This window comes from Streptomyces sp. McG3 (assembly GCF_018619185.1).
Lineage (GTDB): Bacteria > Actinomycetota > Actinomycetes > Streptomycetales > Streptomycetaceae > Streptomyces.
On sequence record NZ_JAAXYC010000026.1, the window covers coordinates 1 to 45,818 of the forward strand.

At 66.2% G+C, this 45,818-nt stretch carries 35 protein-coding genes and 3 pseudogenes; 18 read left to right on the forward strand and 20 right to left on the reverse strand.

The features are described 5' to 3' along the window. Positions 1-2: 2 nt before the first annotated feature. The 6 genes from HET64_RS06855 (at position 3) to HET64_RS40015 (ending at position 6,576) form a co-directional block, all read left to right on the forward strand. Entirely contained in the window at positions 3-986 is a 984-nt protein-coding gene (locus HET64_RS06855) for a carbohydrate ABC transporter permease (protein WP_251144904.1), read from the forward strand. 14 nt (positions 987-1,000) lie between these two features. Continuing rightward, a complete protein-coding gene (locus tag HET64_RS06860) occupies positions 1,001-1,921 on the forward strand; it encodes a carbohydrate ABC transporter permease (protein ID WP_215103149.1) in 921 nt (306 codons plus the stop codon). 83 nt (positions 1,922-2,004) lie between these two features. Beyond that, positions 2,005-3,474, forward strand: coding sequence for a GH1 family beta-glucosidase (locus HET64_RS06865; protein WP_215103150.1), 1,470 nt, complete (start codon positions 2,005-2,007; stop codon positions 3,472-3,474). 168 nt (positions 3,475-3,642) lie between these two features. Continuing rightward, positions 3,643-4,680, forward strand: coding sequence for a LacI family DNA-binding transcriptional regulator (locus HET64_RS06870; protein WP_215103151.1), 1,038 nt, complete (start codon positions 3,643-3,645; stop codon positions 4,678-4,680). Positions 4,681-4,839: 159 nt separating this feature from the next. Further along, complete coding sequence (locus HET64_RS06875) at positions 4,840-5,430, forward strand: lytic polysaccharide monooxygenase (RefSeq protein ID WP_215103152.1); 591 nt, start codon at positions 4,840-4,842, stop codon at positions 5,428-5,430. Between the two features lie 852 nt (positions 5,431-6,282). After that, positions 6,283-6,576 (forward strand): transposase, encoded by a 294-nt coding sequence (locus HET64_RS40015; protein WP_356733717.1) that lies wholly within the window; start codon positions 6,283-6,285, stop codon positions 6,574-6,576. Between the two features lie 471 nt (positions 6,577-7,047). On the opposite strand, the gene HET64_RS06885 is transcribed toward HET64_RS40015, so the two are convergent. From HET64_RS06885 to HET64_RS39615, 18 genes and pseudogenes are all read right to left on the reverse strand, one after another. After that, the gene (locus tag HET64_RS06885) at positions 7,048-7,392 is read right to left on the reverse strand and encodes a GIY-YIG nuclease family protein (RefSeq protein WP_215103154.1); all 345 of its coding nucleotides are present in this window, start codon (positions 7,390-7,392) and stop codon (positions 7,048-7,050) included. Positions 7,393-7,625: 233 nt separating this feature from the next. After that, positions 7,626-7,744, reverse strand: a pseudogene (locus HET64_RS40020) (transposase); the annotation flags it as partial. 82 nt (positions 7,745-7,826) lie between these two features. After that, the gene (locus HET64_RS06890) at positions 7,827-8,321 is read right to left on the reverse strand and encodes an ISAs1 family transposase (RefSeq protein ID WP_308369874.1); all 495 of its coding nucleotides are present in this window, start codon (positions 8,319-8,321) and stop codon (positions 7,827-7,829) included. Positions 8,322-8,411: 90 nt separating this feature from the next. Next, complete coding sequence (locus HET64_RS38810; protein WP_251144905.1) at positions 8,412-8,582, reverse strand: transposase family protein; 171 nt, start codon at positions 8,580-8,582, stop codon at positions 8,412-8,414. A gap of 701 nt (positions 8,583-9,283) precedes the next feature. Next, on the reverse strand, positions 9,284-9,790 hold the full coding sequence (locus HET64_RS06895; protein ID WP_215103155.1) for an NUDIX hydrolase: 507 nt from the start codon (positions 9,788-9,790) through the stop codon (positions 9,284-9,286). Between the two features lie 134 nt (positions 9,791-9,924). Continuing rightward, positions 9,925-11,523, reverse strand: a pseudogene (locus HET64_RS06900) (ISAzo13 family transposase). A 227-nt stretch (positions 11,524-11,750) separates the two neighbouring features. After that, positions 11,751-12,545 (reverse strand): AAA family ATPase, encoded by a 795-nt coding sequence (locus HET64_RS06905; protein ID WP_215103156.1) that lies wholly within the window; start codon positions 12,543-12,545, stop codon positions 11,751-11,753. After that, positions 12,532-13,587 (reverse strand): pyruvate kinase, encoded by a 1,056-nt coding sequence (locus HET64_RS06910; RefSeq protein ID WP_215103157.1) that lies wholly within the window; start codon positions 13,585-13,587, stop codon positions 12,532-12,534. The genes HET64_RS06905 and HET64_RS06910 overlap by 14 nt, the downstream gene beginning before the upstream one ends. A 108-nt stretch (positions 13,588-13,695) precedes the next feature. Further along, positions 13,696-15,348: a carbamoyltransferase N-terminal domain-containing protein gene (locus HET64_RS06915; RefSeq protein ID WP_215103158.1), complete on the reverse strand. Its 1,653-nt coding sequence runs from the start codon at positions 15,346-15,348 to the stop codon at positions 13,696-13,698. Positions 15,349-15,380: 32 nt separating this feature from the next. Continuing rightward, positions 15,381-15,656, reverse strand: a complete 276-nt coding sequence (locus tag HET64_RS06920; protein ID WP_215103159.1) for a hypothetical protein — start codon at positions 15,654-15,656, stop codon at positions 15,381-15,383. Positions 15,657-15,669: 13 nt separating this feature from the next. Beyond that, a complete protein-coding gene (locus HET64_RS06925; protein ID WP_215103160.1) occupies positions 15,670-16,617 on the reverse strand; it encodes a phosphotransferase in 948 nt (315 codons plus the stop codon). 63 nt (positions 16,618-16,680) lie between these two features. After that, complete coding sequence (locus HET64_RS06930) at positions 16,681-17,868, reverse strand: acyl-CoA dehydrogenase family protein (protein WP_251144906.1); 1,188 nt, start codon at positions 17,866-17,868, stop codon at positions 16,681-16,683. A gap of 71 nt (positions 17,869-17,939) precedes the next feature. Beyond that, complete coding sequence (locus HET64_RS06935; RefSeq protein WP_215103161.1) at positions 17,940-18,947, reverse strand: aspartate carbamoyltransferase; 1,008 nt, start codon at positions 18,945-18,947, stop codon at positions 17,940-17,942. Next, positions 18,937-20,442, reverse strand: a complete 1,506-nt coding sequence (locus HET64_RS06940; RefSeq protein WP_215103162.1) for an FAD-binding oxidoreductase — start codon at positions 20,440-20,442, stop codon at positions 18,937-18,939. The genes HET64_RS06935 and HET64_RS06940 overlap by 11 nt, the downstream gene beginning before the upstream one ends. 534 nt (positions 20,443-20,976) lie before the next feature. After that, positions 20,977-21,846 (reverse strand): hypothetical protein, encoded by an 870-nt coding sequence (locus HET64_RS06945; RefSeq protein WP_215103163.1) that lies wholly within the window; start codon positions 21,844-21,846, stop codon positions 20,977-20,979. Positions 21,847-22,591: 745 nt separating this feature from the next. After that, on the reverse strand, positions 22,592-23,104 hold the full coding sequence (locus tag HET64_RS06950) for a hypothetical protein (protein WP_215103164.1): 513 nt from the start codon (positions 23,102-23,104) through the stop codon (positions 22,592-22,594). After that, on the reverse strand, positions 23,101-24,120 hold the full coding sequence (locus tag HET64_RS06955; RefSeq protein ID WP_215103165.1) for a hypothetical protein: 1,020 nt from the start codon (positions 24,118-24,120) through the stop codon (positions 23,101-23,103). Before HET64_RS06955 ends, HET64_RS06950 begins: the two co-directional genes overlap by 4 nt. Beyond that, positions 24,117-24,473 carry a phosphopantetheine-binding protein gene (locus tag HET64_RS39615; protein WP_215103166.1) on the reverse strand — a complete coding sequence of 119 codons (357 nt, stop codon included), beginning with the start codon at positions 24,471-24,473 and terminating at the stop codon, positions 24,117-24,119. The genes HET64_RS06955 and HET64_RS39615 overlap by 4 nt, the downstream gene beginning before the upstream one ends. 680 nt (positions 24,474-25,153) lie before the next feature. Between HET64_RS39615 and HET64_RS06965 the strand changes: the two genes are divergently transcribed. The 3 genes from HET64_RS06965 to sbnB are packed head-to-tail and all read left to right on the forward strand — an operon-like array spanning position 25,154 to position 30,027. Beyond that, positions 25,154-26,350, forward strand: coding sequence for an acyl-CoA dehydrogenase family protein (locus HET64_RS06965; RefSeq protein ID WP_215103167.1), 1,197 nt, complete (start codon positions 25,154-25,156; stop codon positions 26,348-26,350). Positions 26,351-26,369: 19 nt separating this feature from the next. After that, on the forward strand, positions 26,370-27,320 hold the full coding sequence (sbnA, locus tag HET64_RS06970) for a 2,3-diaminopropionate biosynthesis protein SbnA (RefSeq protein WP_215103168.1): 951 nt from the start codon (positions 26,370-26,372) through the stop codon (positions 27,318-27,320). Between the two features lie 43 nt (positions 27,321-27,363). Further along, the gene (gene sbnB / locus HET64_RS39825) at positions 27,364-30,027 is read left to right on the forward strand and encodes a 2,3-diaminopropionate biosynthesis protein SbnB (protein ID WP_308369875.1); all 2,664 of its coding nucleotides are present in this window, start codon (positions 27,364-27,366) and stop codon (positions 30,025-30,027) included. Between the two features lie 45 nt (positions 30,028-30,072). Here sbnB and HET64_RS06985 read toward each other — a convergent pair whose 3' ends face one another. Further along, a complete protein-coding gene (locus HET64_RS06985) occupies positions 30,073-31,065 on the reverse strand; it encodes a hypothetical protein (protein WP_215103169.1) in 993 nt (330 codons plus the stop codon). Between the two features lie 133 nt (positions 31,066-31,198). Between HET64_RS06985 and HET64_RS06990 the strand changes: the two genes are divergently transcribed. The 5 genes from HET64_RS06990 (at position 31,199) to HET64_RS07010 (ending at position 39,806) form a co-directional block, all read left to right on the forward strand. Then, a complete protein-coding gene (locus tag HET64_RS06990; RefSeq protein ID WP_215103170.1) occupies positions 31,199-32,152 on the forward strand; it encodes an NAD(P)-dependent oxidoreductase in 954 nt (317 codons plus the stop codon). After that, complete coding sequence (gene pseB / locus HET64_RS06995) at positions 32,149-33,153, forward strand: UDP-N-acetylglucosamine 4,6-dehydratase (inverting) (RefSeq protein WP_251144909.1); 1,005 nt, start codon at positions 32,149-32,151, stop codon at positions 33,151-33,153. Before HET64_RS06990 ends, pseB begins: the two co-directional genes overlap by 4 nt. Beyond that, positions 33,150-36,038, forward strand: a complete 2,889-nt coding sequence (locus tag HET64_RS07000) for a condensation domain-containing protein (protein WP_215103171.1) — start codon at positions 33,150-33,152, stop codon at positions 36,036-36,038. Before pseB ends, HET64_RS07000 begins: the two co-directional genes overlap by 4 nt. A 73-nt stretch (positions 36,039-36,111) precedes the next feature. Then, positions 36,112-38,019 carry an ABC transporter ATP-binding protein gene (locus HET64_RS07005; RefSeq protein ID WP_308369876.1) on the forward strand — a complete coding sequence of 636 codons (1,908 nt, stop codon included), beginning with the start codon at positions 36,112-36,114 and terminating at the stop codon, positions 38,017-38,019. Beyond that, positions 38,016-39,806, forward strand: a complete 1,791-nt coding sequence (locus tag HET64_RS07010; RefSeq protein ID WP_251144910.1) for an ABC transporter ATP-binding protein — start codon at positions 38,016-38,018, stop codon at positions 39,804-39,806. The genes HET64_RS07005 and HET64_RS07010 overlap by 4 nt, the downstream gene beginning before the upstream one ends. Positions 39,807-40,151: 345 nt before the next feature. Here the strand turns inward: HET64_RS07010 and HET64_RS07015 are convergent. Continuing rightward, positions 40,152-40,960 (reverse strand): IS5 family transposase gene (locus HET64_RS07015; RefSeq protein ID WP_308369877.1). Its coding sequence is split into 2 segments (ribosomal slippage): positions 40,152-40,640 and positions 40,643-40,960, totalling 807 coding nucleotides; the frame shifts between segments, so codons are not numbered across the junction. Positions 40,961-42,011: 1,051 nt separating this feature from the next. Between HET64_RS07015 and HET64_RS07020 the strand changes: the two genes are divergently transcribed. The 4 genes and pseudogenes from HET64_RS07020 to HET64_RS07035 form a co-directional block, all read left to right on the forward strand. Continuing rightward, the gene (locus HET64_RS07020; RefSeq protein WP_215103172.1) at positions 42,012-42,497 is read left to right on the forward strand and encodes a hypothetical protein; all 486 of its coding nucleotides are present in this window, start codon (positions 42,012-42,014) and stop codon (positions 42,495-42,497) included. Positions 42,498-42,899: 402 nt separating this feature from the next. Beyond that, positions 42,900-44,597 carry a P-loop NTPase fold protein gene (locus HET64_RS07025; protein ID WP_215103173.1) on the forward strand — a complete coding sequence of 566 codons (1,698 nt, stop codon included), beginning with the start codon at positions 42,900-42,902 and terminating at the stop codon, positions 44,595-44,597. After that, entirely contained in the window at positions 44,597-45,439 is an 843-nt protein-coding gene (locus tag HET64_RS07030) for a hypothetical protein (RefSeq protein WP_215103174.1), read from the forward strand. Before HET64_RS07025 ends, HET64_RS07030 begins: the two co-directional genes overlap by 1 nt. After that, a pseudogene (locus HET64_RS07035) lies at positions 45,436-45,818 on the forward strand (hypothetical protein); the annotation flags it as partial. The gene HET64_RS07030 and the pseudogene HET64_RS07035, both read left to right, overlap by 4 nt.

Consider the following 45,818-nt stretch of genomic DNA (forward strand, 5'->3'; position numbering starts at 1 on the left):
AGATGTGTATCAGAGACAGCGCGACCCCGCCCCGTGAACCGAAGAAGGAACCACCCAGCGAACGGCGGCAGCTGTGGCGCAGCCGGCTGTGGCGGTTCGACGACAAGGCGTCCCCGTACGCGTACATCGCCCCGTTCTTCCTCGTCTTCGGGGCCTTCGGGCTCTACCCCCTCCTCTACACCGGCTGGATCGCCCTGCACCGGGTGGAGATGACCGGCCTGGACTCGATGGAGTGGGTGGGCTGGGAGAACTTCGACAAGATCCTGCACGACCCCGAGTTCTGGACCTCGGTCAGCAACACGTTCCTGATCGGCGTCATCTCCACCGTCCCGCAGCTCCTGGTCGCCCTGGGCCTGGCCCACCTCCTCAACTACCGTCTGCGGGCCAGCACGTTCTGGCGCACGATCATCCTCACCCCGTACGCGACCTCGGTCGCCTCGGCCGCCCTCGTCTTCGCCCTGGTGTTCCGGGCCGACGGCGGACTGCTGAACTGGACCCTCGGCCTGGTCGGCTTCGATCCTGTCAACTGGGCCAACGGGCACTGGACGTCGAAGCTGGCGATCTCGATCATCGTGATCTGGCGCTGGACCGGCTACAACGCGCTGATCTACCTCGCCGCGATGCAGGCCGTCCCCAACGACCTCTACGAAGCGGCCTCGTTGGACGGCGCCTCGCGCTGGCAGCAGTTCCGCAAGGTCACCATCCCCTCGCTGCGGCCGACGATCCTGTTCACCATCGTCATCTCCACCATCGGCTCCATGCAGCTCTTCGGCGAGCCGCTGCTGCTGGAGGGCGGCGCGCTGGGCGCCACCGGCGGCAACGAGAACCAGTACGAGACGCTCAGCATCTACCTCTACAACTACGGCTGGAACCTCGGACATCTCGGTCCGGCCGCCGCCGTCGCCTGGGCGATGCTCGCCCTCCTGCTGATCATCGCCGCGGCCAACTGGTTCATCGGCCGATTCGTCCGCAAGTCCGCGGTCTGACCGGGAGCGCATCCATGACCCTCACCAGCCCCACGCACACCGCCCCCGTGAAGCTCGCGCCGGCCCCCAAGGGCCGTGCCCCGCGGCGCCCGAGCCGCTTCCGGATGGGCGCGGGAGCGCAGATGAAGGGCGGCCCGTTCGCGTACGTCGCGCTCGCCGTCGTCGGCTTCGGATCGCTGCTGCCGCTCTACTGGACCCTGGTCGCGGCCTCCCGCACCCAGGACGAGGTCCTCGCCTCCACCCCGCCGTTCCTCCCCGGCGGGAAACTGCTGGAGAACGTCCAGACCGCCTGGGAACAGGCCAACCTCGGCAAGGCGATCCTCAACAGCGTCATCGTCTCGTCCTCCATCACCCTCGCGACGCTCTTCTTCTGCACGCTCGCCGGATACGCGTTCGCCAAGATGCGCTTCCGGGGCCGCGGCTGGCTGATGACCGCGGTCATCGCCACCCTCACCATCCCGCCGCAGCTCAGCGTCGTCCCGCTGTTCATGATGATGTCCGGCCTCGGCTGGGGCGGACAGCTCGAATCGGTGATCTTCCCGACGCTGGTGAGCGCGTTCGGCGTGTTCTTCATGCGCCAGTACCTGATCGAGGCGCTGCCGTACGAGCTGATCGAGGCGGCCAAGATCGACGGCGCGAACAACCTCCGCATCGTGGTGAGCGTGGTGCTGCCGGTGGCCCGCCCCGCGATGATGGTGCTCGGGATGCTCACCTTCGTCCAGGCGTGGAACGACTTCTTCTGGCCCTACCTCGCCCTCAACCAGCAGAACCCCACCCTTCAGGTGGCCCTCGGCCAGCTCAGCGCCTCGTACACCCCCGACCAGTCCATCGTGATGGCGGGCGCGCTGATCAGCACGCTGCCGCTGCTGGTGGTGTTCGTGGTCTTCGGCAAGAAGATCGTCGGCGGGATCATGTCCGGCGCCGTGAAGGGCTGACCTCCTCGCGACGCCCTCCTGCCCGGCCCTGCCCCTCTCCGACCTCCTTCCCACCCCTCACTTCCTCAAGGGAGCGCTCCCACATGACAGCCGTCCGACCTGACACGGTCCCGCAGCAGGCCCCCGCCGCCACGGCCCCCTTCCCGACCGGTTTCCTCTGGGGCGCGGCCACCGCCGCGTACCAGGTGGAGGGCGCGGCCGCCGAGATGGGCCGCACGCCCTCCATCTGGGACACCTTCAGCCACACGCCCGGCCGGACGCTCGGCGGGGACACCGGGGACGTGGCGGCCGACCACTTCCACCGCTACCGCGACGACGTCGCCCTGATGAAGCGCCTCGGACTCCAGGCGTACCGCTTCTCCGTCTCCTGGTCCCGTGTCCAGCCCACCGGCCGGGGGCCCGCCGTGGAACGCGGTCTCGACTTCTACCGGTCGCTCGTCGACGAGCTGCTCCTCGCCGGCATCAAGCCCGTCGCCACGCTCTACCACTGGGACCTGCCGCAGGAGCTGGAGGACGCGGGCGGCTGGCCCGAGCGTGCGACGGCCGAACGGTTCGCGGACTACGCGGCGATCATGGCCCGCGCCCTCGGCGACCGTGTGGGCCTGTGGACCACGCTGAACGAGCCCTGGTGCTCGGCCTTCCTCGGTTACGGCTCCGGGGTCCACGCCCCGGGCCGCACCGAACCGGCCGCCGCGCTGCGGGCCGCCCACCACCTCAACCTCGCCCACGGCCGGGCGGCCGAGGCGCTGCGTGCGAACCTCCCCGCTGCCGCGCAGACCTCGGTCACCCTCAACCTCCACCAGGTGCGCCCGCTGACCGGCAGTGAGGCGGACGCGGACGCGGCCCGCCGGATCGACGCGGTGGGCAACCGGGTCTTCACCGGCCCGATGCTCAAGGGCGCGTACCCGGAGGATCTGCTGGCGGACACCGAACGCATCGTCAACTGGGGCGAGTTGATCCGGCCGGGCGACCTCGCCGCCATCGCCGCCCCGATCGACCTGCTCGGCGTCAACTACTACACGCCGACCATCGTGAGCGCGTCGCCCTCCGGCGCCGGGGACACCCGCAACGACGGCCACGGCAGCAGCGAGCACTCCCCGTGGCCCGGCTCGGAGCACGTCGCGTTCCACCTCGCCGAGGGCCGGCCGGTCACCGCGATGAACTGGTCGGTCAAGCCGGAGGGTCTGTACGACCTCCTCATGGACGTCTCGCGCGAGCACCCGGACCTGCCGCTGATGGTCACCGAGAACGGCGCGGCCTTCGACGACGCCCCGGACGCGGACGGCAGGGTCCACGACCCGGAGCGGATCGCCTATCTGCGGGGGCACCTGGAGGCGGTACGCCGGGCGGCGGCCGACGGGGCCGACGTACGGGGTTACTTCCTCTGGTCCCTGATGGACAACTTCGAGTGGGGCTACGGCTATGCGAAGCGCTTCGGCGCGGTCTACGTCGACTACGCGACCCAGCGACGTACGCCGAAGTCCAGCGCCCACTGGTACGGCGACGTGATCGCCCGCCACGCGCTGCCCCCGGCCGCGGGCCCGGACGCCTGACCCGGTGAGAGCGGTGGGCCCGGTCGACCCCGACCGGGCCCACCGCCTTTTCGTCCCCCGCTTGGGAGCGCTCCCAATACACTGTCCGTACGCTCGTCGGGGTGATCGGTCCAGGACTTGGATTGACTGTACGGCTGTGAGAAATTGACCGGGAACGGGGAGGCGGCCATGGCGGCAGCGCGAGTACGGAACGGCGGGCGGCCCACGCTCGAAGAGGTGGCGGCACGGGCCGGGGTCGGCCGGGGCACCGCCTCACGGGTCATCAACGGCTCGCCCAGGGTCAGCGACGCGACCCGGCAGGCGGTCGAGGCGGCCGTGGCCGAGCTGGGGTACGTCCCCAACCGTGCCGCCCGCGCCCTGGCGGGCAACCGCACCGACGCCATCGCACTGGTGGTGCCCGAGCCGGAGACCCGCTTCTTCGCCGAGCCGTACTTCTCCGCGATCGTGCGCGGCGTCGGCGCGGCCCTCGCCGACACCGAGATGCAGCTGCTCCTCACCCTCGTCGGCAACGACCGCGAGCGCCGCCGGCTCGCCCAGTACCTCACCGCCCACCGCGTCGACGGGGTCCTCCTGGTCGCCGTGCACGCCGACGACCCGCTGCCGGAGCTCCTGGAGCAGCTGGGCATGCCCTGCGTGATCAGCGGCGCCCGGCACGCGGCCGAGACGCTGCCCTCGGTCGACTCCGACAACTTGGAGGGCGCCCGGGCCGCCGTCGAGCACCTGGTCTCCCGGGGCCGCCGCCAGGTGGCCACGATCACCGGCCGCCTGGAGGTCTACGGCGCCCAGCGCCGCCTGGACGGCTACCGCGCGGCGGTCTCCGCCGCCGGGCTGGCCCCCGACGAGCGCCTCATCGCCCCCGCCGACTTCACGGAGGAGGGCGGCGCGCGGGCCATGCGCGACCTCCTGGCCCGCCGCCCCGGCCTCGACGCGGTGTTCGTCGCCTCCGACGTGATGGCCGCCGGCGCCCGCCAGGTCCTGCGCGAGGCGGACCGCCGCATCCCCGAGGACGTGGCCCTGATCGGCTTCGACGACTCGGTGGTCGCCCGCCACATGCACCCGGCCCTCACCAGCGTCCGCCAGCCCATCGAGGAGATGGGCCGCCGGATGACCCAGCTCCTCCTGGACGAGATCGCGGGCCGGGCCCCGGGCGACGAGCGTCCTTCGGTGGTACTGCCCACGGAGCTGGTGGTCCGCGACTCGTCGTGACGGACGGCCGGTGGGGCGGTCGTCCGGGCGCCTTCCAGTGGTATGGACATGACCAAAAGACAGGACTAGCCTCCGTCTTGGTCTAGACCAAGTGCGGTGAGCCGCCGCACACCGGTCCATCTGTCCGCACGCTCCACCCCTCACCCCAGGAGCACCAACATGCGCAGAAAGATCACCTCCTTACTCCTCGGCCTCGGCATCGCCGGGGTCTCCCTGCTGGCCACCTCCGGCAGCGCGCAGGGCCACGGGTACACCGACTCGCCCATCAGCCGGCAGCAGCTCTGCGGCAACGGCACCGTCCGCGACTGCGGACAGATCCAGTGGGAGCCGCCGAGCGTCGAGGGCCTCAAGGGCTTCCCGGCGCGCGGCCCCCGCGACGGTCTGATCTGCGCCGGCGGCAACCAGCGGTTCGCCGAGCTGGACGACCCGCGCGGCGGAGCCTGGCCCGCCTCCGCGGTGAGCGCCGGGGCGAGCCACACCTTCCGCTGGCGGATCACCGCCCGGCACGCCACCACCGACTTCCGGTACTACGTCACCAAGGACGGCTACGACCCGGCGAAGCCCCTGACCCGGGCCGACCTGGACCCGCAGCCGTTCCTCACCGTGCCGTTCGGCGGGCGGCAGCCCGGGGCGACGGTCACGCACGCGGGCAACCTGCCGCAGAAGTCGGGCAAGCACCTGATCCTCGGCGTCTGGACCATCGCGGACACCGGCAACGCCTTCTACGCCTGCTCCGACGTCACCTTCTGAGGCGACCGGGCGGCACACCGCCCGCACCCCATGAAGAAGGGCCCCGGTCCGAAGACCGGGGCCCTTCCATCAGGGTGAGTAACGGGACTTGAACCTGTTTCGTATCCCGATCGTGACCTGCGGCTTTGCTGGGAATGCGGACGAATGGGTGCAGATGTATGACGTGAAGTGTCGCGGTGTGCCGCTGCGTGCGACTTGGTTTGGCCATGGCCAAACCACCTCACCGCGTAGGAGCCAGGTTGCGGTGGGGACGAGTGACGAACCTCGTGGCAGCGCCTTTCCAGGAGAGCGACTGACGCGGACAGCGAAACGGCCCCGGAGCGCTTCCGGGGCCGTTTGCGAAGGGCGGAGGGCAGAGTCAGGACGCGCGCCCCGTCGTGGAGCGGGGAATCGGTCGAAGGGCTCGTAGAGGGCTCGGGCCGATGGTGGCGCAGGGCGCAGCCAGGTACGCCGTGGATGGTTCTTGGTGAAAGAGATCCACGATGCGTCGCAGGTCCCCGTCAGTGAAGCGGACGCGTCCCCCGAGTTTGCTGTGCGGCATCTTCTTGATGTGGCGGCGCAACCATGACTCATCAACTTTGAGGATGGCAGCGGCCTCCGCGTATACGTGGAGTGAGATCGGTGGGTGCACTTCTTGAGTCAAGGCAGTTCTCCTTCTTGCGACCGCCGCAGCTTGTACGGAGTGGCGCGCTTTGGAGAAGCCGGACTTGGCTGATAGGTGCCGTCAGTCTTGGCGGCTCGATGGGGTTCGCCGAAATACAGATTGAAGTTCCCCCTGTCGGCTGGACAGTTTGATACTGGGACGGATGGTCCCGGAGGAAGCAGTTACAGGTAGTGAGCCAGAAGAGCAATATGAGAAGGTTTTACACGGTCGAGTTCAAGCGGGACGCGGTCGCCCTGGCGTTGTCCTCTGAGAAGACGGTCACCGAGGTTGCGAGGGATCCGGGCGTCCGTCCTGAAGGGCTGCGCGGGTCGGTGAAGCAGGCAAAGATCGACCGCGGCGAGGCCGAACACTGGAGGCCTTCACCCGGACTTCTTCGCCACACGACGTGTGACGGCAGTGCCAGGGGGCTGAGGCGGAGTGGTAGGGCTCCAAGGGCTCGCACCCGGCCGCGCGCATCAAAGCCTCGGCTTGAGCGGCGTTAGCCCTGCGCTGTTGCTCCCCGCGGGCCGTGTGGTTGCAGGCGGCGCAACCCGATTCCGCTTGCACCTTGATCAGGTTGCGGATGTAGGACAGCCGCCGTGCGCCGACGTGCCCGCACGTTGTGCAGCGGCAGCGCCACGGCGTCCCGCTGCCGGGGTAGGGCTCCAGCGGCTCATACCTGGCCGCCCTCATGACGGCAGTGTGCTTGACCTCGGCGGCCTCGCGGCGGCCGCGCCCTGCTTCGGCCCGGCCGCATGCGGGACAGCAGGCGTCGTCTCCGCGCGGAGCCGGTAGGGGACTACCTCGACCTCGTGGCCGTTGGGGCAGCGGCAGCGCCAGGAGACACCGCCGGTTCCTGGATAAGGTTCCAGGGGTACCAATCCCCGAGAGCGAATCTCCTCTCCAGGGCTGTCATAGGGCATGAACGTGGGCTCTCTCCTTGGCAGATTGCACGGCCGGGCATCGCGGCCGCATCAGTCGGAGTCAGAGGCCGCGAGCATGGCAGCGATGTCGGCGCAGGTGACAGCGGAGGCGAAGTCGCCGTTCATGAACTCTTCCTGCGCGATGGGGGTGCTGAACTTGGTCATGAAGCGGTGAGCCTGCGTTTCGGCTCGCTCTATCGCATGGGCGGGGACGGAGTCGGTGAGGTGCAGGTCGACCAGGCCGTACTGATACCGGTTCATCTCCCGGAGGTGCTGGGGGATGCGTCCCCAAGGGTTCTTGCTGCGCCCGATCTTGATTCGGGGATTGGGCCCCGCGACCTCCAGAACGTACAGACGGTGGAGGCAGGCTCCCGTGTCGACCAGCTCTTGCCTCATCCGTTCCAATAGCCTGCGTTGCAGGCGACGGACGGGCAGGGGAAGCGGCACCGGGGCGCCGGCCCTCAGGATTACTCGGGCTTCCTCCTGGAGTTGACCGATCGAGGGGCGGGTCGACGCCAGTAGAGGAATGTGCACAGGAGGCGTCGGCGGAGGAGGGGGTGTAGTGGTCACTGGACGTCGCCTTCGAGTTGGGTGGGGACGCGGGAGTTTCGGAGATCCTTGAGCGCATCGACCCGGTCCCACGGCGGGAAGTCGGCTGGCATGGCCCGCCACTTGATCCCGTTGTCCACGAGGTAGCGGATCGCGTCCAGCCTTGCGGGCGGCAGTACGCCTCCGGCTGCCCGTCCCGGAGGAACATCGAAGGCACCCGCGCCAAGCTGAAACGCCTGGTCAAACTTTCCTCTCCTCAGCGAGGACGACGTTCAGCAACCTCACCACGAAACGGTAGCCGAACGGCGACTCACAACTCCGTGTCCGGTGTTCCGGGTGCGGCCCTGTAGCGGGATGTCCCTCCAGGGATGGGACTTGAGCTGCTTGAACAGCTTCTTCTGGTTCTTCTTGACGATCACGATGTTGTGGGCGCCCCGGGCGAGGAGGTAGTCGGTGTGGTCGCGCTGGGTGTGCATGGCATCGCTGGTGACCATGGTGGCGGCTAAATCGGCGACGGTGTCCAGCAATGGCTGGAAGCAGGTGATCTCGTTCGTCTTCTCGCCGACGTCCAGCTGGGCCATGACCGGGCCGGTGGCTTGGTCCAGCGTGGCCAGCAGGTGGATCTTGCGGCCCTTGGCCCTGGCCGCTCCGCGAAGCGCCTGACCGTCCACCGCGAGGCCGCACAGCCCCTTCGGCCTGGTGCGACGGTCGGCGAGCCAACGACCGACCGCGCGGGCCAGTGCATCACCGTCGACGCGGGTCGGCAGGCGGCGCACTGTGGCTTCGGCCGGCAGGGCCCGGCCGGGCAGCACCGGATCGTGCGGGGCGCCGGTTTGTTCCCGTACGGACGGCGGGGCATCGGCGATTCACTCGCCTACTGCCAGCAGCGATGTCAGCCCGGACAGGACGGCGCAGGCGACGAGGGCGAGGACGACGGTCAGCCGGTGGCTCGCTCTGCGCGGATCGCGCGGGTCGGGCACCTCGGGCACCTCGGCCAGCCGCTCCAGCGAACTCCCCGTCCCCGGCCTGACGATCATGAAGTTGGTCAGGGGTCGCCGGGATCGGCGATGATACGTGGGCCAGCACGGTCTTCCAGTCGGCTCACGGGGCGTTGAGAACTCCATGATCTTGAAGCCGTGCCTGCTCTCGTCTTGAACCCCCACATCCGGTTGCCAGAACGACACAAACCGGATGTCACACGACCACGCCGAAGCCTTGCCGGGCCAAGGTTGGGAGGGCACGGCGGCCGACCGACAGTCGCCGCCGCGTCCCGATCTTCTGCCGCCTGGCTGTCAGTTGTCCGGTCAGGAACCGCAGGGTCCGGCTGGACAGATCGATCGAAGACGGGTACACAAGCACGCGAAGCTTCTGGCGGACATGGGTGATCTTGGTCGAGAACCCGTCTGCCAGGAGCTTCTTCGTTGTGCAGGACTGCCCAACTCGCGGTCAAGGCCGCCAGCTTTGAAAAGGCTCAATGGCGGGCAACGGGCTCCTTTGAGTGGGAAGACCTTGGTCGGCTTCCCTGCCCTACCAGGAGCCCCATTTCCCTGATCTGCGATTACTCGATATGCCCTGATCCGGTTGACAGCCTCGGATCGGACCAAACTCCGTGGTCTTGGGATACTTCCGGGGTGCAGGCAGCAGACCTGCGCTTCCCATCTGGCAAGGCGGGTATGCCTGGCTTCAGGGCCGCTACGGAATCCGGTTCGGCTCAGCTTCCCAGTACGCCCTAGACAGTTCACGGAACCTTTGGTCGTGACGGCAGGGACTGATATTGATGAAAGGCCTCACGGGCGTCTGGAACGAACGTCCGATGGCTCACCAAATCAACTAGTTCAGGAACGGTCAGCCAGTCATGCCAAGCGACTTCCTCAGGGTTGGGCTGGACGGGTTCTGTGACGATCGCCTCGTGTAGGCCAAGCCAATACGGGCTGATCACACCCGCACACAAGAACTTGAAAACGAAACGAGGACTGGCGTGAACTCCCAACTCCTCCGCCAACTCTCGTGCAGCGGCGTCCTCATAGGACTCGTCCACGTCCACGGCGCCTCCTACCATCCAGTTGAGCTGTCCGGGGAAACGCGAGACATCATCTGGACGGCGATGGACGAAGATTCGCCCTGCAGTGTCGCGGCACACGATCGTCGCGATGCGATGGAGCCACCCGTGACGAATTGCTTCCCTCCTGTCCACAACACCCAGCACCTTGTCATGCTCATCGACCCGCTCAACAAGCTCATGCATGGGTCACACGATGGCACAGAAGGCAGACAACCACTTCGCGGGCCGTGCCTTGCTCGACCGCGCCATCCCAAGCCCCTCCGGAGCCCTCATTCGGCCGCCTCGGGCATCCAACTGCCGTAAGGGCTTGCCGGGAATCAACACGTCGGTTCGATCTTGCTTTTGTCGAGGTCGAGGAATCTCGCGATGTCAGTCGGTGTGTGGAAGCGGGCGGTCGAGGCAGGGATGTGAACTCCGAGGGCTTCCAGGAGCGGGCGGACGTCTTTCGCTGCGCGGCTGATGGTCATGGCGGCGGTGTTGAAGAGCTGGCCCAGGAGGTCCATGGTCGCGAGTTTTCGCAGGTGGAGCACGGTGGCCAGGACCCGGTCGGCTGAGGTGAGCTTGGGTTTGGCTGCTGTGCCAGGGGCCACCAGGCGTTCGTGGCCTCTGCGGGTGCGGAGCACTTGCTCGCGTTGAATCTTGACCGCTGGAGTCAGCACGTCGATGAGTTCGTTGAGCTGCCGGCGGGTCATCCCGGTCAGTTCCGGGTCCTGTAGCGAACGCCGCGTGAGGCGGGCCGGTCCGTCCGCCAGGGCCTCGCCCTGTGTGCTGGTGGTGGTCGCCGTGTCCGTCGGGCGTTGGGGGTGGAGGGTGTAGTTCCAGTCGCCGTGGAAGCGGTGGCGGGTGATGGGCAGGGCGGCTATCTCGTCGTCGTTGACGCGGATGCCGGTGGGGTACTCACCGCTGTCAAGTTCGGCCTGGACGGTGAGGCCGGTGCGGCTGGTGGTCGCGGCGGTGGTCTGGAGCATGACTTCGTGGCTGGTCACGGGCCTGCCTCGCCAGTTCATGGTGATGTGGGCGAACAGGCCGGTGCTCGATCTTGTTCCACTTCGAGGTAACGGGCGGCAGGTGACACACCGTGATCTCAAGGCCGGTCTCGGCGGCGAGGTCGGCGAGCTGGGGCTTCCAGCCGCGGGTGCGGTAGCCGTTGGAGCCGCCACCGTCAGCGGTGATCAGCAGCCGGTGGGCGCCGGGGTAGTCGTGCCGGCCGACCGCCTGCCACCGCCGTCGGATCGAGGCGACGGCGAACGCCGCCGTGTCGTGATCGGTGCCGATGCTGACCCAACCGGTGTTCGCCGTCATGTCGTAGATTGCGTAGGGAATTGCCTTCTCGGCCTGGCCGGGGAAGTCGTGCGTGTTGACCCTCATGGGCTGTCCTGCGGGCTGCCATTCGTGCCCGGCGTTCCTGTAGTCGCCGATCAGCTCCTTCTTCTTGCTGTCCACGCTGATCACCGGGTCACCGGCGTCCCTGTGATCTCGTGCCTGCTCGCTGAGGTAGCGGAACTGGGCATCCCTGTCGGGGTGCTGGGCACCTTCGATGGTCTTGGCGTTGGCCTGCAGGCTGAAGCCTTCCTCCCGCAACAGGCCGGCGACAGTGTCGGCGGAGACCCGGTGCCCTGCCGGGTCAGCACCGCTGCCAGCTTCCGGGTCGACTTCGTCGTCCAGCGCAGCGGCGACATCGGATCACCCCGCTCATCGGGCTCTACCAACGCAAGCAGAGCCGGACGCAGCCCCGGATCAAGGTCCACGGCCTTCTTCCGGCCTCCACCAGAACGACGGACCCGCCCCAACAGAGCGTGACCCGACGCCAGTTCTACCGCACCGCGCGAGACCGTGCCCTCCCGAACGCCGGCCGCGGCAGCGACCAGTCTATTCCCACCATGCCCCAGCGACAGTGCTTCCGCCCCTATGGCCAGCCGACGCTAACGCTCGTCCAGATGCGGCAACAACACCTGGAACTTCGCCGCCAGGACACCCTCGGCCCCCTCCGGTCTCCCCATACCAGAACAACGAGCCCGCCTGCCGGAAGCCACGACTTGTTTCCCAGCAAACCCTAAGCTTAGGCACCCCTGGATGATTGGCGAACCACAGTCGACCACGGAGCGCCAGCCATCGTTTGCTGCAAGGTACTTTCGCTCGATCTTTACGCCCGTGACTCAGCCTCTTGCAGATCTTCAGTGCCGCTGGCTGTGGCGGCGTTGAAGACGGCCAGAATTGTGTCCGCCACGACATCGGCGCCTACGGAATCGGTCTGGATGATCTGCCACGCGGGGTCGTTCCGGATGAGGCTCTTACAGAAGGCGTCATAGGACGCGAGTTCGGTGAGGTGGGCACGTTGATAGGAGTTCAGGTTGTGCTTCTCAGGGCCGGTGCGCTGGCTGGCGCGGCGGAGTCGCTCCTCCTGAGAGCAGGTGAGATATACCTGTACAGTGAACCGAGGGGCGTGCTGGCGCAGCCACGGCTTCGACAGCAGCCCCTCGCCGGGGTTGAAGAACTCGTTGCTGCAGTACTGGGTGAACCAGTGGCGGTCTTGGACGATCACGGACTCGGCGTCGGCGTCGGCGCCGGCATCGGACTCTGCGATAAGGCCACTGTCCACGAGTATCTGTGCGGACTTCCTGATGTTGAACGCGCGCATTAGATCGGCGTCGGGGAAAGCCCGGTCTTCCCAGTTCTGGACTGACTCGAACGCCTGCCGCTGCAACTCTTGGCTGATCGACGACTCGACGGCGTAGCAGTGCCGTTGCCGAGGTACGTGTCCGCGCATGGCTAGCTTCTCGCCGAGGAGCCTGGCTACGGTGGATTTGCCGCTGTAGTTGATGCCCTCAAGTAGAACTCCGTGGACAATGCTATGCCGTCGAGTTGACATAACCCCATGGCCTTCTTTCTTCGAAGAATTGGCGAGTTCCCGCAGAGAGGCGCCGTCAGAGTCCAGCACGAGAGGGAAACATAGACGTCGTGGGACGGCCGCTGCCATAGCGGTCGATCAGTTCACGTAGTAGCTCGATGGTGCGCACCGGCTGTTGGCCGACTGTGGTCTCCGTGGACAGCAGCAAACCGTCGACACCCTTCTCCAGCAGGTGCGAGACGTAGGCTAGTTCGGAGCGGTTCGGGAGCCAGGACTCGGAGAGGCTGTTGAGCAACTGCGTGCCGACGATGACGGGGCATCCGTTCTTTGCGGCTTCCTTGATCACCGACTTTCCCGCGTCGTAGAAGTCGAGCTCGCCGACGTCGAGGAGGAGGTCGCCCCGTCCGAGGAGGACCGCGTCCGCAACCTTGGCGACCTGCCCCATGGCTTCGACACCGAGCTTCGTCTCGACCTTGGCGACGATGCTGGGAAGAGCGCCGTTACCGCCGGCTGCCTCCATCACTTCCCTGGCCTGGGCGATCGTCGTGGTGGATTCGACGAAGGACAGGATGACGGCGGAGAAGATGGTCCCCGGAAGCTTGGACAGCGCGGCCACATCGTGGTCGGTCAGCGCGACGACCGGTGGGACCTTTCCGCGGACAACGACTCCGCGCCGCCTGCCGAGGATGCCCCGGGTCATGGGCTCGACGATGCAGTGGTCGGCCGCGATCTCGGTGACTCGCAGTGCGTCCTCGCCATCACCGACGATCATCACGTCGCCGGGTTCGAGTAGGTGGCTGAACCCGGCCCCGGTGAGGCCAATTTCCGGAAGTTCCGCGTCGTGGACGGCTGGAACGTCGGCGAAGCTCACCCGCATCCGGTTGAGCCCGCTGAGGTCGAAGCCTTCGTTGTTGGAGAAGCGAGCCTTCGAACCGGGGAGGTCTAGATAGAGGTCGGGGCTGCACCCCAGCTCCTGGGCAATCTCTGCGATACCCACCGCCCGCTCGGCAAGTTCGTCCGGTGCGAACTTGGAGGCGGGGAACCGTATGCCATCGGCACCGGCCTTGAGGACACGTCGGATGCTCTCCTTGGTGCTCGTTGATGGACCCAGCGTGATGATGATGTTGGACATGGCTCTGTGCTTCCGTTTCTGTGAGGTCACCTGGGTGAGGCGATAGGTCGGGCGAGGCCGCGCCCGACCCATCGCCCCGGGGCGATGGGTCGCTTTGCCGGGCCGTGTTCAGTCGATCTTGGTGTAGAGCACACTGTCGGACCAGATCTGGCTGACTCGGCCCCAGCTCATGGCACTCTGTACGTCAGGGAAGAACCCGGAGCCATTTAGATTGGCGCTGGTGTTGCACAGCAGCGGAATTCCACTCAATCGCTCGTATGCCGTCAGCAGTTGGGCGATCTCGGGGCTCTGCTCCGCGTTGACGGTCTGCAACCGGGCGGTGCCGTCGAGGTGACGGATAGCCGGCACTTTGGACACCCACTCATCCTTGACCTGGTGGTCGAAGAGCATGTAGGGATCGGCGGTTCCCGGCGAGAAGATTTCCCCCGCCCGGTGCTCCAGACAGATAGGTGCAACGGGGCGGTAGTCCTCCCGGGACTTGGCCTCGTTGAGTACCTGCTTCATGCCTGCGTCCACAGCTGGTGCCAGGATGCTGCGGTGGCCGAGAGCCCGAGGGCCTAGCTCGGCTCGGCCGTTGAGGAATACGACCGGTCGACCTTGTTCGTGCAAGATCTTCGCCAGGCCCTCCAGGGAGCACTCCTTGGCCGACCATCCGTCGAGAATATCGACGGGCTTGAGTGTCGGTCCGGAGTGAACGTCCCATTCCAGAGCACGGTGCTCGGTGCGGGCCAGCATCGCGGCACTGGCCGTTCCTATGGCGCTACCGGAATCGTTCGGGAAGGGCGGAATCCAGACCTCGTCGACCAGACCGGAATCGCGTATGGCGCTGTTCCACTTGATGTTGAGGCCACAGCCGCCGACGATGGCCAGGTTCCGGATTCCTGTCGTTTCGGTAGATAGCTTCTCCTGGAGCCCAGCGAGAAGCTTCTGTTGCAGGAAAGCGTGAACCGATGCGAGCATGTCCACGTCCGTGACCGCTCCGTCCTGGAGCCGGATTCGCGGCTTCATGTACTCGAGAACGGCCACACCCATATCACGCTGCGAGAAGTGATCTTCCTCGGTGCGGTGATCCGCCATGGCCTGCTCATAAGCCTCGGTTGCCAGCCGGTTGAGATGGGCGATGGCATCGGGATGCGGTGTTCCGTTGGCGATGTACGCCATGATCTTTCCTGCGAGGCTGAGAGGTTCCGGGAACTTCATCGGCCCATCGAAGGGCTTGAACCCCTGACACAGGCTGAAATACGAGTCACCGATGAGGTGGAAAAGCGTGCCCAGGTTTCGGGCTTTCCCCGTTTCGCCATCGATGAAGTAGAGGTAGGGGAACATCCAGGCATCCCAGCTAAGCACGTAGGAACTCTCGCCCCGTTTGGCGAAGGGACTCGTGCAGTAGCCGGAGGCGACGTGCCCTGCGTAGTGGGTGTAGCTGAGATAGGGAAGGTCAAGGACCTTTCCTGAATACTCCTGGAAGACATCCCCTCCGAGGATCCCTCGACGATATGGCGCGAGTTCAATTTCTACTTCCTGACCGAACCAGTTCAGGATCTTCTTCGTCTTGTACCAGCCATCGAAAACGAAATGGTCGATGTCGCCCGGCGCGTACCCGTGCTCCGCGAGCAAACCAAAAACGATGCCGAGATCATCTATCTTGGAATATCGCTCTCGGTTGTCCAGCTTCTCCATCTCGTACGAAAAGATCAGCTTTCCGTTTTCGATCAGCGCAACGCCGCCGTCGTGTGTGGTCTTAATTCCACAAATCCGCATAGTCGATCCTTCTTGTCGATTGGGTCCGGCAGCTAGTCGGCATCACGCGCTTGGAAGGTGATAGTCAGCATCTCAACGTCCTCATACGGCGCGAGGATCTTTTGGGTTATTTCGTTCCGATCCGGGTAGCGGCTCCGTACGCGTACCAACGGCTGCTCAATGCCGTTGAGGCCGATGACCTTGCTGCCCTGGTCGATGACGAAAATGTAGTCGTTGGCGAAGTCCAACTCTCTGAATAGCTCGGAATACTTACTCATGCGCTCGGTGGCCTCTTCGCGGCTGTATCCGACGAATTCGATGAGGGGCATTCAGGTCTCATTTCTATGAGGGGCAGCGGCCAAGGGCGGAGGAAAGGAAGGAACGGCTGAGCCTATAGACAGCGACGTGAAAGTCCTCGCCAGCCTGGTGCTGAAATACGAACGAGGGAAGAGTCTCGCCCCGGAGGTGCTCTGCCTGGGCGAAGTCGAACGAGGGGGGTAAGAGTGCCAAGGTCATGAGCGCATAGCGCAACAGGACCGACGTCTTGGTAAGGTCGAGATGGCGAACCTCGGCGGCCGTAATCGGGCGCTCAAAATAGTAGCCGAGAAAGCTTTGCTCTGACTGCTGATCAAACCGCAAAGACAGAATAGTAGTGGCGAGATCAAAAAAAGGGTCACCGAGGCCCATGTGGTCAAAGTCGATAAGCCACATGCGTTCGTCACCGAAGATCATATTCGTCGGATTCAAGTCGTTGTGGCACAGTTTTTCATTCGGCTTCACGACCGCTAGGCTTTTTCGGATACTCGCATAACGTTCGAGAGCTTCTGCGTACGGTGCCATGGTTTTGTGCCCACGGATCACCCGGCGAACCTGCTTCAAAGCCTCCGCCGTCTTGAGTTCGGCGAGCCGAGAGCGGTTGGACACATGTAGGCCGTGCAGGCGTTGGAGTAGATCGGCAACCCACTGCAATTGTCGATCAGTTGCTGCGCGGCCGGTGAGGTGCGTACCCGGCACGTGCTCCATGAGAAGCACTCTGGCGTTGAGGTCGGTGTGCAGGACCTTCGGGCCGATGCCGACTGCTCCCAGCTCCTGGGCGAACTCGAACTCAGCACGGGTGGTTTCGGGAGAGGAGAGTTCCGGGCTTACTACCCGGGCCACCGCGCCCTGTTTGGAGTTGGCCCAACGAACGTGGTAAGTGCTGGCCCACTCCGTGGGCGTGGCAGGAAAGGGAGTTACCCTGACAGGCATCCCTCCCGCCACGTAGCCGGAGGACTGGGTGACGACCGCCATACGGCAGTCCTCGTGGGGGGCGGTGGACATATTCACATCCCTTGCCGTGAAAATGGGGAGGCATCAGAGGAACGGCGCGTTCGGGGTGCCGCCGAGGAGGAGTTCTCCCGCGAACTCCAGGTTTTCTTCCTGAGCAACTGCATGCTGGCAGGCAGTTGTTAGGTCGCGTAGGTACCGCTCGAGAGGCGTGCGCTGCACGTACACGGATGAGCCGCCGACCATGTCAGACAGTCGGCTGATGATGTTTCGGCCTGCGCGAAATGCCTGGTAACGGGAAAGCGAGACGGCGATCCGCTCGTCTGTCGTCAGCGGCTGACCGGCGGTCAGGCGCTCCCACTGGCGGTCCAAGGATGCGTAGACATACGCGCGCGCGCTGCCCAGCTCCATCTCGCAGCGGCTCAGGATGGTCCAGAAGCGCGTCTCCGCTCCCCTTCCCGAGGCGATGCGCTCCGCGGCGACTGTACGTGCGTAGTCGATTGCCGCTCGGGCTGCACCGAGCGGCACTCCAGACATTTTGCGCAGTACGGCGTCTGGCTGAGCATTGGTCGGTCCACCGCGCTTGGGCTCGTAGAAGCTGAAGGAGCGTTCCTCTGGCACGAACAGACCGTCGGCCGTGTAGTCGCAACTGCCGCTGCCGGCCAAGCCGGTCGTATGCCAGGTATCGATGATGTCGTAGTCGTGTGGCTGGGCGATGAGGACGCGCCACTCAGGCTTTCCGTCTCGAGTGCGCCGCACGTCGCCACGTTCGTGTACGGTGCAACCCGCCACCAGCCAGTCGGCGTGGGTGCACCCGCTGCCAAAGCGCCAGTGGCCGCTCATCCGGTATCCGCCTGCGACCCGCTCGGCCTTGCCGGCAGGGAAGACCCAACCGGCTGTTATCGTGTCGAGTCGGTGGAACATGCGGCGCGCCACGTCGTCTTGCAGGAAACCAGAGTAGATGCCCGAGTCCGTCCCGATCATGGCGCACCAGGCGACTGAAGCGTCCGCTGTTGCGATCTCCTCGATAATGCGCACCTGTTCCGACCCCGACATCTCGGGCCCGCCCCATGAACGGGGCATGTTCATGCGAAAGACACCGGTGGAGCGTAGGAGGACCACGATCTCCTGCGTAAGCCGACGGGCCTGCTCGATTTCGGTGGCTTTGGCCCGGATCGTGGGCAGTGCCTCGCGCACGCGACGCATGATCTCGCTGGCGTCCAGATACTCCTCCGACGCGGGGGAGGATTTGGTGACCGCAGCAGTCATTTCCATGAGGTGTTTTCCTAAGGAATTGGGTCGTCACATGTGTACGGAGGCGGGTCGATCTGGACGTTGGCGTTCCGCTATCGGATGCGCTCCCGCAGCAAAGAGGCCATCACGGCCATTCGGAGGAACACCGAGTCGGATGCCTGCTGGAAATAAAGGCTGTTGTCAAGATTGTCGGTGTCCGGGTGCAGCTCGTCTGATCGCGGCCCGGGGTGAAGGATGAGCGCCTTGGACTGCGTCGCCTCAATCTTCTCCGCGGTCAGGCGAAATCGCTCGGGAGTGGCGAAGGCTTGCTTCGCGAGGGATCGCGGGTCCGCCTCCAGACTCGGGACCTCGACGGGCATCATCTCGATGACGTCGGATTCTTCGAGTAGCTCTTCGACCGTTGACCGGAACTCGAAGCAAATACGCTGCTGGACCAGCACCCTTTCGATATCGCCAGGCAGGGTGGTGTGCACGAAATCTGATCGGCCGACGTGACTGAACGCGAAGACCGGCGGTACGAGGAATAGCACCTTCCCGACGTGCATCCCAGCAAGCAGAAGCAGGAGCGAGCGGAACACCCGGGTTGATGGGTCGCCGATGAGGCCAATGACTGCACCGCGGATGGTGCCGAGGCGTCGCTTCATCAACCAAACGTCGCTTAGCGCCTGGGTAGGGTGCTCGTTCGAGCCGTCTCCTCCGTTGATCATTGGAACTGCGCAGACAGAGGCTGCCCGGCGGGCCGCACCGTGGACGTAGTGCCGGATCACGGCGATGTCGCAGAGGTTGCCGACAACGCGCGCGGTGTCCTCGAGGGATTCAGCGGTGTAGTCAACGGATCGGCTGGTTGCCGGGTCCGCGAAGCCGAGGACGCGGGCCCCGAGCCGGAGAGCGGCCGCCTCGAACCCGAGTCGCGTTCGAGTGCTTGGCTGGAAGAACAGGACACCAAGGACGGCATGCGGGAAGAGCTGCCGGCTCTCTCGCACGGGCATCGTGCTGTACTCATCAGCCTCTTGCAGCACACGGTCTACCTGCTCGAGCATCAGGTCACGGACCGAAACCAGATGACGGGGAAAGCTGCCGTCGCTGTCGTCAAATGTCATTACGGTGGCACCCTTCCGGATCGGAGCCTCGGGAGGATGGGTAGCGCCCCGGCGCGATCAAATGGTTGGGGTCCAAGGTGGATTTCAGACGGTGCAGAAGATCCGACTGAGACTGGTCTCGACGGAGATCGGGCACTTGCCTCATATGGTCGATATCGACGCGATACGGCAGAAAGCCGTTCACCGGGAAAGCCTCATAGAGCAAGTCTAGAGCTTGGTGTGCACCTGCAGTGTTTTCCGCCGTCCGCAGGAATCGGATGGTCACCACCAGGTCGACCAGTTCGGTTGTGATCCCGTTGATAGTCATGCCGCAATCGACACCGGTCTCGGCCGTGACTCGGTCGAGGAGCTTGCGCGCACGACTGACGGCTTCTCCCGTGAAGGGCAACATGGGCAGGAAGAACAGCCAGCCTTGATCGCTGTCCTGGTCGACCCGTGCCGCAGGAACGCCAAGGGATGCCTCCAGCATGGCGTCATTGCGACCGGGGTCCCCCGCGTACGCGTGCAGTACAGCATCTGCGACAACGTCGCTCACAGTATCTGCAGGGCGCAGGCATCGGAAGTCGTACAGGCTCCCGGAGGCCCGGACCGCGTCCTCAATGTCAGCCAGTGCCGCGCCAACGACGCGCGAAGTCCCGTTGGTACAGATGTACGCCGTGTACTGGCGCTCGCTCCTGCCTCCGTAGGCGGTGACTGCGGCCGGAGAGTAGACCTTCAGTACACCCTGTGCCAAGCCGCGGGTGTAGATGCGGCGCAGTTCGTCGACCGCAACTTCGAGGTTCTCTTGGGTGAAGTGCAGTGACGAGATACGTATGACTTCGGGACGATGGATCAGTTGCACGGCGGCGGCCGTGACGACACCGAGGTTCGACTGGAGAAATAGGGGCAGCAGTCCAGGACCCAGGCCGTGCGCGTACGGCGTGGAATTGCCGTCCCCAGGCCAGGCGCCCACGTGGACGAGTGTGCCATCGGCGAGCACCACCTCGAGACCGATGATGTCTTCGGTGCGTTGGCGACGCAGGCCGACACCGCGTTCCATAGCATTGCCGACGACGCTGGTATGAGCCGACGACGCCGTGACGTTCAGCATCCATGGGGTGCCTTCGAGTCTCTTTGCGAGGGCTCCTTGGGTCACCCCCGGCTCTACGACGGCGACGCCCGTGGTGGCGTCCAGAAGCCGGATTGCGTCCATCTTGCCGAGCTCGAGCACAGCTGAGCCATCGTCCACGGGTTCGGAGGAACCCAACCCCCAGTTGCGACCTGTACTCAGGGGATACACGCTGAGACCGGGTGCTTCTGAGGGCATGCACCGGATGATGCTCTGGACCTGCGCCGTTGACGAGGGGCGCAACCGCGCCGGAAATGTGCGTGAGCGGAAGGAGCTGACATTGCTCCCGCCGTGGCGGGCAGTTGATTCGTGGGTTGGTTCGACAACATCGATGGCAAGCGGGCCCCGGCACTGGGATAGCCAGCGGCTTACGAGGTCATGGTTCATCGTTCTAACCCGATTCCGGGAGGGGATGGTGGTATCTGGCGTGGACCAAAACCGGTGAGGAGCTGGGCCCGCGCCGGCTCCGGCAGCTCAGCATGCGGGTGGGTGTAGAAGACTCGACCCACGAAAATCCGAGGAAGTAATGCGCTGACGCGGTGCTATGCCTGTCAGGAGATAGACAGTGATCCCGGAGATCGTGCGATCGCTGCGGCCCCTGCATCAGGGTGCTTCACCAACTGAACCCGCCCCCAACTCGTAGCCAGTGGTTAAGTTGATTATCAAAGCAATAGGGAGGCTCGGAAGCAAGTGCGATTACGCATGACCTAGATCACTATGGATTACGAATTCAGTCCAGAGTGCGATCTGCCTGGAGCGATGCGAACCCGCAAATCGCGTGCGGAAGAGGTGCTGCATGGTCGGATCAAAAAGATGTCGACACCGCCCTGTCGAGGGCACGTCCTGCCATGCTTCCGCCCACGCGTGCGCCACGACACGTCGACCACGATGCACTCTTGCCGTACGGGCTGGTGACAATGCTCAGGCGGTTCGGTTCACGGGGCCGGCGATTTCCGCCGCCGCGCGAAGCTCCGGGCAAAGCCCGACAGCGACTCCGATTACATCGTCAGCCAACGCCACGACCAGGTTCAGGTACTCATCCGTGTCGCCGCGCGACACACACAGCAAGTTGACGAGTCGGTCGCTGATGTCTACACCGATCACTTTCTCCCGGGAGCGGAGGAGCTTAAGATGCCATCTTTTGCGTGGGTTCGTCTCACCTGCCGAGGCCAGGAGCATTGCCAAGAGTTCCTCCAAGGATTCCCGCAACATCCACTGCGTGGTCTCCGCATCGCCGTCCGGCGCGTAGGTCAAGGCAGATCGCAGCCTTGCCCTGTGCCTCAGCAGGAACAAGACCGCTAGATAGCAGTGCAGGCGGTCGACCCGCAGGTTCTCCTGCCAGGCCTGGGCGATCGATGAGTTGAGCAATCCGTACCCCCCGCGCAGTTCATGCAGGAGCACGCGAGCTTCCTCCCCTAGGCGGGGGAGTCGCGCCAATGCCGCTGGCTCGTAGAGCGCCTCGTCGAACCTCAACGTGGTGGCAGCGATCGCCTGGAGAGCACCTGAGGAGTACAGACGAACTCGTGCTGGCCGGTCGGGCCCGAGGAGATACGTTGCCGACGGTGCCAATGGTGCGCCGGAGTCGACTCCGTTATCGCCGATACCGATCAGAAACAAGTCGAGCACGGTATTCCGGTTAGCTAGCCCTTCATTGACTGAGCCGACCAGTAACAGAGTATCCGACGGACGAATCGGGGGCAGGAGGAGCCTCAGCTCATCTAGCCCCATCCCCCATGAAGCCAGGAATTCCAGAACAGCCGGCCTTGCCGTCGAGACCGATAGAGATCCCATGCCCCTCCCTCTGTGATGCACTAAGTCGACAAATCACTAACTAGCCGATCCGGAAACCTGGCCAGATAGCGTACGCGCCAAAGATGACCTAAAATCGACTGCGGTCGGCATTCGACTCACGCCGACCAGAATGAATGTTGGACCTGCAGGATGACCTTTATGTGGCGATCCACGATCCATGTTGGGGTTGTGTGGCCTTGTCCGCCAAAGGCTATGGCGGAATGAACCTTCAACCTCGCCGTTTCAGTTGGCGTAAGACCAGTTGCTGGCCGTGAACGCGAAAGTGTCTTCCGAGCTGGGACGATGAACCTTGTCGAGGGGTTCTGTCGGTCCAGGTGGAAGGCACTTTCTGCGTCCAGGGGCGGTCAGCCGGTGGCGCGCTCCGCGCGGGTCGGGCACCTCGGCCAGCCGCTCCAGCGAACCGGTGAACTCCCCGTCCCCGGCCTCGTGACGATCATGAAGTTGGTCAAGGGTCGCCGGGATCGGCGATGATACGCGGGCAGGCACGGTTTTCCAGTCGGCTCACGGGGTGTAGAGAACTCTATGATTTTGGAAGCCGTGCCTGCTCTCGTCTTGAACCCCCACATCCGGTCGCCAGAACGACACAAACCGGATGTCACACGACCACGCCGAAGCCTTGCCGGGCCGATGCGGACAGTGCGCCGGTTTTAAGGGACTCCGTCGCTGTCGAGAGCGCTTACAAGTTCCCCCATAGCGGATCAGGGGTGCCGCGCGCACGATCAAATCAGCTGGCGGTCTCGGTTCCGCCGAGTCCCCTGATTGCACGCCATTTCGTAAATGACGCCGACATGCGTATGGACTGGCGCGAGCCTTTCTGGCTCCGCAACAGCGGAACTTCCCACGGCAGTCGGCTTCGGAATTCTGTATCGAACTCACGAACGATTGCCATTGTGGCCTCGGCGGTCTCCCGTCCGGCTCCGGCGGCCGATGGCATACATCGATATGCCGCCGCGATGGCGGAAGGGTCGCCGGCCAGCCGCAGCCTTCTCTCCGCCTCGGGGACAGCGTCCGAGATACCCATTCCGCGGTAGCCGCACTCGACCAGCGCCTCAAGTGTCGCGGTGCAGACTGCGACGCAGGTTGGCCAGTCCTCCGCAGCGTGTGCTGCAGCCATGTCCGCGATGCCGGATTGCACGGCGAACCCGTAGTGCCAGGTCATCTCAGCACCGCGAGTCAGCAACCAGTCGAAGTCCGTACCCTCTGCCCAGGCGTCCTCCGCCTGTGACGTGTCCTTCATCGGGTCAGTGCCTCTCCAAGTGCGTGCGATTCGATGGCGATGTCCGCCTCTGCGTGACGAAGTGCAGCCAGGACACGGGGGGCTCCGAGGTGGGCTACGGCCTCACCGACGGTGCCGTCCACCGACCAGGCCTCAGGACGCATGCGGCCATGACGGTTCAGGAACCACGTGCCGCCAGCCATGGAGACCTGTCGCCCGTCCGGAGCCGGAGCCACGCGCGTGAGTTGCCAGGCGTCGACGGCCCGTAGCCCGCATCGCGTCGCGAGCTGCTGGAACGACGCCTCATCATGCGCCGCGACCGGATCCTCGAGGCCCAGTCGGCGGGCTCGTGCCGGAAGCCACTTCCTGTTGGTCGTCACATCGCCGGCCGCACGGCAGCGTAGTTCGAGCAGCCTCGTCGAGGCGTCTCCCCACAAGTACGCGGAGGTAGGGGCCGGCGCTGACGCGGCGTCGGCTAGCCGCGCGCAGGAGATAGCTATCAGCAGGTCGTCGAAGGACCTGCGCACGAGTAGGGGAAGCAGGACAGCTGCTTCCTCCTTCGAGAAGAGGGGGGGCTGCCCTCTGTGGAGCGGGGCCGCGTGCAGCCAGCGGGCCAGGACGGGCCACCCAGCGACCGGCTCGGGTGGTTCACCGAGGTACACCGCGCCGACGCCTGGGTCGCCGAGAGTAAGGTGTCGTATTTGTTCGAGTATCTGAGACGGCCATGTCTCCGGGAAGCACTTCATATCCACCACAACGCCATGCACGAAGTGCATGTACGGGCCCATCTCCGCAGAAATTCCTCCCCGGATGATGTGGATGTCGACATCGCTTCCAGCGTTTCCCAATCCCGAGGCAAGTGACCCCACCACGTACGCCGTTCCTGTACCCAGTTCCCGTGCAGCGGCCGCTTGTATATCCTCGAGGGAAAGACCGACGACATCCAGGCAGGTTTGCGTATCGACTCCGAAAGGGGTCCGTGGATAGGCGTGCTCTGTGGCTAGGGGTACGGTCGACGTGTCCGAAGGGATGTTCACTTACCCTCCCCGGGGGTGGCTGGTATTCGAAGTAGACGTACCGCAGCGGCGATGGAGGCGGCACTGGTGAAGATGTCACGGGTGAGCATCTCGTCAGGGAACTCGATGTCGAACGTTTCCTCCACTGCTACCATAACGGCCACGCTCGCGAGTGAGTCCATCCCCATATCCCACAAATCTGAGTCGGATACCAGCGTTACGGCCTGCCTGCCGTCACCCACAGGAATGTGTGGACTAATCACAGCCAGAATATCTTCGTTCTGAATCACTGGATTACTCGAATTCATCGACTTGCCGCTTTGATTGTCGCTCGTCGCAGCTTGGTGGCATATGTCCGGTTCATCTAATTTCACCGACGCCCCTTCCGCTTTCTCCTGGCAATGCGAGATTCACCCCTCGGTCGGCGAACGTAAGTGAAGTGCGTCTGTAGTGGTAGGGGTTGAGTGGTTTTAGGTGAGCCGTCGCCGGGGCGCGGGTGGCGCCCTGGCGGTGGGGGAATAGGCGACACCATGCGTAGGTGGGGCGCAAATGTGACTACTGGGCTGAACTGGAGGTTTGCGCGCCGGCGCCCCTGCTGGGCGTCTCGCGGCAACTGTCGAGCCGTTCTCTGGCCTGTCCTAAAAGGGGCGCTCGTCTGTCCTGAAAAGAGTGCTCGGTGCACGTGAGGTGTGGTGACGAACCCCCGCTGCTTCTTGGTCCAGACCAAGAGATCTTTACTGAAGAGCAAATGCCCGTCAAGGTGTTTGTGATGCAGGACACACTCGCTGGCCGTGGCCTTTTGAGGGCCGTCGCGAGTGGCCTCGATTTGGTCTAGACATGATCCCGGAAGGGTGGTTACGTTGGCGGCGCCTCGATCGCTGCGTTGAGGATCGATTGCGTCTATCCATGAAAAATGAACTGGGTGCTCCTTCCTTGCGAAAAGAGATGAGCGTGCTGCTGTCCGTGGCCCCGTGGGTCGGTTGTGTAATTTTTGACAGCATCGAGCCGAGTCGCTACTGAATTATTCAATTTTGGAAATGGAAGAGGCAGACGAATGCGTGCCGCGATAGTCGCGCTCGAGGAATCGCAGTCCTTGAGGGGGGAACGACTCACGAGTTCCGTAGATACCGTCGCTCACACGGCGGCTCGTCACGCACAGGATGTTGATGCGAGGGCTCGCCTACCTGTGGAGGCGATCGGGGCATTGAGGGAACAAAACCTGTTGGCGGCCGTTGCGCCGCGGGACCTTGGCGGCCCTGGATTGAGCGTCCATGAGTTGGCTGGCATTGCCAGGAAGGTCGCTCGTAGCTGTGGCTCGACTGCAATGGTATGGGCCATGCATCAGGGACAACTGGCCAGTCTTTGCCGGCATCACGGCGGCATTCCCGCACTTGTCGGACTTGCGCGGACCGCCGTAGCGGACCAGTGGCTGATCGCGTCCGCAACGAGTGAACCTGCCAGCGGTGGGGACATCCGTAAGAGCGCGGCAGCTCTCGTCGCCTCTTCCGGCAGCCCTGGCTCGGTCACCCTCTCCAAAGATGCCACCACGGTGTCCTACGGAGCGGCGGCGGACCTGCTTCAAGTGACCGCTCGTCGGAATCCCGACGTGGTGGCGAACGACCAGGTTCTTGTCGCTGTGCTCCAGGAGCAGGCAGCTCTTGCGCAGAGAGGTACATGGTCCCCGCTCGGTATGAGAGGGACAAGTAGCCCCGGATTTCTACTCACTGCGACGATCCCAGAGCGGCAGGTCTTCAGTGACCCGTTTGCGGATATCGCCAGTGTCACCATGGTGCCGCTCACGCACACCCTTTGGGCCGCACTGTGGCTCGGACTCGCCACTGAAGCCGTCAGCAGGGCTGTCAAGGTGTCCCGTCGACGGGCGGCTGGCAACAATGGCGGGGGCGCCGCACAGTCGGCGCTTGGCGAGGCACGGTGGCGCCTCGCCTCACTCGAAGCCCTGCTCGCAGATATGACCGTGCGCACACAGGAGTTTCTGGACGAAGGCGCCCAGCCCACGGCGAGCCAGAGCGTTCGCACCAATGCGCTCAAGGTGGCTGCGTCTGAGACCGCACTGGAGATTGCCCACCTGAGCCTGCGGGTGTGCGGCATGGCGGGCTACTCCGAGGAGGGTCCGTTCTCCGTGGCGCGCATCATCCGCGATCTGTCGTCCGCTCCCATCATGATCAACAACAGTCAACTTTTGGACAGCACGGCACAGTTGATGCTGATGGAACGGCAGCACGACTGGTGAGCGGACGGTAGGACCGACCATGATCTCCGTTTCCCGCCCTCATGAGCTTCTCGACTCCGGGATATACGTCTACCTGCAAGAGATCCTGGGCCTCAATCTCCACGTCAAGTGCGAAGGCTTCAACTTCGCCGGCTCCGTCAAACTCCGCGCCGCACGAAGGCTCATTGAGCAGGCCCGGCTCGACGGGCACCTGCGGCCGGACTCGGTGTTAGTCGAATCGTCGTCCGGGAATCTGGGCGTCGCGCTCGCCATGGTGGCGGCCAGCACCGGACTGCGCTTCGTCTGCGTGACCGATCCACGGTGCACGACGCTCAACCTCGGCCTGATGAAGGCCCTCGGCGCCGAAGTGGTGGTGGTGGAACGGGCCGAGCCCGACGGTGGCTTCCTGGCCGCCCGCAAGGGGCGCGTAAGGCAGCTGTGCGCGGCCGATCCGCGGTACCTCTGGCTCGACCAGTACACCAACCCGGCGAACTGCTTGGCCCACTACGAGTCGACGGCCCCCGTCATCGCGAAGCACTTTCCCGGTCTCGACGTGCTCTTCGTGGGGACGGGAACGGGCGGCACCGCCACGGGTTGCGCACGGTATTTCAAGGACTACGCCCCCGGTGTCCGGGTCGTCGCCGTGGACACGGTGGGATCCGTCAACTTCGGCGGCCCCGCGGGCGGACGCCGGATTCCCGGTCTCGGCGCGAGTCAACCGATGCCGCTGGTCGAGCCGTCCCTGTACGCCGGTGTGCAAATGGTCGAGGAGGAAGACACCGTACGCATGTGCCGCAGGCTCGCGGAGCGCGGTCTGCTCCTCGGCGGTTCCTCCGGCACCGTCGTCCACGGCGCCCGGAACTGGCTGGCCCTCAACGATCCCCACCAGGAGCTGACCGCCGTGGCTATCGCGCCGGACCTCGGAGAACGCTATGTCGACACCATCTACGACGACACCTGGCTGACCGCCCACCACCCCAGCGTCCGCTGACCCGCCATTCACCCGCCCAGGCACGGAGAGAACAAGATCGCCCATGGAAGCTCAGCGGCCCCTGCCCACGTTCAGCGTCGTCTCCGGAGCCACAGTCCATTCGGTCGTGGACGGCCGACACAAGGAGATCATGGATCTCGTCGAGCAGACCTATCGTCTGCATGGCGACGGGAGAACCACCAACCCGCCCTCCTACTTCCTCCGCTTCCCTGACCGCCCGAGAGACCGCATCATCGCGCTTCCGGCCGCCCTCGGCGGCGAGGAGCCGGTCAGCGGACTCAAATGGATATCCAGCTTTCCCGGCAACCTCGACTCGGGCATCCCTCGCGCGTCCGCCGTCCTGATCCTCAACGACGCGGCCACCGGATACCCCTTCGCCTGCCTGGAGAGTTCCATCATCAGCGCCGCCCGGACCGCTGCCTCCGCCGCTGTGGCTGCGCGGTCGCTGAGCCTCTCACGGAGGAGGCCGATGCGGGTCGGCTTCATCGGCGTCGGCCTGATCGCCCGCTACGTCCACGAGTACCTCGCGGCGACGGAGCTGGAGTTCGCCGGGATCGGCGTGTACGACCTGGAGCGGCCGTATGCCGAGGCCCGCGCCGCCCAGCTCCGAGCCACCCACGGCGACGTGACCGTCCATGACACGGCCGAGCAGCTCATCAGAGGCTCGGACGTCGTGGTGCTCGCCACGACCGCAGGGGAGCCGTATCTCCACGATCCCGCGTGGTTCGCGCACCATCCGCTCGTACTCAACGTGTCGCTGCGCGATCTGGACCCGGCCGTCATCCTGGACAGCGTCAATATCGTCGACGACGTCGAGCACGTTCTCCAGGCCGACACCTCGGTCCACCTGACCGAACAGCGCACCGGGGGCCGCGATTTCCTGCACGGCACCCTGCGCGACGTACTGACCGGGCGGTTCGACGTCCCGGACGACCGCACCGTGGTGTTCTCCCCGTTCGGGCTCGGAGTGCTCGACCTGGCCCTCGGGTACTTCGTCCACCGGCAGGCGGTGGAGCGCGGACTCGCCACGGATGTCCCGGGCTTCTTCCACGACACCGACAGGATCAACCCCCCGCGGAGCGACGCCCCCCGCCTGCCGGCGCCCGCGCCGCTGCGACCCTTGGCACTCGCCCCCGGCGCCCGCGACCGGGCCGCCCTGCGGTCCCGGTCCAACCCGGTCCCCGTGGACACGGCCGGGCGTATCTTCGACGCGGTCAGGGCGCGGGCGCAGGACCAGCCCGAGCGGGTCGCCTTCGTCGAGGACGAGGACACCGTCGCGTACGGCCCGCTCTTCGAGCGGGTCCTGGAGATACGCGCGTCGCTGGCCGACCAGGGGTGCAGTGCGGGAGATGTCGTCGCCTGCACTGGCACCCGGAGCTCGGACACCGCGGCGCTATTCATCGCGCTGGAGGACCTCGGTGCGATCTACCTGCCGGTGGACCCGGCGTGGCCCGCCGCACGGGTCGCGGACGTCATGAGGCGCAGCAGCGCCAGCTTCGTCGTCGAGTACGGCCGTCGAGCCCCGGGCGGGCAACTCTCCGTGCGCGCCCACGGCCCGGACGGCGAACCGGTGGTGGTGCCCGGGCGAGGGGAGGGCGACCCGCGGTACGTCATCTTCACGTCCGGCAGCACCGGACGCCCCAAGGGGGCGGTGGTCGACCAGACGGGCCTGATGAACCACCTCTGGGCCAAGGTGAACGACCTCGGGCTGACCGCCGACGACAGCGTGGCCTTCACCGCGCCCTTGGCCTTCGATATCTCCGTCTGGCAGATGCTGGCGCCCCTGCTGGTGGGGGGCAGGGTGGTGGTCCTCCCGGACGATGCCATGCTGTTCCCGCGCCGCATCGTCCGCACCCTGGAGAGTAGGGAAGTCACTGTCGCGGAGGTTGTCCCCACCCTTATTACTGCCCTCGTCCAGGAGGCGGGACGGAGTAAGGCACCAACACCTCTGCCCATATTGCGGTGGCTCATCTCCACCGGCGAGGAGCTGGTACCGAGCCTCGCGGAACGCGTTCTCACCGTGTTGCCCCACGCTCGGCTGCTGAACGCCTACGGGCCCACCGAGTGCTCCGACGACGTGACCCACCACATGGTCACCGAGGCCGACCTGGGGCGTAACCGGCTGCCCGTCGGACAGCCCGTCGCCAACGCCACGCTGTACGTCCTGGTGCACGATGCCGAGACCGGCACCTGGGACGCGGCCGAGCCGGGCCGGGCGGGCGAGCTCTTCGTGGGAGGCCGCCCGGTCGGCCACGGATACGTGGGCGACGCCACCGCCACATCCGGCGCCTTCTTCCGCGACACCCTCGACCCCACATCGCCCACCGGACGGCTGTACCGCACCGGGGACCTCGCCCGGATAGACGAGGACGGCGTGCACTACCTGGGCCGCACCGACCGGCAGGTCAAGGTGGGGGGCGTCCGGATCGAACTCGGTGAGATCGAGGCCGTGCTCAGTCGGCACGCGCGGGTGGAGAGCTGCGCGGTCTCGGTCTTCGCCGACACCGGGCGTCCCGAACTCGTGGCCCACTACGTGGCACCCGAGGAGCTGCCGGCCGACGATCTGCAGAACCACCTGTCCACGACATTGCCCGCGGACATGGTGCCCAAGCGATGGGTGCGCCTGGCCGCCCTGCCCCTGACGGGCAGCGGGAAGGTCGATCACCGGTCGCTCCCGGGGAGGAAGGACAGTGTTGAGGCCTCGTGACCCCTCCGCCCTCACTCGCGCGCGCCCGCATTGCCGACCGGAGGCTCAGCGCTTCGGGTTGCCGCTGAGATCGACCAGCGCCTGGACTACCCGGGAGCACCCCTGCCCGTCGATCTTCGAAGCCCCTCGCCGGCCGAGTTCGGCACGTTCTGCCGCGTGGGTGAGTAGGCGGCGCAGGTCGGCGACGCCTTCGTCCAGGGTGGTGCCGCTCGCGCGCAGCCCTTCGAGGCTTCCCAGGCCGACGACCAGGCCGGCGTCGACGACCGCCTCGTAGGCCAGCTGCTGGGAGCCGGTCACAGTCACCACCGCGACGGCGCAACCGATGCAGAGCAGATCGAGTACGGAACTGCCCGCCGCCGTGACGACGAGGTCCGCGGTGCGGGCGAGTTCCGGCAGTTGCCCGACGGGCTCGATGACTCGGACCCGCTGGGTCGGTCGCGTCGGCAACGCCTCGACGGCGCCCACGAGTTCAGGTGTGGCGGCCACGGCGGTCAGCCGCAGGGGCGCCTCGGTCGCGAGCAGGGCCCGAACAGCCACCGGGACCCCGCCGTACGGGTCGGTGGCACCGAAGAAGCAGAGCACATGCGCGGGCTCGGCGGGGTCGGCCACAGGCCGGCCCAGCTGGTTCCTGGCGGCGAGGACGGCGCCGCGGATAAGGGCGTGGCGGTACCCGCCGAGCCGACGAGCCCCCTCAGGAAAGTTGGTTGCGATGACGTGTCCACCCGGGGACTGGTCGACGTACAGGTCGGCCTCCTGGGTCCGGGCGGTTCCGTCGACGACAGCGGCGACCACGATCCCGGCCGCACGAAGCGCCCTGGAGCACTCCGGGGCCAGCGTGTGCGAGTCCAGGACCACCGAGTCGAGCCCCATGTTCCGCGCGACTGCAACCAGTTCGTTCGGATCGTCGGGACCGGGCAGCACCGGCAACTCCTGCTCGGCCAGATGCGAACGGAGCCAGGCCGGACTCGCTACATCGCCGAGCAGGAACACCTCTGCGCCCTGGCGCCGCAGCTCCTCGAAGAGGGCGAGACAACGCATCACATGCCCCCCGCCGATTTCGGGCGACGCGTCGGCCCTAAGGCCGATCCGGAGCCCACGAGCGGAGCCCGGGGCGGCCAGCGGGCTGCTGCCGAAGTTCACGATCACGACACTCCCTCTGGAGGGCGACGGTATGCGAGTTCTGATCACTGGTGCGTCCGGCTATCTCGGTCAGACAGTGGTGCACCGGCTGGTCGAGGACGGCGTCGCGGTGACCGCCCTCGAACACCGCACCAGGCGGCAGTGGCCGTCGGCCGTTCACGTACGTGCGGGGGATCTGCTTCTGGCGGCCGACCTGCCGGAGGCAGTCCGCGACATCGATGCCGTGTGTCATCTTGCGGCCGACGCGACGGTACGTCAGACCTCGGCGCGCGCTGCCGAACTGCAGCGGCAGGTTATCACCGGGGGAACCGGCCACCTCCTGGCCGCGATGGGCGCCGAGGCCGAACGTAGAGGCGCGCCCATGGCTTTGCTCAACCTTTCCAGCTCTGCGGTGTACGGGTGGGGTGTGGACCGGCCCCTGCGCACCACGGATGCAGCCAGCCCAAGGAGTCCCTACGGCGCCGCCAAGCTGGCCGCCGAGGGAATCATCGACAGGGCGGCCGCCACCGGCCGCATCGGGGCGATCAGCCTGCGCCTGTTCAACGCCGTCGGCCGAACGCCCTACGGCGCGATGCCCAGCCCGGCCACCCTGATTCCCCGGGCCGTGGCTGCCGTGAGCGGACGCTCGCCGGTGCTGACCGTCAATGGGGATGGCAATGCCCTGAGGGACTTTGTCCACGTAAGCGATGTCGCCAATGCGGTTGCCGCAGCCCTCGTCCGCACCAGCCCGGGCACTCATCACCTCCACAACGTTGGCGCCACCCCCGCGAGCGTGACCGAGGTGCTTGACGAGGTCGGGCGGGTCGTCGGCCGGCCCGTACCCGTGTGGCACGGGCCGGCCGACGAGATGGACTCTCCCCACCTGGTGGCCGACACGGCGGACACCAGGGCAGCTCTGGGCTGGGACCCGGTCTCCTCGGGACTGCCGCGCATCGTGGCGGAACAGTTCGAGGCCTTCTACGGCGAGTACAAAAGCAGGAGTTGAGTATTTTGCAGACGCTCCAGGGTTCTACCCTGATGGTCACCGGGGCCACCGGCTCCTTCGGCAGGGCGCTCATCAAGCACGTCCTGGACCACCACTGTCCGGCACGCATCGTGGCCTACTCGCGGGACGAGCTCAAGCAGTACGAGGCCCGCCGCCATTTCGACGACGATCCCCGGGTGCGGTGGGTCATCGGCGATGTACGCGATCGGGAAAGACTGGTCTCCGCGATGCGCGGCGTGGACCACGTCGTCCACGCAGCTGCCCTGAAGCAGGTGGACACCGGGGAGTCCAACCCCTCGGAGTTCGTCCAGACCAACGTCCTGGGCTCGCAGAACGTGGTCGACGCGGCGATCCGCACGGGCGTGCGGAAGGTCGTGGCGCTCTCCACCGACAAGGCCTGTCGGCCGATCAACCTATACGGCGCCACCAAGCTCGTCGCGGACAAACTGTTCATCGCGGCGAACCTCCAGACGGCTCACCAGGACACCCGGTTCGCGGTGGTGCGGTACGGAAACGTTCTCGGGAGCAGAGGCTCCGTGGTTCCGTTCTTCCGTGAACGGGGGCTCGCCGGAAGGTCCCTGCCCATCACGGACAAACGGATGACCCGCTTCTGGCTCGGTCTCGACGAGGCGATCGGCTTCGTCGTGGACTCCCTCGACCTGATGCAGGGCGGCGAGCTGTTCGTACCGCGCATACCCAGCATGAGGCTCGTCGACCTGGCGGAAGCCGTCGTACCGGACGCCCTCATGCATGAGGTGGGGCTCCGTCCCGGCGAGAAGCTCCACGAGGAGATGATCCATCCGGACGACGCCAGCCACGTGGTCCGACTGGGCAACCGGTACATCGTGCAGCCCACCCACGGCGATGCCTGGGACTACCGGCCGCCCGTCGACGCCCTGCCGGTACCCAGCGGGTTCTCCTACTGCTCCGACCAGAACAGCCAGTGGCTCACCGCCCACGACCTTCGGACCATGCTCGAACGGACAGGGGACCTGTCATGAGGCCGGAGACCACGAACGCCGTACGCGCGCTGGCGCGTCGCCTCGCCGACTACGCGGTGCTCGCCCACGACCCGGCGGTGCCAGCCGCCACGGCCGGCTACTGGGAGATGAGCCGCGCCCACTACGCCGCGATCGACGACGACGTGCGCGGGCTCCTGGCCGAGGACCCGGACGGGACGCGGGCGCACAAGGCGCTCACCGCCGGAGCTCACGACCCGGCCCGCCACCGGGAGCTCACCGGACACCTGGCGGGGGCGCTGCACCAGCGGCCGGCCGAGCAGGCGCGGCTGAGCGCGTGCGTCGCCGCCTCGGACCGGGAAGTCTGGCTCGACCACCATCTCGGCGACCGGCACACGGCGGGCTCGACGCCGCTCGGGTTGGAGGAGGTACGCGCCCTGGCCGGCCCCTGGACAGTGCCACCCGCGGCCGACGGCCGACAGGTGCATGTGGTCATCCCGTTCCGTGACGGCACCGGTGGCGGACGCACCCGTAACCTGCTGGCCTGCCTGATCGCCCTGCGCGATCAGGACTCCGCAGAACCGGTCCGAGTGACCGTCGTCGAGACCGACGCTCACCCGCGGTGGCGGGAGCTGGTCGAACCGCTGGTCGATTCCTATGTGTTCGCCGCCCACGACGGTCTGTTCAACAAGTCCTGGACGGTCAACGTCGGCGTGGTCGCCGAGGGCGCCGGGTCCGCCTACACGTGCGTCTTGGACGCGGACATCCTGGTCGACCGCTCCTTCGTCCGCCGCAACGTCCGACGGTTGATCGACGACGGGCACACCGCGCACGTCTGCTGCGACCGGTCCCTCTCCCTCGACGGCCCATCGACCGCCGAGGCCATCGCCAGGCGGTGCGGTGCCGGGGGCGCCTATGTGCCGTTGGACGTGCTGCGCGGTGTTCTGCTGCGGGAGCCGCCGGGAGGCGCCTTGTGGTCGCGCAGCGACGCGTACGACGACGTCGGCGGCTTCGACGAGCGATTCGAGGGCTGGGGCGGTGAAGACGAGGACATCACCCGCAGGCTGAGGCGGAGCGGTGACTTCCGGCGCTACGGCGACGAACCTCTGCTGCACCTGGACCATCCGCGCCCGCCGATGCGCGACAGCGCGGAGCAGCCGTTCAACGCCCATGTGGGGATGGGCTCGTGGGACGGCGGTGACGGCTACGGCGATCCGCTCAAGTACATGGCCGACGGGCCGCGCTCGGCCACCACGATCGACTTCTCGGCCACCGCCAGGCCGCCCGGCCCCTTGATGTGGGGGCAACGGCTGTTGTGGAACGACTCCCAGTGGATGGGGGAGAAGGACTACTACTTCAACATGACCGTGTCCGTCCCTGTTCCGCCGGGACGTCGGCTCACCGAGGTTCTGGAGTGCCTGCGGCAGCTGGTCCATCGCCACGAGGCGCTGCGGAGCAGGGTCGTCGTCACCCCTGACGGAAGACCGCTGCAGGAGGTCCTGCCCTCGGGCGCGATCGACGTGCTACTGGCGGAAGCTAACCCGAAGACGGTCGACGAAGTCACTGACGAGTGCCGCGCGGAGCTGTTCGGCCGATCCTTCCGCCTGGCCGACGAATGGCCGGTGCGGCCCTGTGTCGTCTCCGTCCGAGGGGTACCCGCGCGGGTCACGTTGGTCCTCTCGCATGTCTTCGCCGATGCCGGAGCGGCCAGAGTGCTCGCCGATGAGCTGACACAACTGCTGGCGGGAACCGCCGCCTGGCACCTCCCGGGGCAGCCCCCCGCTCAGCCGCTGGAGCGGGCGGGTCACGAGAACTCCCCGGCTGGCCTGAAGCTCTCGGCGAATGCCCTGCGCCGCTTGGAGAAGCAGCTTCGATCGATCCCGCAGACGATGTTCCCGGGCCCCGAGTCCGAACCCGGCCCCTACCGTTTCCGTCGGATGGAGATGCGCTCACTGGCCCTGACCGAAGCGCTGCGACGCATCGCCGACCGTGAGGGGGCGAGCACCTCGACCGTGCTGCTGGCCGCCGTCGCGCTGGTGCTCGCGACCGCCACCGGCCATCGGACCGCGGTGTTCAAGACCGTGCTCGGCAACCGCGCCTTCCCCGGCCTGGAGCGGCTGGTCAGCAACACGCTAAGCAACGGCGTGGTCCCGGTGGAGATCGAGGACGTGGCCTTCGCCGAGCTCGTGGGTTCGGTAGGCCGGGTGACGATGGGCAACCTGCTGCGCAGCCAGTGCGACCCCACCGAGCGGGACGCGGTGACGGCCAGGGTCTCCCACGAGCGTGGCGTCCACATGGACCTCTCGGTGTTCTTCAACGACACCCGTGACATCACCGGCGGTCGGGAACCCCGTGTGCGGCCCGAAGCGGATCTCGAAGCCCTCTCCGCGACGACCCGGACGTCCTGGGTCGGTGAGTGGGAGCGGCAGGACGCGAAGTTCTTCTTCCACACCCGAACGGTCGGCGACTGCGACCACGTGTACGCGATGGTCGACACCGCGTTCCTGCCCAGCGCTTCCGTCGACCACCTGCTGCGCGGCATCGAGCGTGTCGCCGTGCGTGCGGCCGACACGGACAGGCCGGTGCGCGAGCTGCGGGAACTCCTCGGGACGCACGGTCCCGTCGGCCCTGTCCGGGGTCCGGACTGGCTGCTTGTGGATCACTGCTGGGTCCGGCTCGCGGACGTGCGAGCGGCGCTTGCCGCGGCGCTGCCGGACTGGCCGTCCGAGGTGGTCGTGGCGGAGGGGGAGGACGGGCCCGCGCTCACGGCCCACGTCGCGTGTGCAGATTCCTCGGCCGGCCCGGAGGAGCTGCACCGGGCCGTGGTGGCGGTCCTCCGGGACTTTCCGGCCGCCATCGCGCCGAGCCGGTACCTGATCACCCCGCCGGGAGGGCTGCCCGATGCCCCCGCCGTCCATCGCCGGTGAAGCCCCCGTCGCGGGGGCCCCGACCTCAGGCCCCCCAGGGCCGCACCTGTCTCTCTTCCGAAGGAGAATCCCCGTGCTGTCGTCGCTGACCCGGCCGGCGGACGTTGTCGCAGCCATCCGTGGACGAGCGCGCCGCTGGATCGACATCGCCCGTCTGCTGCCCCGAGCGGGGACCCCGGCCATGGTCGGATCCGTGCTGTTAAACGTGGTGCTCGGAATCCTCCCCGGAGTGTTCATCGTCGCCACGAGCGTGCTGCTCGGCCGGGTGCCAGGCCTGGCCGAGGCACGCTCGGGGCTGCCTGCAACGGCCTTCACCGTCCTGTTCCTAGTGGTCGGCGCCTTCGCGCTGCAGCACTTCCTGGCACCGTTCCAGGCGGTTCTGGCGGAGACCGTCGCACGCCGTGTCGACGAGCACTGCATCGGGCGACTCCTTCAGGTGACGCTGCGCCGCGCCCCTTTCTCCGTCCTGGAGAACCCGTCCCACGCCGACCTGATCGCCGACGCTCGCGCAGCCTTCGCCCGTGTGGTTCCCACGCCCGGCGAAGCGGCAGCCGCTCTGCCGCTGCTGCTCGCCCGCTACTGCCAGCTGACGACCGCAATCGTGCTCGTCGGGTACGTGCTCAGCCTGCAAGCCGCTGCTGTCGCTATGGTGACCTCATTGGCCATCAGATTCGGCGTGCGCGGCACGCTAGGGCGGTACGCGGCGCTCTTCGACTCCCTGACCCGGCACCGCCGTCGGACCGGCTACATGAGAGAGCTGGCGACCGGGCAGCGAGCGGCCAAGGAGATTCGCATGCTGCATCTGATGCCATGGTTGAGCACCCGGCTCCGCAAGGAGACGATGGCCGGTCTTCAGCCACTGTGGGACGGAAGTCGGCGCCTGCAGTTCTGGCCGTTCATAGCCCTGGCAGCCGTCGGCTTCCTCGGCGGATCGACCGTGCTGGGAATGCTGGCGTCGCAGACGTCGCAGGGCCGCGTCAGCCTGCTGGAACTGGGCATCGGCCTCCAGGCGGTCCTGATCACCATGCGCTTCGGCGTGGCCTTCCCGGAAGCCGACGTGCAGACCCAGTTCGGACTGAACTCTTTCCACGCTCTGGAACGGCTGGAGCGGGTGGAAGGAGTGTCGGGGCGCCCCCCACAGCAAGCGCCCGTGTCCGAGGACCTCGCCCCCGGACCGAAGCAACTGATCTCCTTCGAGAAGGTCTCCTTCTCCTACCGGGAGGGCGCTCCGGCGGTGCTCGACGGGCTCGACCTGGAGATCCCAGTCGGCAAGTGCACCGCCATCGTCGGCCTCAACGGGGCCGGCAAGACCACTCTGGTCAAGCTGCTGGCCCGGCTCTACGAACCGACCCGGGGCCGCATCCTGGTCGACGGTACCGACCTGGCCGGCTGCGCCCCGGAGGCATGGCAGCGTCGAATCGCTGTCATATTTCAGGACTACCTGCGCTACGAACTGTCGGCTCGGGAGAACATCGGCCTCGGCGCCCCCCACCTCCTCGACGACGAGGACGCCGTGCTCGCCGCGGCTGAGAGCGCTGGGGCCGGGGACATCGTGCGGAGTCTGCCCGAGGGCTTGGACACACCTCTGTCGCGGCACTATACCGGCGGGCGCGACCTCTCCGGTGGTCAGTGGCAGCGGATCGCGCTGGCCCGGGCGCTGCTGGCGGTCCGTGGCGGGGCCTCGGTACTGGTCCTTGACGAGCCGACCGCGCAGTTGGACGTACGGGGCGAGGTGCGGTTCTTCGACGATTTCCTGGCCACTGCCGGAGGCCGGGGGATCACCAGCGTCATCATCTCGCACCGCTTCTCGACCGTGCGGCACGCGGACCGGATCGTGGTCGTCGAGTACGGACGGGTGCTGGAACAGGGCACCCACGACTCACTCATGCGCGCCGACGGCCGGTACGCGGAGCTGTTCCGCCTGCAGGCCCAGCGATTCAACGACGAGGACGAGCAGGAAAAGACAGAGGTCACCCCATGAGAAGCATCTGGACGTCCGCCTCCTACCTGCTGGCTCTCGGATGGCGCACCAGCCGCCGTCGCCTGATCGTCTCCGTCGTGCTGCTGGCGGTGGGCCACCTGTCCGCCCCGGTAGCGGCGATCATGCTGGGTGCGTTTTCCGAGGCCGCGCTCGCCGGGCGGACCGAGGACGCCGTCACCCTGTCCGTCGGCATCGCCCTGGTCCTGGTCTTCGACCTCACCATGACGCACTTCGCCCACCTCAGCTACTACGAACTGGGACAGCTCGAACAACTCGCCCTCGCCGAGGAGGTCGCGGGCATCGTTAACGGCAGCCCCGGCATCGAGGTCCACGACGACCCCCGGTTCAGCGAGACGCTCGCCATGGTGAGCGACCGGCTGCTCCAGGTGCGGGCCGCCCTGGAGGCGGCACTGCTCCTGGGCAGCGCCCTGCTGCAGGGACTGCTGACCGCTGTCGTACTCGCGAGCGTCGACCCCTGGCTGGCGCTGCTGCCGCTGGCCGCCGTACCCGCAGTGCTGGCCAGCACCCGGGCCCAGCGGATCGTGGACGACGCTCGGACCGCGACCGCCTCACACCTCCAACTGGCCCGCCATCTGGTGGACCTGGGCACCACGTCCACCTCCGCCAAGGAGATCCGGCTCTTCGGCGTCCAGGACGCCGTGGTGGAGCGGCACAGGCGAGCGTGGCGCACCGTCTCCGACCGCCTGACGGCGGCGCAGTTCCGCAGCGCCCTGCTGCGGGCCTCCGGCCAGATCGGATTCGCCGCCGCGTACGGAGTGGCCCTCTGGCTGGTCGTGCGACGGGCGGTCAGCGGTGAGGTCGGCATCGGACAGGTGGTTCTGACTCTCACGCTCTCGGTCCAGGTTGGGGCCCAGGTCGCGACCACTCTAGGGCTGCTCGGCAAGTTGCAGAATGCCGGCCGGGTGGTCGAGCTCATCGGCCAGCTCCGCTCAATCGCACTTTCAATCCCAGAGTCGGTGACAGCAACGGCCACGCTCCCGGCGGTGCTGTGCAGTGAAATTCGGCTCGAGGGCGTTTCATTCGCCTACCCTGGTACGGACCGGCTGATCTTGGAGGATGTGTCCTTTTCTATCCCGGCGGGCTCCACCGCAGCTCTGGTCGGTGAGAACGGTGCGGGCAAGAGCACGCTTGTCAAGATCATCTGCGGCCTCTACCGCCCGACCTCCGGCCGTGTCCTGGTCGACGGAATAGACCTGCGCGAGCTCCCTCTCGAGCAGTGGCAGGCCCGTGTCGCCACCCTCTTTCAGGATTTCGCCCGGCTTGAACTGAGCTTGCGCGAGAACATCGGCGTCGGCCGGCTCGGTGCCATGGAGGACGACAATGAGATCTGGCGGGCCTTGGACGCTGCGCGGTCACGCCCGCTGGCGTCTAAGCTACCGGGAGGCATCGATGGTCTCCTCGGGCACGCCTACGGAGACGGCACAGAGCTCTCTGGCGGCCAGTGGCAGTCACTGGGTCTCGCCCGCACCCTAATGCGCACCGATCCGCTGCTGCTGCTGCTGGATGAGCCGGCGGCTGCACTGGACGCGGCTGCGGAACACGCTCTCTTCGAGCGCTTCGCTGCGAACTCCGCTGTCGTCGGCAGGACCAACGGAGCCGTCACGCTCTTCGTATCCCACCGCTTTTCCACCGTTCGCCTGGCTCAATACATCGTGGTGCTCGGCCAAGGCCGCGTCGTGGAGACCGGCACTCACGATGCGCTCATGGATCGACAGGGTGTCTATCATGAGATGTATAGCCTTCAGGCTGGCGCTTACGAGCATTGAGCGGTGAAGTGTGTAATTTCAACGGTGGCTCGAAGAGAGTTTTCCCTTCGAGCCACCGCGGCGAGAACTTCCGAAATTCTATTGATCAGAAACTCATGGGTTCGGTCGTCGGGGCTTGTGCGGTCAATGGCTCTACCGCAATTGCGGTGGTGACAAAGGGTGAAGTCATCGCAGAGGGGTGTGGTGGCGGAGAAGGGGAGTTCGGCCCGGCCGTGCACTTGCCGCTTGATTATCTTCGTCCTGTCGCTGATGTCTTCGGTGCTGTCGTTGTGATCAGCTCTGGTCAGGGCGGCGTTCACAGGCGCGGCCTTGTTCGAGACCGCAGGCAAAGAGCTCGTAACACGATCATGAGTGGGTCTTCTTGAGGCGTCGGTAGCAGACGAGGCTGCAGGCGAGGGAGACGAAGGCGTCGTGGAGTTCGGTGCGTCGTTCCCAGCGGACTGCGAGGCGTTTGAAGTGGTGGAGCAGGGCGAAGGTCTGCTCGACGACGTAGCGGAGCTTGCCGATGCCCTTGATGTTCGGGGCTCCCTTGCGCGAGATGACAGGCAGGATCCGGCGCTCGCGCAGCGCGTCCCGGTTCGGGTTGGAGTCGTAGCCCTTGTCGCCGAGCAGGGCGTCTGGCCGGCGGCGGGGCCGGCCGGGGCGGCCCGCGACGGGCGGGATGCCGTCGACCAGGGCGAGGGTCTGGGTGACGTCGTTGACGTTGGCCGCGGTCGTGATGACTTTGAGCGGGGTGCCGCGACCGTCGCAGATCAAGTGGTGCTTGCTGCCGGTCTTGCGCCGGTCGACCGGCGACGGGCCGGTGTCGGCACCCCCTTTTTCGCCCGGATGTGGGAGCCGTCCACGCAGGCCCGTGACCAGTCGAGTTCGCCGGCCGTGTTCAGCTCAGCGAGCAGGACCTGGTGCAGCCGGTCGAAGACCCCTGCCTCCTGCCACCGGTCCAGACGCCGCCAGCACGTCTGACCCGAGCCGAACCCCGGCTCCAGCGGCAGGAGTTGCCACGCTATGTCGTTGTAGAGGACGAACAGGATGCCCTGCAGACAGAGCCGGTCCGGCACCGGCCTCGGCCCCGGAGACCGCTCCGGCCAAGGCGGCAGGAGCGGCTCGATCAACGCCCACAAGTCGTCGTCCACGATCCACGGCCGAGTACTCACACCACCACGAACGGCCGAACCCTCAGACCGGTCACGGCCAACCGGCACGTTTCAACAAGATCGTGTTACGAGCTCAAAGGCATGCAAATGAGGGGAAGTGCTCGGCCTGCCCGGCGGTGCCCCACGGGCTGAGCGGCTCGGCAGGCTTTAGTAGCGCAGCAAGAGCGCTGATTAGCATGCTCCTTCCTTGGTCGGAGGTGCAGACGGAGCGCCGTTGGCCTGACGCGAGTCATCGCAGGTGGGGAGGACAAGGGCGGTAGCAGGGCTGCCGAGCACCTGCGGTGGATACGTCCCCGCCTCACGGTGACTGAGGCGGGGTGTCGCGAGAGGGCGTGACTGCCAGGCCGGACGATGCGCTGACGGGGCCACGTGGCGGAGTGCGGGCGGCTTGCGGCGAGGTCGTTGAGGGCGCCGTTCACCACGTGGCATGAGACGTTGAATGTGTCGCGGTCGGGCCTGTAGGACTCGCGGTATTCGCGGTGGGCGTGGACAGTCACCCCGACCGCCTGCCGGTAGTGCCCGCTACCCCACAGGACCTGGACGCTGCCCCATACCCACGGACGAAGCGTCCAATTGCGGTGCGTCGGAGCCGAGGTTGCCCGCGGGCTCCTGCTCCGCCTCCAACTGGGCCATGGCCCTATGTGTGGCTTCGCGTTCACGCCAGAACGGCTGCCGCTTCGGTTCCGTCCACTCAGCTGTCCGCCATGCAGGGAGAGTGCGGTCGAGGACCTGCTCGATGATCTGTGTAGCGGCCTGGACCCAAGCTTCGGCTTGTCTAACTTGTAGGTCCAGAAGCCGATCGTGCTCGGCCCGTCCGGCACGTAGGTGATTGAGGCGGCCTCGATGTAGCCCCTCAGCTTGGATATCGCCTACTCGCGATTGATCTGCGACATAGCCGCACGATGCTCGCCCCCAACGGCATCCAGGGATAATTCGTCGCCGAGACTGTGGCGTGTCACAGCTCGCAGCTGGTCGGGCGCTGCGTTCCGGCCGGAGCGCAGCGCCCGACCAGCTACCGTTTTCGTACCACCGTGCACGCCCAGGGGGGCCCATGACCGACACCACCACCGACCAAACACCCGGCGAAGCCGAGTCCACCGACCGCCTGCCGAAACCCCTGCACCGGCGGATCGCCGACCAGTGGAACAGCGTCAACACCGCAGGGAAACTAGCCCTCCTCGGCGGCGCGGTCGTCGCCACCATCAGAGTCCTGGCTGCCCTCGAAGACGCGCGTAATCCCCCAGCCGAACCGGACAGCGATCCCGGCCGCTACGACCACCTCGGCACTCACGTCCAATGGAACAACCACGGCCTCTACTACATGTGCCGCCACCACGCTTGCAGCAAGAAAGTGGACTGGACCATTACCCGCCACGACTGTTGCGGACGATGCACCCCCGGCCGGAACTGTCTCAAGGAAGCGCAGCGCGACTACGCCGGGCCCGGGAACTTCGCGCACCGCTTCTGGGACACACTCATGCACCCCGACGCCTGCGCCACCTGCGGTGAGCAGCCCGAGGCGCACCCAGAGCGGTAACGACCGTGCCACCGCCTTTGCCCGGCTCGGGTGGGGGGTGTCGTGTTTCTGCTGACTCTCACTGCCGCGCTGTCGTCTACCACGCGAGCGTCAGTGGCTCGTAACAGTGCAGCCCACAGACCCGGGGCGTACCGCGTCACGCCCCGGGACGACGCCCGAGGTAGGGCTTACGAGTGGCGACGTTGGGCGGCGCACACCGAGGGCACGGCAGCGTTGTGATATGTATGGCTTTTGTGGAGAGGGTAGGTGCGGCGATGCTGACACCGAACTCTTTGGCGTGTGTCTGATCGCCGGGAGCAGCACCAAAATAGCGCTGCCCTGCCTGTCGAAAAGGTCGCTGAGACCGGTCGGCTGGCGAGGTGAAGCGGTGAGCGCGTGGATCGGCCTGCCGGGGGGCACCTGATGAGCGAGTTGCAGCTGTGGGACGACAATCCAACGACGGTTGATCTTCTCGGATTCACCTCAATTGTCGATACCGTTGTGGCTGCCCTCCAGTCACCTTCTCTGGATCCCGTGACCATCGGGGTCAATGCACCTTGGGGCGGAGGGAAATCCACCGTCCTCGGCCTCCTGCACGAAGCGCTGGACAAAGAACCCGGATACCGTGTGATCCGGCTCGATCCATGGGAGTTCGACGACCAGTTCGATGTACGCGGCGCCGTCATCGGTGAAGTCCTGCAGGACCTGCTGACCGCCTACCCGGACGAACCGCTTGAGGACCCAGTCAATGACCTGCTAGAACGAATCAGTTGGGCACGTGTCGCGGCCAGCATGGCCCGCGGCCGACTGGTTGCGCAGACCGACGAGCTCGTCAAGGCGTTCACGCCCCAGTCGAGGGAGGACGCCAAGAGCCTGGCGGGGTTCCGTGGCGAGTTCGCCAAACTGCTTCACAACCTGCCGCTCTTGACGCGTCTGGTCGTCCTGGTGGACGACCTCGACCGGTGCCTGCCGGATGCAGTGATGGCCACCCTGGAGGCCATCAAACTATTCTTGTCCGTCAAGAAGGTGGCCTTCGTCCTGGCAGCCGACCAGGAGATGGTGCGGGAGTCCATCGCCGTCAGCCTTGACGCCACGGGTCGGGGCGAGCAGTTCGCGCTTCGTTACCTGGAGAAGATTGTTCAGCTACCGCTGTCCTTGCCGCGTATCAGCACGGATGAGGCGGGTGCCTACATCGCCCTCCTACTTTCCCAACGTCGGTGCGAACAGGAAGACGAGTTCGCGCAGTTGGTCGGACACGCCCAGCAGCGTCGCGCTCAAGGACACTCACCCGTCCTGGCTGACATGCAGGGCCTGCCGTGGGAGCCCGGCGCCGAAATCCTGGGACTGGCCAGCCGCTTTGCCGCAGGCCTGGCCGCACACCGCTCGGGAAGCCCTCGCAGCATCAAGAGGTTCCTCAACGCATTCGCGCTGCGCACCCGGATTGCCGAACGGCACGGCATCGACATTGATGCCTCGGTGATCGCCAAGCTCATGCTGCTGGAGGACAGCCACAGCAAGGATTTCGAGACTCTGGTCCGCCTCCAGGAGGCCCAGCGCGCCGAACTACTGGAACGCTGGCAGGCCTGGGGTCGGGACGAGCAGGACAAACCTGCCGAGGTCACTGAGGACAGCAGGGAATGGGCTGCATCCGACCCCGATCTCACCACCGCCCCGATCGGCCCCTACCTGAGTTTGGCCGCATCCCTCGTCAGTCTCACCGCCGCAGCGTCCATGACACAGCAACAGCTCACCTGGGTGGGCGGCTTGGCCAGTGCCTCCGAACCGCACCGACGTGATGCCCAGGCCGAGATCGTGACCGCACTGATTGCCGACCAGCAAGCTGTGGTCGCTGCGCTGGTTCAAAGGGCGCGCCGCGAGAGCGAAACTGATCCGCTGGCCGAATCACTTGTGCATATTGCGGTCCGTACTCCCGAGCTGCGTTCAGCTGTGGCAGAGGGACTGTGGGAGATCCGCAAACACCTCATGCCCGGGGCCGTGGTGGAGCTGGACAGCAGCGGCGTCGAGGAACTGCAAGCTCTGATTCCCCAGCTGGCCACAGCCACCGATATCGACCCGGCGACACAGGAATTCGCAAAGATCACGACGGAGCGGAAGCCCTGATGGGCACCTCCGGCTCCTACGGAGGCAGCGGCAACGCGGACTGGAAGCAAACCCACGACGCCTTCGACGCCCTGCCCGTCGCCGCCCTCTCCGGAACCGGCCCCCAAGCCCCGTCAGATCCCACAGATGTTCAGCAGCAACTCCTCGACAACATCCTCGACGCGCTGTCCACAGCCTTGCAGAACGACGACGCGGACCGTGGAAGCCCACCTGCCGCCGGATACCCGCTCTCAGCGCTGCTGACATCCCCCCGAGCCAGCGGCGGCGGGGGAGGAGGAGCCGGAGGGACGCACACACCCAATGGACGAGCCGGCGCCGGATCACGACGCCAAGTCATCAAGGGCTCCGCCCGCGGCGCCGCTGCCCTGGCCGGCGCCTACGCGCTGCGCAACGGTGACGCAGCCCGCCTGCAAGAACTTGGCCTGAACCTGACCGAATTGCGCAACCTGCGCCCACTCGCGCAGATCTCCCGCATCCTGCAGACGGTCCTCGGCGACGCAGGCCACCCCGACGAGGCCGCCCTGCGTAAAGCGGCCACCAGATACGTCAAGGCCGTACTCCTCGATCCTGAACCGCCCGCACAACAGTACGGCTTGCGCGGACTCGTCACCGAATGGATTTACGAGCTCGCCCTGGTCGAGCTCGGATCGCAAAAGGCCCAAGGCAACCTGACCGCGCAGGAAGCTATCGCCAAGCAAAGACTGGTCCGTTCCTGGCTGGAGCGCCGCCTCAAACACATCGGCATCCCTGACACGCGACACATGACCGTGCGGGAGTTCTCCGCAACAGCAGCCGAGGTGACCGGGGAGGCACTGCGCATGCTTCGCGCACGACGCTCATGACAACCGCCATCGAAGTGCTGCCGCACGACGCTCAGCAGCACGAACTCTCCGCCACACCCCTGCACTGGGCCCGCACCTCCGCCGACGGCCCCACTCTGGAAGTGGCCGGCACGCTCGGATGGGACCTCGACCAGATCGGCCCCGTCCCAGTGGCGGCCGCAGACCTGGTCCGCATCGCCACCTCGGCCTACCTCGCCGACCGCCGAACCTCCCGGCCCACCACCTTCGTCAGGACAATCGAACTCACCGCCCACACGGTCAACCCCGACCCCTGGAACAGCGCACCCGGCGAACTCATCGAAGAGCTCCTGCACTGGCTCACCGGAGACGTGTGGCATCTGCACGCCGTGCCCGCCACCCCCACCGACCGGGCCCAGAC

Bases quoted from the DNA above. Each gene is read 5' to 3' on its own strand.
- HET64_RS06990 (WP_215103170.1), top strand. From the start codon at position 31,199: ATGCGAGTTCTGATCACTGGTGCGTCCGGCTATCTCGGTCAGACAGTG.
- HET64_RS07025 (WP_215103173.1), top strand. From the start codon at position 42,900: ATGAGCGAGTTGCAGCTGTGGGACGACAATCCAACGACGGTTGATCTT.
- HET64_RS38810 (WP_251144905.1), bottom strand. From the start codon at position 8,582: ATGATCGTCAGGCCGGGGACGGGGAGTTCGCTGGAGCGGCTGGCCGAG.
- HET64_RS06950 (WP_215103164.1), bottom strand. From the start codon at position 23,104: ATGAAGGACACGTCACAGGCGGAGGACGCCTGGGCAGAGGGTACGGAC.
- HET64_RS06915 (WP_215103158.1), bottom strand. From the start codon at position 15,348: ATGCGGATTTGTGGAATTAAGACCACACACGACGGCGGCGTTGCGCTG.
- HET64_RS40015 (WP_356733717.1), top strand. From the start codon at position 6,283: ATGAGAAGGTTTTACACGGTCGAGTTCAAGCGGGACGCGGTCGCCCTG.
- HET64_RS07020 (WP_215103172.1), top strand. From the start codon at position 42,012: ATGACCGACACCACCACCGACCAAACACCCGGCGAAGCCGAGTCCACC.
- HET64_RS06860 (WP_215103149.1), top strand. From the start codon at position 1,001: ATGACCCTCACCAGCCCCACGCACACCGCCCCCGTGAAGCTCGCGCCG.
- HET64_RS06865 (WP_215103150.1), top strand. From the start codon at position 2,005: ATGACAGCCGTCCGACCTGACACGGTCCCGCAGCAGGCCCCCGCCGCC.
- HET64_RS06925 (WP_215103160.1), bottom strand. From the start codon at position 16,617: ATGGCGGTCGTCACCCAGTCCTCCGGCTACGTGGCGGGAGGGATGCCT.
- HET64_RS06965 (WP_215103167.1), top strand. From the start codon at position 25,154: ATGCGTGCCGCGATAGTCGCGCTCGAGGAATCGCAGTCCTTGAGGGGG.
- HET64_RS06885 (WP_215103154.1), bottom strand. From the start codon at position 7,392: ATGAGGCAAGAGCTGGTCGACACGGGAGCCTGCCTCCACCGTCTGTAC.
- HET64_RS06870 (WP_215103151.1), top strand. From the start codon at position 3,643: ATGGCGGCAGCGCGAGTACGGAACGGCGGGCGGCCCACGCTCGAAGAG.
- sbnB (WP_308369875.1), top strand. From the start codon at position 27,364: ATGGAAGCTCAGCGGCCCCTGCCCACGTTCAGCGTCGTCTCCGGAGCC.
- HET64_RS06875 (WP_215103152.1), top strand. From the start codon at position 4,840: ATGCGCAGAAAGATCACCTCCTTACTCCTCGGCCTCGGCATCGCCGGG.
- HET64_RS06930 (WP_251144906.1), bottom strand. From the start codon at position 17,868: ATGGAAATGACTGCTGCGGTCACCAAATCCTCCCCCGCGTCGGAGGAG.
- HET64_RS06940 (WP_215103162.1), bottom strand. From the start codon at position 20,442: ATGAACCATGACCTCGTAAGCCGCTGGCTATCCCAGTGCCGGGGCCCG.
- sbnA (WP_215103168.1), top strand. From the start codon at position 26,370: ATGATCTCCGTTTCCCGCCCTCATGAGCTTCTCGACTCCGGGATATAC.
- HET64_RS06855 (WP_251144904.1), top strand. From the start codon at position 3: ATGTGTATCAGAGACAGCGCGACCCCGCCCCGTGAACCGAAGAAGGAA.
- HET64_RS06935 (WP_215103161.1), bottom strand. From the start codon at position 18,947: ATGACATTTGACGACAGCGACGGCAGCTTTCCCCGTCATCTGGTTTCG.
- HET64_RS06945 (WP_215103163.1), bottom strand. From the start codon at position 21,846: ATGGGATCTCTATCGGTCTCGACGGCAAGGCCGGCTGTTCTGGAATTC.
- HET64_RS07000 (WP_215103171.1), top strand. From the start codon at position 33,150: ATGAGGCCGGAGACCACGAACGCCGTACGCGCGCTGGCGCGTCGCCTC.
- HET64_RS07010 (WP_251144910.1), top strand. From the start codon at position 38,016: ATGAGAAGCATCTGGACGTCCGCCTCCTACCTGCTGGCTCTCGGATGG.
- HET64_RS06920 (WP_215103159.1), bottom strand. From the start codon at position 15,656: ATGCCCCTCATCGAATTCGTCGGATACAGCCGCGAAGAGGCCACCGAG.
- HET64_RS06985 (WP_215103169.1), bottom strand. From the start codon at position 31,065: ATGCGTTGTCTCGCCCTCTTCGAGGAGCTGCGGCGCCAGGGCGCAGAG.
- HET64_RS07030 (WP_215103174.1), top strand. From the start codon at position 44,597: ATGGGCACCTCCGGCTCCTACGGAGGCAGCGGCAACGCGGACTGGAAG.
- HET64_RS06895 (WP_215103155.1), bottom strand. From the start codon at position 9,790: ATGCATGAGCTTGTTGAGCGGGTCGATGAGCATGACAAGGTGCTGGGT.
- HET64_RS06910 (WP_215103157.1), bottom strand. From the start codon at position 13,587: ATGTCCAACATCATCATCACGCTGGGTCCATCAACGAGCACCAAGGAG.